Here is a 56699-nt window from a genome sequence, read left to right on the forward strand (position 1 = left end):
AAGGCAAGGGACTTTGACTCCCTCATGCGTTGGTTCGAATCCAGCTACCCCAGTTCTTAGGTAATAGATCTGATAAAATAATAAAATGTCTTCTGGTGTTTTATTTCTTTATAGGATGGAAATCGTTAACGATAGATCAATGTCATTTGCGGGTGCTTAGGAAAATAAATAAGTAGTATGTCAAGCGAAAGCTTGATTGTTGGAGGATTTTTTTAGATGAATGAATTTGAAGATTTGCTAAACAGTGTTAGCCAAGTTGAGCCAGGTGACGTCGTTACTGCTGAAGTATTGACTGTTGACGCTAACCAAGCTAATGTTGCAATCGCTGGAACTGGTGTTGAAGGTGTATTGACTCTTCGTGAGTTGACAAACGACCGCGACGCTGATATCAACGACCTTGTAAAACCAGGTGAAACACTTGAATTGCTTGTTCTTCGTCAAGTAGTAGGTAAAGATACAGACACCGTAACTTACCTGGTATCTAAAAAACGTTTGGAAGCTCGCAAAGCTTGGGACAAATTGGTTGGTCGTGAAGAAGAAGTTGTCACTGTTAAGGGCACTCGTGCTGTTAAAGGTGGACTTTCAGTTGAGTTTGAAGGACTTCGTGGATTTATCCCTGCTTCAATGCTTGATACTCGTTTCGTTCGTAACACTGAGCGTTTTGTAGGTCAAGAGTTTGATGCTAAGATCAAAGAAGTAGATCCAAAAGAAAACCGCTTCATCCTTTCACGTCGTGAAGTTGTAGAAGCTGAAGCTGCAGCAGCACGTGCTGAAGTCTTTGGTAAGTTGAATGTTGGCGATGTTGTAACTGGTAAAGTTGCTCGTATTACTAGCTTCGGTGCTTTCATTGACCTTGGCGGAGTTGATGGATTGGTTCACTTGACTGAATTGTCACATGAACGCAACGTATCACCTAAGTCTGTTGTATCAGTTGGCGATGAAATCGAAGTGAAAGTTCTTGACCTGAACGAAGAAGAAGGACGCGTATCCCTCTCTCTTAAAGCAACAACACCTGGACCATGGGATGGCGTTGAGCAAAAACTTGCTGCAGGTGATGTGATTGAAGGAACTGTAAAACGTTTAACTGATTTCGGTGCTTTCGTTGAAGTATTGCCAGGTATCGATGGATTGGTTCATATCTCACAAATTTCACACAAACGTGTTGAAAGCCCTAAAGATGCCCTTAAAGTTGGTCAAGAAGTAACTGTTAAGGTTCTTGAAGTGAATGCTGCTGATGAGCGTGTATCACTTTCTATCAAAGCTCTTGAAGAACGTCCAGCTCAAGAAGAAGGACAAAAAGATGAGAAACGTCAATCACGTCCTCGTCGTCCAAAACGTCAAGAAAAACGCGACTTTGAACTTCCAGAAACTCAAACTGGATTCTCAATGGCTGATTTGTTTGGCGATATTGAATTGTAATTAGATAAAAGAAGTTGAGAAATCTCAGCTTCTTTTTCTGATTTTCACTTGTATTTTCAAAGAAAATCAGTTATAATGAATTAGTTGCCACCCTTAGTGTAATGGATATCACGCAAGATTCCGGTTCTTGAGATGGGAGTTCGATTCTCTCAGGGTGGATGACTTAAAATTGGACTCTTCGGAGTCTTTTTTGCTCTTTCTTGGAGGAACACATGCAATGACAGTAAAATTAATCTCTCATACCTTAATCGAGAAAGAGGGGAAGTATTTGCTTATCAAACGCTCTAAGATAAAGCGAGGCCTTCCAAATGTTTATCCATCTTATTGGGATATTCCAGGCGGAAGTGTAGAAGAGAATGAACTGCCTAGAGAGGCAGCTCTACGTGAGGCTATGGAGGAGGTTAATCAAAAGATTCTGATTGATAAGATTATCCATGAAGATAGTCAGTTTGATGCTAGCAAAGATACTGTTTTCACACGTTTAGTTTATGCGGGTAGAATTTTGGAAGTGCGTGATATTATATTAGATCCAGAAGAGCATACAGACTTTGCCTGGATTTCTTCTTTGAAAGACCTAGAGGAGCAGCTCATCGTACCTTATTTGTTTGATATTTTTGCTGACAAATCTATATAAAACAACTAAAAAACATCCCCTTTTATTAGGAGATGTTTTTAAAATTAGTTTTTAGATGCTTCTTGGAATTCTGGATTCTTCCATGCTTCATCAATAATTGCTTGCAATTCTTTAGCAGAAGCTTGCATTTTTTGAGTCTCAGCATCGTTAAGTGGGATGTTTACTGGACGTACGATACCGTGAGCACCAACGATAGCTGGTTGACCAATGAAGACATTTTCAACGCCATATTGGCCTTCTTGGAAGACTGACAATGGCAATACTGCATTTTCATCGTCAAGGATAGCTTTTGTGATACGAGCCAAAGCAACTGCGATACCGTAGTAAGTTGCTCCTTTTTTGTTGATGATAGAGTATGCTGCGTCACGAACGGAGATGAAAAGATCAACCAAGTCTTGTTCGTTCAAGTCGCGGTTAGCTTGCAACCATTGCTCCAATTTCACACCTGCAACGTTAGCGTGTGACCAAACGGCAAACTCAGAGTCACCGTGCTCACCCATGATGTAGGCATGGACAGAACGAGCATCGATACCAATCTTTTCAGCAAGTGCTTGACGGAAGCGAGCTGAGTCAAGTGAAGTACCTGAACCGATAACACGCTCTTTAGGGAAACCAGAGAATTTCCAAGTTGAGTAAGTCAAAACGTCAACTGGGTTAGCAGCAACGAGGAAGATACCGTTGAAGCCTGATTCTACGACTTGAGTAACGATAGATTTGTTGATAGCCAAGTTTTTACCAACAAGGTCAAGACGAGTTTCACCTGGTTTTTGAGGTGCACCTGCAGTGATAACAACGAGGTCAGCATCCGCACAGTCTGCATAAGTAGCTGCATAGATTTTTTTAGGTGAAGTGAAAGCAAGGGCGTGGCTTAGGTCTTCAGCATCACCGACAGCCTTTTCAAATAATTGAGGGATTTCAATGATACCAAGTTCTTGAGCAATACCTTGGTTTACAAGAGCAAATGCGTAAGATGAACCTACAGCACCGTCACCAACAAGGATGACTTTTTTATGTTGTTTAGTAGCAGTCATTTCTAAACATCTCCTTATTTTTTTAGGGAATATTTCCCGTACACATTCATTCTACCACTTTTGCCATATTTTGTCACGGTCAACTTGTGTATCTAGCGATGTAAACGTTTTTACAAACAGTTCAAAATACTGAAAAATTAAAGAAAATGTGGTATAATAAAGGGTAGTTTAATATGAAAGAAAGGCATTTTTTAATGCAAGACAGAAACTTAGTAAATGTTAATCTGACTAGTGAAATGAAGACTAGTTTCATCGATTACGCTATGAGTGTTATCGTGGCTCGGGCACTTCCAGATGTTCGTGATGGTCTCAAGCCAGTTCACCGTCGGATTCTCTATGGTATGAATGAACTGGGCGTGACGCCTGAAAAGCCTCACAAGAAATCAGCTCGTATCACAGGGGATGTCATGGGTAAGTATCACCCGCATGGTGACTCATCTATTTATGAAGCGATGGTGCGGATGGCTCAATGGTGGAGCTATCGCTATATGCTGGTAGATGGCCATGGAAACTTCGGTTCTATGGATGGAGACGGAGCTGCTGCTCAACGTTATACAGAAGCACGTATGAGCAAGATTGCTCTGGAGATGCTTCGCGATATTAATAAAAACACTGTTGATTATATTGACAACTATGATGCCAGCGAGAGAGAGCCTGTAGTTCTTCCTGCTCGCTTCCCTAACTTGCTTGTAAACGGTGCGACAGGGATTGCAGTTGGGATGGCGACCAATATCCCACCGCATAATCTTGGTGAGTCTATTGATGCAGTTAAGCTTGTCATGGACAATCCGGATGCAACAACTCGCGATATCATGGAAGTCCTTCCTGGACCAGATTTTCCTACAGGTGCACTTGTTATGGGTAAGTCTGGTATTCACCGGGCTTATGAAACAGGGAAGGGTTCGATTGTTCTTCGCTCTCGCACTGAAATCGAAGAGATGAAAAATGGCCGAGAGCGAATTGTCGTAACCGAGTTTCCGTACATGGTTAATAAGACTAAGGTCCATGAGCATATTGTTCGTCTGGTGCAGGAAAAACGCATTGACGGTATCACAGCTGTTCGTGATGAGTCCAACCGTGAAGGAGTTCGTTTTGTCATTGAGGTTCGTCGTGATGCCTCTGCTCATGTCATTCTAAACAACCTTTTCAAGCTGACTCAGATGCAGACCAATTTCAGCTTCAATATGCTGGCTATTCAAAATGGTGTGCCGAAGATTCTGTCTCTGCGTGAGATTTTGTTAGCTTACATTGAACACCAAAAAGAAGTGGTGACTCGACGAACGGCTTTTGACAAAGAAAAGGCGGAAGCTCGAGCTCACATCTTGGCTGGTTTGCTGATTGCGCTTGATCACATTGATGAAGTGATTCGGATTATCCGTAATAGCGAAACGGACGCAGAAGCACAGGCTGAATTGATGGCTAAGTTTGAACTGTCTGAGCGCCAGAGTCAGGCTATCCTTGATATGCGTCTGCGTCGTCTGACTGGTTTGGAACGTGATAAGATTCAGTCAGAGTATGACGAGCTGATTGCCTTGATTGCAGACTTGGCTGATATTTTGGCTAAGCCAGAGCGCGTTATCGCTATTATCAAGGAAGAGTTAGACGAGGTCAAACGTAAATTTGCGGATGATCGCCGAACTGAGCTGATGGTGGGAGAAGTTCTTTCTCTTGAAGATGAAGATTTGATTGAGGAAGCGGATGTTTTGATTACCCTGTCTAATAAAGGCTATATCAAACGTCTGAATCAGGCTGAATTTACTGCTCAGAAACGCGGAGGCCGAGGTGTTCAAGGAACTGGTGTCAAAGACGATGACTTCGTCAAAGAGCTTGTTTCAACGAGTACCCACGATAGACTGCTCTTCTTTACAAATAAAGGTCGAGTTTATCGTCTCAAAGGATATGAAATCCCTGAGTATGGCCGGACAGCCAAGGGCTTGCCTGTTGTTAATCTTTTGAAACTGGATGAAGGAGAGACTATTCAGACTATTATTAATGTCCAGCAAGACCGCAGTGATGATTCCTATCTCTTCTTTACTACCCGTCATGGGGTGGTCAAACGAACCAGTGTGACAGAATTTGCTAATATTCGTCAGAACGGTCTTAAGGCTTTGAATTTGAAAGATGAAGACGAGTTAATCAATGTCTTTCTGACGGACGGTGCTGCAGACGTTATCATTGGTACTAAGTTTGGTTATTCTGTCCGCTTTAATGAGACAGCTGTACGGAGCATGAGCCGTATAGCGACTGGTGTTCGCGGAGTCAATCTTCGAGATGGTGACCAGGTCGTTGGAGCTGGTGTGATTGCTGAGGGAGACGAAGTGCTTGTCATCACCGAAAAAGGCTATGGTAAGCGAACTCTTGCTAGTGAGTATCCAACCAAGGGCCGTGGTGGTAAAGGGATTAAAACAGCCAATATCACTGATAAGAATGGACCTCTTGCCGGTCTGATGACAGTAACTGGCGAGGAAGATTTAATGATTATCACTAATACTGGTGTCATCATTCGGACAAGTGTGGCGAATATTTCTCAGACTGGCCGCTCAACCATGGGAGTTAAGGTCATGCGTCTGGATCAAAATGCACAGATTGTCACCTTTACAAGCGTCGAAGCAGACGATAAAGAAGATGTAGCAGAGGAAGAAAACGAATCGTAAAAGAGGACCTCTATATGGTACAAGGAAAAAGAAGTCGAAAAAGTAAACAAAAAAGCAAAAGAAATATTTTTATCAATATTGTTGCGACATTATTAATTATTGTGGCCCTTGGCTTAATCTTTAATGCGCAAATTCGAAACATGATTATGGTTTGGCATACCAACCAATATCAGGTCAGCAAGGTTTCCAAAGACTCTATTAATAAAAATAAAAATGTTGAGACCAGTTTTGATTTTAACAAAGTTGAGTCGCTTTCTACAGAGGCGGTCATCAATGCGCAGTGGAAAGCGCAGCAACTGCCTGTTATCGGAGGTATCTCTATTCCAGAAGTATCCATGAATTTGCCAATCTTCAAAGGGCTGGATAATGCTGGATTGTATTATGGTGCTGGTACGATGAAAGAGACTCAGCAGATGGGGCAGGGAAATTATGCCTTGGCTAGCCACCACGTCTTTGGCATCACAGGGGCTAGCAACATGCTCTTTTCCCCACTGGATCGTGCTAAGGCTGGCATGAAGATCTATATCACTGATAAAGAGCATGTCTATACTTATGTAATCACTAGTGTTGAAACGGTAACTCCAGATCGAACGGATCTGATTGAGGATACAGAAGGTGTTACAGAGATTACTTTAGTTACTTGTGAGGATGCTGCGGCAACCAACAGGACTATTGTCAAGGGAACGTTAGAAGGCTCTGTCGAGTATGACAAGGCTCCTAAGGATGTTCTTGAATCTTTCAGTAAGTCCTATAATCAAATGCAGATTTAAAGGCAAGAGACTAAAAAAATTTCACTCCAAAGGTTAGAAAGAACTCTAACTTTTGGAGTTTTTTTATATCAATTCTTGCTGATTTTGACTCTATTTCCGAATAATAAGGTAAGGAGGTTTCTATGTATAGCATTTCATTTCAAGATGATATTAGCATGATGCCACGGGAGCGTTTGATGAGAGAAGGGGCTGAAAAACTCAGTAACCAGGAGCTTCTATCAATCTTTCTCAGGACAGGCAACAAAAAAGAAACTGTTTTTCAAGTTTCTCAAAGAATTTTATCATCGATTTCCAGTTTGAACGATCTTAAGTATTTAACTTTGCAGGAATTGCAGACTATTTCTGGAATCGGTCCGATTAAGGCTGTGGAGCTGCAGGCCATTATCGAATTGGGGCGTCGGATTAACCGAGCAGAGGTTCTGCAAAAAGAGCAGATTATGGGCAGTCAAAAATTAGCCCAGAAGATGCAGCAGGAATTGGGAGATATGAGGCAGGAGTGCTTGGTTGCCATTTATCTTAATAGTCAAAATCAAATTCTGCACCAGCAGACTATTTTTATGGGGACGGTCAGCAGAAGCATTGCTGAGCCGAGAGAAATTCTCCACTACGCTCTTAAGCATCTGGCGACATCTATCATACTGGTACACAATCATCCGTCAGGCTCAGTCGTTCCTAGCAGAAACGACGATGAAGTGACTCAGCATATGAAAGAAGCATGTGAGATGATGGGTTTAGTTCTTTTGGATCATTTGATTGTGTCTAAGTACAACTACTATAGCTACCGAGAGGAGACAGATATGATATAATTTGATTTACTTGAATATAAAAAACTTCTATTCGTGTAGAACAGAAGTTTATCTAGGAATAGAGGCTTTTTAAAGAGTATTGACAACATAATCAAACAGAGCTAGGTCTCCTTCTCTGGAGCCAAACAAGAACTCTGGGTGCCATTGGACACCAAGGAATGGACTGCCGTCAGTAGAAGTTATTGCTTCAATAATTTTATCTCTAGGATCATAGGCAATGACTTCTAGGCCAGCCGCTAAATCCTTGATACTCTGATGGTGGAAGGAGTTGATTTCAGATGCTGGTCCATAGATTTCGTGCAGAATAGAACCGTTCTTGGTCACCATGCTTTGAGTCGTGTACTCAGCAGAGCTATCTTGCCAATGATCTTCAATATCTTGATGAAGAGTACCTCCTAGGGCTACATTATAAAGTTGGGTTCCGCGGCAGACGGTGAAAATTGGTTTATTTTGACGGCGAGCTTCTTTGATTAAAGCTAATTCAAAAATATCTCGTTTGAGCAGATAATCATCGCTGTCAATGGTTTTCTCTTCACCATAGAATTGAGGGCATACATTCTGACCGCCTGTGATGATTAATTTATCGACAATGGAAACATACTGTTTAGCCATTTCTTCATCACCGATTGGCAAAATCATTGGAATTCCGCCAACTTCTTTGACACCCTCAACGAATCCTGTCGCCGTATAGCTCATATGGATGAAGTGATCGTCTGGGATTTCTCTTTCATTTCCGGTTATTCCAATAATAGGTTTACTCATAGAGTGTTTAATACCTCTTTCAAATTAATAATCATTTTTTCTCATGAAGTAGAGCAGAGTCTGCAGTTCGCTAGTCAGGTCAACATACTGGACGACCACATCCTTAGGCAGGGATAGGTTTACAGGTGAGAAACAGAGAATGCCCTTGACACCAGCCTGAACTAAGATAGATGCGACTTCTTGAGCTTTTACGCTAGGTACAGTTAGGATGGCAGTTTGCACATTTCCTGACTGTATTTTTTCTTTGATTTGGGAAATTCCATAGATAGGAATCCCATCGCTGGTTGTGCTGCCAACTTCTGGATGGTCATCTACGTCAAAAGCCATTACAACCTTCATTTTATTGCGCTCATGAAAACGATAGTGTAGCAGAGCACGTCCCATATTACCAACACCAACAATCATGACATTGGTAATAGCATTATCGTTTAAGAGGTCAGCAAAAAAGTTCATCAATTTCTTGACATCATAACCAAATCCTCTGCGGCCAAGTTCACCGAAATAAGAAAAATCTCGTCTGACAGTAGCAGAGTCAATACCAATGGCTTCTGCAATTTGTTTGGAGTTTGCTTTCTCAATCTTCTCAGCATTAAACCGTTTAAAAATACGATAGTAGAGCGACAGTCTTTTAGCAGTTGCTCGGGGAATTGTAGTATTTTTTTCAGTTTTCACAAAATCACAACCTTTCTAATTCTATTTTATAGGAAGTTTGTGAAAAAATCAACTAATTAAGAGTGTTTAATTCACTAAAAAGGAAAAGAATGAAAGTTTAAGTTATGTTGTAACTGCGAAGGATTAGTTCTGGTAGGGAGTCAAGTCTAACTGGTACATCTGGCGGTATAAGTCGCCGATTAACCCTGTAAATGGCAGTTGGTGTCCATTATAAGTGATGGAAAGTACTTTGAGAGAGTCAGGAACCGTGACGCAGCCAGAGAAGGCTAGAAGAAATTCATCGAAGTCTTCATAGGTAAGTGACCGTTTCACTTTATATGAGTCCAAATAGGTCAGTTCAACCATTGTTAATCCTTTCTTTGGGTTCGGTTGGTCTTTTCTTCAAGTGTTCTAAGTAGAAGTCAAGCTCGTTTTTTTAAGAGTCTAAATCAAAAAAGCAAAATTGCGAGAATCTTGCTTATTGTGGTGTCTTTTCAAAAATATTTCTTTCAACCAGGCTATCCATCAAGAAATAAAATTTTTGCTGTATAATGTGATGGTCTTCTGATTTGAAAATATTGACCAAGCGCAGGCCTGATTTATCAGTGATGTTGATTTTGAAACCATTCAAATCTTTATTGACGATGATTTTCAGCAGAAAACCATTTCCGCTGTTGGGTACAGATTCCAGCAGACGAGAGAGTTCATAGTTGCCAACCTTGCTTTCAGCGAATGTATTGTCGCGCAAGGTAAATTTCTTGACATTTGGGTGAAGTGAATAGGTATATTCACAGTTTGCTAAGCTAACAGATGTTTGAAAGGCCATCTTATCCTCCTAAAATTTCTTTTAATTTCTTTGTAAATGATTGAATCTCTTGCAGGGTCGTTTGGTCCGAAGTACTGATTCGAATAGACTCATGCAAGCGGTTGGAATCCTTGCCGTACATAGCCTGCAAAACATGACTGGGTTGTATAGCTCCGGCTGTGCAAGCTGATCCTGTTGAAATGGAAAAGCCGTTTAAATCCATTTGAAGCAGAAGCAGATCATTCTTTTGATTGGGAAATCCCAAATTGATGACATAAGGCAAGCTTGGCTGACTTTCATTTAAGTAATATTCAATGTCTAATAAGTCAGCAAGTAAGCTGTCTTTTAAGTCTTGCGCATGCTCTAGATTTTCCTCTAGATGTTCCATGCTCTCTGACAGAGCCGCTGCCATGCCTGTGATAGAGATTAGATTTTCAGTTCCGGCCCGGTGTTTTTCTTCCTGGTCACCACCGTGCATGAAATTGTCAAAATCCATCTTCTTGGCATAAAGGAAGCCAACACCTTTGGGGCCATGAAACTTATGAGCTGAGGCAGAGAGGAAGTCAATCCCTAGCTCGTCAGGGTAGATGGGAAGTTTGCCAATTGCTTGGACAGCATCAACGTGAAAAGCAGCACGATGTTCTCGCAGTAGTTCACCAATTTCCTTAATGGGGAGCATGGCACCCGTCTCGTTATTAACCGCCATGACGGACACAAGAATAGTGTCAGGTCTAAGTGCCTTTTTAATATCCGCCGCTCGAATCTGACCATCCACCGGCTGAACAAAAGTAGCTTCAAAGCCGAATTTGTCTACTAAGTACTCCACCACTTCTAAGACAGCATGGTGTTCAATAGCAGTGGTAACAATATGTTTTCCTCGATTCTGGTGACGAAGGGCATAGCCTTTGATAGCAGTATTGTTGCTTTCAGTGCCACCTGAAGTAAAAAGAATCTTATTGCTTTGAGTATGCAGAGCTTGAGCAATATCCTCACGCGCCTGTCTGAGGAGTTTACTAGCTTCTCGACCATGGCTATGCGTATTGGAAGGATTTCCAAAGACGGTCATAGTTTTGGTCATTGCTTGGATTGCAGCGGGCGACAAAGCAGTTGTAGCGGCATTATCTAAATAAATCACTCCGGTTACCTTATTTCTTTTGATAGGCAAAGAGTGGGCTGACTGGTTTTCTCTCTTGGATGCGGACAATGGCATCACCAATCAGTTCACTAGCTGTAATGTAGTGGAGATTCTTAGGTGTTTTTTCTTTGGTATCAACAGAGTCTGTCACAAGAATTTCCCTGATAGGAGAATTATCCAGCAATTCCGCAGCTTTATCTGCAAAGAGACCATGACTGGATACAGCATAGATTTCGACTGCGCCTTCGCGACAGACAATTTTAGCTGCTTCAGAGAAAGTCCGACCGGTATTTAAAATGTCGTCAATAAGAATAGCTTTCTTGCCCTCGACATCTCCAATGATATATCCCTCAGAGCGACCCGCCTCATCTTCGCCATAATCAATGATAGCGATAGGGGCATCCAGATATTCAGCCAAATTGCGGGCGCGTTTTACACCAGAGTTTTTAGGGCTGACGACAACGACATCATCGCCAGTAAGGCCCATGTTGCAGTAGTGTTTGGCAAAGAGTGGGATAGTGAAGAGGTTATCTACTGGGATATCAAAGAATCCTTGGACCTGCACGGCATGAAGATCCAGAGAAATCACGCGATCCACTCCAGCACCGACAAGCATATTGGCAACCAGTTTAGCTGTGATTGGCTCGCGAGGGGCAGCAGTCCGATCCTGACGGGCATAACCAAAATAAGGCATCACAACATTAATCGTGTTGGCACTTGCACGCTTGCAGGCATCCACCATAATCAAGAGTTCCATCAAGTGATTATTGACAGGGAAGCTAGTAGACTGAATGATGTATATATCATAGCCACGGACACTTTCTTCAATGTTAATCTGAATCTCGCCGTCCGAGAATTGGCGGGAGGAAAGTTTTCCCAAAGGAACCCCAGCAGCCTCAGCGATTTTTTCAGCTATGGAATGATTGGAGTTGAGGGAAAAAAGCTTCATATTTTTTTTATCTGACATGAGTTGGACCGTCCTCTTTTTGTGTCATTTCTATAATCTAATGCTCCATGAAATTTATATTTCAATAGTCTTTAGATTGCTACCTTTTATTTTACCAAAAAAAATAGATTATTTCAGCTATTTTGTGGTTGTTGATTTACAAGTTTTCAGAAAATCTTGCCATCTTGCTCTTACCAGGTTTGTAGTCGATGCTGTGCTGTTTTAGGAAGTTCAAGAAATTTTCTTTTCCTTTTTCGAAATCTTCAACTTCAACTTCGAGTTCGAAGTCTGTTTTGCCCAAGTAGTGACTCTCATCCAGAGCAAGCAGACCGATTTCGTCTTCTTTTTCATAGCGGATAGTCTCTAGAGAGCCTAGAATCTTCAAGTCTTGGATGGGAATTTCTTTCTGAAGCAGCGTCTCTAAAATCTCTCCCGTAGGAAATTCATTGTTCTGCAAAATGTTTTTGGTTTCTTCTGGTGTCAAATTCTGATTGAGTTCCAAGGATCCGACTTCTTGAGGAATCTTGAGCGTCAGCTCAGCTTCTCGATGGTTAAAAGTTCGTACTCGAAAAGCCATGTGGGCGTGTCGGATACTCTGCTGGTCTGACTCGATGTAGTGGTTGGTCTGGCTAATAGGCGAAATATCAGCAAATAATTGGAGCAGACGGTCGTGCTCTTCCTTGGTCAGCATGGTTTTGAATTCAATTTCTAAGTGATTCATTTTCATATCCTTTTCTTTTTTTTGAAAGCGATTTATGTTATAATAACAGTTGTGTTTATTTTATACAAAAAATAATGATATGACAAGGTAAGTGTATGACAATAGAATGGGAAGAGTTTCTAGACCCCTATATTCAAGCAGTTGGAGAGCTAAAAATTAAGCTGCGTGGAGTGCGAAAGCAATACCGTAAGCAGCAGCGCCATTCTCCGATTGAGTTTGTGACTGGACGTGTCAAGCCGATTGAGAGCATTAAAGAAAAGATGATTCTGCGAGGCATTCGCGAGGAAAATATCGAGCAGGAGATGCAGGATATTGCAGGCTTACGAGTCATGGTCCAGTTTGTCGATGATGTGGATGAAGTTTTAGAAGTCTTTCGAAATCGGACTGATATGCGCATTGTGCAGGAGAGGGATTACATCAAAAACAAAAAAGTCAGTGGCTATCGGAGCTACCATGTGATTGTAGAGTATCCAGTTGATACGATTAATGGTCATAGGCTTATTCTGGCTGAAATTCAGATTCGCACTCTTTCGATGAATTTTTGGGCTACGATTGAGCATTCTTTGAATTACAAGTATAAAGGAGAATTTCCCGAGGAGATCAAGTGTCGCTTGGAAACGACAGCTAATCTTGCTTATCAGCTGGATGAGGAGATGGGAGAAATCCGTGATGCTATCCAGGAGGCGCAGGCTCTCTTTGATCCTCTTCACCGCAAGTTAAATGACGGTGTGGGAAATAGTGATGATACAGATGAAGAATACAGATAAAAAAATAGCGATTATCCGCAATCGGAAAAGACAGAGTGAACAAGTCTATCAGGATTTGAAGCAGAAGCTTAAACAGAATGGCTTTATTTTAACTCCTAAGAATCCCGACATCGTGATTTCGGTGGGTGGTGATGGCATGCTGCTATCAGCTTTTCATATGTATGAAGAACAGCTGGATCGGGTCCGCTTTGTCGGTGTGCATACTGGCCATCTCGGCTTCTATACGGATTACCGTGATTTTGAATTAGATAAACTGGTAGAAAATCTCAAATTAGACACTGGTGCTCAGGTTTCTTATCCAATTTTAAATGTCAAAATTACTTTTGAAAATGGTGATACACGCACCATTCGTGCTTTGAACGAAGCAACAATCAAGCGTTCAGATCGGACTATGGTAGCTGATGTCATTATCAATCGGGTTCATTTCGAGCGCTTCCGAGGTGATGGGATTTCCGTTTCTACTCCGACAGGCAGTACAGCCTATAACAAATCTCTAGGTGGAGCGGTATTGCATCCGACAATCGAAGCCTTACAGGTGACAGAAATTGCCAGTCTAAACAATCGTGTTTATCGGACATTGGGCTCGTCGGTCATTGTTCCTAAAAAGGATAAGATTGAGTTAGTGCCGACCCGCAGTGACTATCACACTATCGCGGTCGATAATCAGACTTTCTCTTTCAAAAATATTGTTCGTATCGAGTATCAGATTGACAATCATAAAATACATTTTGTGGCTTCACCAAGCCATACCAGCTTTTGGAATCGTGTCAGAGACTCCTTTATTGGAGAGTGCCAGGAATGAGGTTTGAGTTTATTGCTGATGAGCATGTCAAGGTAAAGACTTTTTTAAAACGGCACGAAATTTCCAAAGGCCTCTTGGCTAAGATAAAATTTTCCGGCGGAAACATTCTTGTCAACCATCAACCTCAGAACGCTATTTATCTCTTGGATATTGGCGATAAGGTGACGATTGACATCCCGTCTGAAAAGGGATTTGAGAGTCTGAAGGCTGTTGATAAGGACTTGTCTGTCATCTATGAAGATGAGCATTTCTTGGTTTTGGATAAGCCGGCAGGGGTGGCTAGTATTCCCAGTGTTAATCATTCCAATACTATGGCAAACTTTGTTAAGGCTTACTATATTCGTCATGCCTATGAAAACCAGCAGGTGCATATCGTGACGCGTCTGGATAAGGATACAAGTGGGCTCATGCTCTTTGCCAAGCATGGCTATGCTCATGCCAGATTGGACAAACAGTTGCAGAAGAAGCTGATAGAAAAGCGCTATTACGCTCTAGTTCGGGGGACTGGTGACTTAGAAGAGCAAGGTGAGATTATTGCTCCGATTGGACGCAACCCTGAGAGTATCATTACGAGGCGCGTGACAAAGGATGGCAAGTATGCCCATACCAGTTACAAGGTCATAGAGCGATTTGGAGATGTCTATCTGGTGGATATCCATCTTCATACCGGGCGGACTCATCAAATCCGCGTTCATTTTTCACATATTGGCTTTCCGCTTTTGGGTGACGACCTTTATGGAGGAAGTTTGGAACACGGAATAGAGCGCCAAGCTTTACATTGTCATTCTTTGAAATTTTATAATCCTTTTAGCGGACAGGAAGTTGAGCGAGCCAGTCCTTTGCCAGAAGATTTTAAACAAGTTATTGAGAAATTAAAAGATTAAGAGATAAAGGAGTTTTAAGAAACATGAAAATTTTTGATTCAATTCGTGAAGCTTTGAAGGATAAGGAAGTAAAGATTGTCTTGCCAGAGGGTGAGGAGCCACGGATTTTGCAAGCAACTAAACGCTTGGTGAAAGAAACCGATATTACACCAGTTCTTTTGGGGAATCCTGATAAAATCCGTATTTATCTGGAAATTGAGGGAGTAAAAGAAGGATATCAGGTTATTGATCCTTCAAACTGTTCCTGCTTTGAGGAATTGGTAGAAGCATTCGTTGAGCGTCGTAAAGGAAAAATCACTGCAGATGAAGCACGTCAGTTGCTTAAGGAAGATGTCAACTACTTTGGGGTTATGTTGGTTTACCTTGGTAAGGTTCAAGGGATGGTGTCTGGAGCGATTCATTCCACAGCAGCGACTGTTCGGCCGGCTCTTCAAATCATCAAGACCCTGCCTTGGGTTTCTCGTACTTCAGGAGCCTTCCTCATGGTGCGTGATGACGAACGCTACATTTTCAGTGACTGTGCCATCAATATCGATCCAGATGCCAATGTTTTGGCGGAGATTGCTGTTAACTCAGCTTTGACAGCACAAATTTTCGGTATTGATCCAAAAGTTGCTATGCTCAGTTATTCGACCAAAGGATCTGGATTCGGTGAAAAGGTTGATAAGGTAGTGGAGGCGACTAAGTTGGCTCAGGAAATGCGTCCAGACTTGGTTATCGATGGTGAATTGCAGTTTGATGCAGCTTTCGTTCCTGCAACAGCAGAGCTGAAAGCACCTGGCAGCCCTGTGGCCGGTCAAGCGACTGTCTTTGTCTTCCCAAGTATCGAAGCTGGGAATATCAGTTACAAAATGGCAGAGCGTTTAGGTGGCTTTTCAGCAGTAGGTCCTATCTTGCAGGGTCTTAACCATCCAGTTAATGACCTTTCTCGAGGATGTAATGCGGATGATGTTTACAAACTGACTTTGATTACAGCCAGTCAGGCAGTCGGTCATTATTAAACGATAGGAAACAATTGGAGGGCATAAGCTCTCCTATTTTTCTTGCCTTATGCTATACTAGATTTATGTTAGATTTGAAAGAATACGGAATTGAGATGTGGGAGGCAAATAAAATCGCCTCTTTTCGAGAGAAATTATTAACTTGGTATGATGAAAACAAACGTGACCTGCCTTGGCGCAGAACAAATAATCCTTATCATATCTGGGTTTCTGAGATTATGCTGCAGCAGACTCGGGTGGATACGGTGATTCCTTACTATGAGCGCTTTCTTGACTGGTTCCCGACAGTAGCTGATTTAGCTCAGACACCAGAGGATAGACTGCTCAAGGCTTGGGAAGGGTTGGGCTATTATTCGCGGGTGCGAAATATGCAAAAAGCAGCCCAGCAGATAATGACGGATTTCGCTGGAAAATTTCCTGATAGCTATGAAGGAATTGCTAGCCTCAAAGGGATTGGACCTTATACAGCTGGCGCCATTGCTAGTATTGCCTTTGGACTAGCTGAGCCTGCGGTAGATGGCAATGTCATGCGGGTGCTGAGTCGCTTGTTTGAAGTTGATATAGATATTGGCCAACCTAGCAATCGGAAGGTATTTCAGGCTATGATGGAGATTCTGATTGATCCAGACAGACCTGGAGATTTTAATCAAGCGCTGATGGATCTGGGGTCAGATATCGAAGCTCCTGTTAATCCTCATCCAGAAGACAGTCCTGTAAAGGAGTTCAGCGCAGCTTATTTGCATGGAACAATGGATAAATACCCAATCAAAGCCCCTAAAAAGAAGCCGGTTCCGGTCTATTTGCAGGGCTTGATTATCGAAAACGAACAGGGACAGTTCTTGCTTGAAAAGAATGAGGCTGCTGGCTTGTTATCAGGTTTTTGGCATTTTCCCTTGATTGAAATCGAGGAATTTCAAACTGAAAATCAGATGTCGCTCTTTGAGGTGGCAGAAAATCAGCCAAGTCTGGACTTGTCTCCTCAAGAAAGCTTTGAGCAGGATTATGATTTGATTGTTGATTGGCAGCAGCAGTCCTTTTCAAAAGTGCAACATGTTTTCAGTCATCGCAAGTGGCATATCCAGCTGGCTTATGGCCGAGTTAAGGATAGCCAGATCGCAGCTGATGGAGAGGTCTTGTGGCTTCATCCAGAAGATTTTGGCAATTACCCCTTTGCCAAACCCCAGCAGAAGATGTGGCAGGCTTTTCAGGAAGCTAGAAATGAATAAAAAATCTGAGACTAATTTGGTCTCAGATTTTTTTGAATCAATTTTACAAGTTTGCAAAAGCTTTAATTTCATCTGCAGTCATAGAAGAATCACAACGAACAGATACTTGGCCGTCTTGAACATGAACAAAACCAGGAACCGTCGGAATGCTGTATTCAGAGCGGAAGGCTTGCAGTTTCTCTAATTCGCTGACTTCTTCACTGCTAATAAAGAAAATATGCGCCTTAGTAGCAGCTACCACGCCAGCAAGAGTAGCAGCGAATTTACGGCAGTAAGGGCAAGTTTTGCGACCTACGAAGAAAGTTGCTGTCTCTTTGTCAGCAATTGCTTGACGAGCTCGGTCTACAGTTGTGACTTCCAAGTCTTTAATATTTTGAGCAAATTGTTCCATAAATCATCCTCATTTCTTTTGATAAAACTAGTATGCCATAAAAAGCAGAAAAATGCTTGATTTGGAAACGAAAAACCAGAGAATGTGAATTTCATTCTCTGGTTGATTGGTTGATAGTGTTATTTTACTTGATAAAGGAATTAATCTCTGCTTCAATAGCAGCGATTTTTTCTTGAGCATCTTCATTGCTGTCACCGACAACGGCAATGTAGAACTTGATTTTTGGTTCTGTTCCAGATGGACGGACAGCAATCCATGAGCCATCAGCCAAAGTGTATTTCAGCACATCGCTTGGAGGAGTTGTCAGAGCTGTAACAGTACCGTCTGCGGCAGTAGAAGTCTGTGCCTTAAAGTCTTCTGTAACAGAAATAGCAGTAGCGTTGAATTCTTTCGGAGCATTGTCACGGAACTTAGCCATGATAGCCTTGATTTGCTCAGCTCCATCAACACCAGACAAGGTTACAGAGATAGTCTTTTCAGCAAAGTAACCGTACTCTTTGTAGATTTCTTCAATACCGTCAGCCAGAGTCAAGCCACGTGAGCGGTAGTAGGCAGCTAGCTCAGCCACAACCAAAACAGCTTGGATAGCGTCTTTATCACGAACAAATGGTTTAATCAAATAGCCGAAGCTTTCTTCGAATCCCATCATGTAGGTGTGGTTGTGCTTTTCTTCGAATTCTTGAATCTTTTCAGCGATAAATTTGAAACCAGTCAAGACATTGAACATGGTTGCGCCATAACTTTCGGCAATCTTAGTCACCAAGTCAGTAGAAACGATAGACTTGCAAAGTGCTGCGTTTGCTGGCAGAGTTCCAGCACTCTTATGAGCTTCCAAGATGTACTTAGCCATGATAGCTCCGATTTGGTTACCTGAAAGGTTGAGATAGCTGCCATCTTTTTGCAGAACTTCGACACCGACACGGTCAGCATCTGGGTCAGTTGCGACCAAAACATCTGCACCAACTTTACGGCCCAATTCCTCAGCCAAGGCAAAGGCTGCTTGGCTTTCAGGATTTGGAGACTTAACAGTAGAGAAGTCTGGATCAGCTACAGCTTGAGCTTCAACAACTTCTACAGAATCAAATCCAGCTTGAGCCAAAGCACGACGAGCCAACATTTCACCAGTACCGTGCAGAGGAGTATAGACAATCTTCATGTCCTTGCCGTATTCATCAATCAGTTTTTGGTTGATATTGACATCTTTAACTTCCTTGAGGTATTCAGCATCAATAGCATCGCCAATCACTTCAATCAAGCCAGAAGCTTTTTCAGCTTCAACATCAGCAACCTCGATAGCAAAAGGATTTTCAATGGCACGGATGTAGTCTGTCAATGCATCTGCATCATGCGGAGGCATTTGTCCGCCGTCTTCACCATATACCTTGTAGCCGTTAAATGGAGCAGGGTTATGGCTGGCTGTAATCATGATACCAGCAAAAGTCCCCAGATGGCGCACTGCAAATGAAAGTTCTGGAGTTGGGCGCAGACTTTCAAAGACATAGGACTTGATGCCGTGTTTTGCTAAAACAGCAGCAGATTCAAAGGCAAATTCTGGTGAGAAATGACGGGAGTCGTAAGCAATCGCGACACCGCGTTTTTTGAACTCATCACCTTTTTCTTCAATCAAGCGAGCCAAACCTTCAGTTGCCTGACGGACAACATAAATATTAATACGATTGGTGCCAGCGCCAATCAAACCACGCATACCAGCAGTACCAAACTCAAGATTGGTGTAAAAGGCATCTTCCTTAGTCTTTTCGTCCATACTGTTCAAGTCTTCTCGAAGATAGTCAGGAAGTTCAGCATAATCAAGCCATTTTTTGAAGTTATCTTGATAAGTCATAGGTGGAGTCTCCTTTATTTTTGAAATGAAGAGATGGAAATTTTAGTAAAAAATCCTGCTCTTAAATTTTCTTAATCGCTTACATTATAGCACATTTTCATTAATTTTGAAAGAGGTTACCTAGAAAACGATGAAATACTTTTCAAGGTATTGTTTCAAGAATTTCAGAATGGTATAGCGGAAATGCTGGATCAAAAAAGACCAAAGCATTGCTTGGTCCGAAAACTAACTCATCATCATTTTTGGGCTTTTTCAAGTGCAGGAATAATAGTTGCTGTCAAAACCGCAGAAATGATTAACTCGGCAATAGAGTTTGCTGATAGAATCACAGCCAGAAGTGCTTTGATATCACCTTGGTATACATTTGCAAAGAGAAAGAAGATACCGCCCAAGACAAAAATAGTATTGGTGGCAGAACCTACGGAACCTGCTACAATCAAGCCAACCTTATTTTTTATAGCTTTATATACGAAATAAGGAGTGATACCGATGAGAATACGAGGCACCATGGCAACAAGAAGCGAAGAAAGGCTTCCATTTGGCACAAAAGGGCTAAAGAGATAGCTGGTTGGTAATAAAATCAAGGTATTGGTAACAACGCTGATACATCCCATGAGTCCACCTAGAACAGCTCCGACTTTAGGGCCATAGAGGATACTGGCGATAATCACTGGGATGTGAATAATCGTAGGTTTAATCGGTACTGGAAGTAAGTTGAAAATAACCGAGCTGAGCAGGTGCAGTACCAACATGATGGCAAAGAAAATAGCAATTTGAGCAATTTTAGACTGTTTTTTCATAAATAAGTTCCTTTACTGTATCAATAATCGTATCAATTTCGGCTAGAGCACCTGTCCCCTGATCGCCACAGGCTAGCACTGCTTCACGTGGCTGAATAATTTTCCAACCGAAGTGCTGAAGACGTTCTAGATTCTCCTGAGTTAGTGGATTTTCATACATCTTGGTGTTCATAGCTGGAGCCAAAACTTTCTTGGTATGAGGCGGCAGAGCCAAGGCAGTAGCTGTCACCATATTGTCAGCTAAGCCGTTGGCTAGTTTAGCGATGGTATTGGCTGTAGCGGGAGCCAGCAAAAAAAGGTCCGACTCTTTAGCGATGTCAATGTGATTGACCTTGCTAGGGTCAGGTTCTTGCATAATATCAATTGCAACTGGTCTTTGCGACAAGACCTGCAGGGTCAGCGGTGTGATAAATTCTGTCGCTGCCTCTGTCATGAGGATAGCTACTTCAAAGTTCTCTTTCTTTAGACGGCTGGTGATGTCAGCAGCCTTATAGGCTGATATACTGCCGCTGACGGCTAAGGTAATCTGAGTCATCTTAATCCTCCTTATGTATTGCGGATATGCTGGTAGAGGAGCTGAGCAATTTCTTCTTTGGATTGAGCTTTAGTTACAGTCTCTTTTCCGACAAGGTAAGCTCTATGCTCTTGGTTAGAAATCTCTGTCAAATCATTGGCAACAATGATTTCTGCCTGATTTTTTATGAGACTGGCTCGTGCGGTCTTGAGTAACTCTTCCTTAGTAACATTGACCAAGAGTTTGAATCCAATCAAGCGAATGGCTGGATTCCATTTTTTTACTAGGCTGATGATTTTTGGTGTCTTTTTGAGAAAAAGAACTTGAACATCATCCTGAGAAGAAATCTTGCTTTCTGAGTTAGTCTTATTCAGAAATTCGGTCATGTCAGAGCTGGCCGCTACAGCTTCCAAACCAGTCATATAGACGGGGGTGTAGTCTGAGACAGCCATTGCATGAATCAGTACATCATGTGTGTGAACGAGCGGCTTCAAGCTTTCAAGCAGTTCTGCAACATTTTCAATCTTGACAATGGTAAGATTGGGATGAGCTGCCGGGCGAACAGCCTTGGGAGTCGTCACCAGAGTCACCTGATCGCCCTTGTCTAGGAAAGTTTCAGCTATGATTTTCCCAAGCCGGCCTGTCGAATGATTGGTAATAGAGCGGACACGGTCGATTTTCTCGCTGGTCCCGCCAGAAGTAATCAATATGTTCATAGCACTATTTTACAAGAAAAAAGAAATTTAGTAAAATAATTCTAATTGCAGAGTGTCACAGCGGAAAATAATTCTCTAAAATCTTATATTTCAGAGGACAGGAATTTTCTAACTTTCCTTTTTCCCGAACATTAAAATCTATTTAGAGCTTAATCATGTAGATTTTGCTCTTTTTTGTTATAATCTTTATATTAATTGATAGAGGAGTTCTTGATGAAAACAGATATTGAAATTGCTCAAAGTGTTGAATTGCAGCCTATTGTTGATGTGGTGAAAAAAGTCGGCATTGACTATGACGACTTAGAACTATATGGTAAGTACAAGGCTAAGCTAAGCTTTGATAAGATTCGTGAGGTTGAAAAAAATCCTGTTGGCAAACTGATTTTGGTAACAGCGATTAATCCGACACCAGCTGGAGAAGGTAAGTCTACCATTACTATTGGACTAGCTGATGCGCTCAACAAAATTGGCAAGAAAACTATGATTGCTATCCGCGAACCATCTCTGGGACCCGTGATGGGCATCAAAGGGGGAGCAGCTGGTGGCGGCCACGCGCAGGTTCTACCGATGGAAGATATCAACTTGCATTTTACTGGTGATATGCATGCCATCACGACTGCTAATAATGCCCTGTCAGCTCTCATTGACAATCATCTTCATCAGGGAAATGCCCTGGGAATCGATCAGCGCCGCATTATCTGGAAGCGGGTGGTTGACCTGAATGACCGGGCTCTTCGCCATGTGACTGTTGGCTTAGGAAGTCCAGTTAACGGTATTCCACGCGAAGATGGCTTTGATATTACCGTTGCTTCTGAAATTATGGCGATACTTTGCCTAGCTACGGATATTGAAGATTTGAAAAAACGCTTGGCTAACATTGTCATCGGTTATCGCTATGACCGCACACCAGTCTATGTTCGTGACCTTGAGGTAGAAGGGGCCTTGGCTTTGGTCTTGAAAGATGCGATTAAGCCAAATCTAGTTCAGACTATTTACGGGACACCAGCCTTTGTTCATGGCGGGCCTTTTGCCAACATCGCCCACGGCTGTAACTCTGTTTTGGCGACCAGCACAGCGCTGCGTTTGGCTGATTATACAGTGACTGAAGCAGGATTTGGTGCGGACCTTGGTGCTGAAAAATTCTTGGACATTAAAACTCCAAACTTACCAACTTCTCCAGATGCAGTAGTGATTGTCGCAACCCTTCGTGCTCTTAAGATGAATGGCGGCGTTGCGAAAGATGCTCTGACAGAAGAAAATGTTGAGGCGGTTCGAGCTGGCTTTGCCAATCTCAAACGTCACGTTGAAAATATCCGTAAGTTCGGTATTCCAGTGGTAGTAGCCATCAATGAATTTGTATCTGACACGGAAGCTGAAATTGCTACTCTTAAAGAACTTTGTGAAGAAATTAAGGTGCCCGTTGAGTTAGCTAGCGTATGGGCTGATGGCGCTCAAGGTGGTGTGTCTCTGGCTGAGACTGTAGTCAAAACCATTAATGAAGAACCTGCTCATTACACTCGCCTCTATGACAATGACCTCTCTATTGAAGAAAAAATCGAAAAAATTGTCACAGAAATCTATCGTGGTTCGAAGGTAAATTTTGAGAAAAAAGCGCAGACTCAGATTCGGGAAATTGTCAAAAACGGCTGGGATAAGTTGCCAATCTGTATGGCCAAAACACAATATAGCTTCTCAGACAATCCTGCTGCTCTGGGTGCGCCAGAAAACTTTGAAATTACCATTCGTGAATTGGTACCAAAACTTGGAGCAGGCTTTATCGTGGCTTTGACAGGAGATGTCATGACTATGCCAGGGTTGCCAAAACGTCCTGCAGCACTTAATATGGATGTTGCGGCAGATGGCACAGCGATAGGTCTATTTTGATTTTGGTCTAAAAGGCTCTTTACGAGCCTTTTTTGGTATAATAGTGAAAATAATGAGAATAGAATATGGAGTCAATATGAACATTAGATTTGCAACACCATCAGACGCTGCGACCTTGCTTGCTATTTACGCGCCTTATGTAGAGAATACAGCCATCACTTTTGAGTATGAAGTTCCAACTATCGAAGATTTCACAAATAGGATTGCGAAAACATTGGAAAAATATCCTTACCTGGTGGCGGAAGAAGACGGTGTAGTCGTAGGTTATGCTTATGCTTCGACTTATTATGCGCGTGCAGCATATGATTGGGCAGTGGAATTATCGGTTTATGTCAGTCAAGATGCTAGAGGAAAAGGAGTCGGCAGTAAGCTTTATGATAAGCTTGAAGACCTGTTAGATCAGATGGGATATATGCATTTTCTAGCCTGTATTTCTCTGCCTAACGAAGCTAGCCTGGCTTTGCATCGAAAAAGAGGTTACCAGCAGGTGGCGCATTTCCCTAAAATGGGCTATAAATTCGAGCGTTGGCATGACATTGTTTGGCTGCAAAAGTCCTTGGACAAGCAAGCTGGCCCCATCAAACTTTTAAAAGAAATGGAGTAAAAATGATGAAAAAGAAACATTTATTAATAACTCTTCTAAGCGTTACCCTTTTGACCTTGACCGGCTGTCAGGCAGTTGAAAATTGGTTCAAAAATGCCAAGGAGGAATGGTTGGGGTTGGAGATGACGGTTCGCACCTATGATGAGAATTCCCAACTCATTGACCAGATGTCGGGCAAGTCCCTATCCATCTCGCGTAACGAGGAGTTTGATTCAGTTGATGCGGAAGGAAATTCCAAGGAAGATTCTTCTGTGCTCAAAATAACCTTGGGTAAGTATGAGATTGACCATGTGGGCTCTTCCTTGATTGCAGAAGAAAAAGGCTTGAAAGATGTCTTTGCCCAGTATCAAAAGACTGCAGATGTTGAGGAGAATAGCCATTCTGTTCCTGTTTTAAATCGCATGATTTCAGCCTTTAAAAACGACTTTACCGGAAAGAAAAAGGTTGTTCTGATTCGCTCTCAAAACGGCACTCCGTTGGCTGCCTATGCTGGCGACCGTGTCTCTCTTGATAAATCTGATGCCCCTAAGACTTCGGAGTTGCTGATTGATGGAAAGCGTCTCGTGATTTACCGCTGCGACTACACTATTTATGACCGTGAATTGCTGGAGTAAGTTATGGATGTAGAAGAATTACTTGAAAATCTGAAAGCAGTAGCTAACCCTGACGATGCGGGAGCTATGAAAGCCTATATGAAAAATAAATTTGAGTTTCTAGGAGTCAAGACTCCAGCCAGACGGAAGCTCGCAAAGGCTTTTTTCAAACAGCAGACTGACTCCGTCGTTGACTGGAATTTTATAAATGAAGCTTGGAATAATCTTTATCGAGAACTACAGTATGCCGCGCTAGATTATCTGGAAAGTCGCAAGAAACTATTGACTCCATCTGACTTGCCACGTTTGAAAAAGCTGGCTCAAACAAAATCTTGGTGGGATACCATTGACTTTTTGGACCGCTTGGTCGGATCAATCATTGCTCGATTCCCAGAAACCAAAGAGATTATTTTAGCTTGGAGTTGTGATGAGGATATCTGGCTGCGGCGCTTGGCTATTGATCATCAGCTATTGCGAAAAGAGAAAACAGACACGGAGCTATTAGAGAAGATTTTAGTAAATAATCTGGGCCAAACAGAATTCTTTATTAACAAGGCCATCGGCTGGGCGCTGAGAGATTATTCCAAAACCAATCCAGACTGGGTCAGAGATTTTATCGAGCGGCATCAGGCAGAAATGGCTGCGCTTAGTATTCGAGAGGGAAGTAAGTATTTATGAAACATATTTATTTAAAATATCTGGAAGAGAAGGATTTCTCGGTTTGGCTGGAAGGATTTTCCAATAGACTACCTTCCCAATCGCTATTTGATGATGGGCTTTTAGATATGACAATTTGTACAGAAAGTTGGTTTTCGGATTTGGTGGCTAAGCACCGCGATTTTCGAGAGAAAGACCAGCAGTATATTTGGGGAATTTATGACGCAAAAAGCGGAAAACATGTTGGTATGGTTAATTTATTTGTGCTAGCTAGAGATGACTTTCAATGGGCGGAAATAGGTTATACGATACATAATCAATTTTGGCGTCAGGGCTACGCCAGAGCAATGTTAGAAGAACTCAAGAAAGTTAGTCGCGAACTAGGATTTCATCGTTTAGAAGCACATGTTGATCTACAGAATATCCCTTCGCAAAAATTACTGGAGCAAGCTGATTTCTATCTTGAAGAAGTACGGAAACAATTCCAAAAAGAAGGGCAGGAGTGGAAGGATAGACAAGTTTTTGTTTATATTTTAGATTAAATACCTTGACAAAACGGAAAAAGATAAGGTAAACTATATTTCGTGCGATGAGTCGATATGCAGTTTTTCTGCAAATTGAAGCATGGGAGGTCATAAACGCAGGAGCGGACCTTGATCAGTTGTGTGAACCTGCTGATCACATGAAAGTGCCCTTATCCCCAGTCTACGGATTGGGGATTTTTCTATGTCTCTTAGAGTGGCAAGACCATTAGTCGCAGCCGAGCTTAGAGACATTGATACTGAGACGGTCGACGTCGTGAGTGCTATTGCTCTTTGCGAAACAACTTCGCAGAAGGCAGTTGAGTCATAGAGCAGTGGATGCAGTTTTGTTCATGAGAACAAAAACTGTAAACTTTTAAAGCGCTCTTAGAGAGGCAAGACCGTTAGTCGAAGCCGAGTATAGAGACATTGATGCTGAGACGATCTATGTCGTGAGTGCTATTGCTCTTGATGAAACAACTTCGCAGAAGGCAGTTGAGTCGTAGAGCAATGGATGCAGTTTTGTTCGTGAGAACAAAAGCTGTAAAGCTTGAAAGTTCTCATAGAGAGGTAAGAGAGTTGGTGTGGTTTATCAAAATATCACACTTATATTCTTCAGAAATATTTGCATTTTTCCCTAAAAATAGTATAATACTAACAATAAAAATTTTTTGAAAATTCAGAGAGGTTATCGCATGGGATATACAGTTGCTGTAGTAGGTGCCACAGGCGCCGTTGGATCTCAAATGATTAAAATGCTGGAAGAATCTAGCCTTCCAATTGATAAAATACGCTATCTGGCGTCTGCTCGTTCAGCTGGTAAAGTTCTCCAGTTCAAGGGACAAGATATTACTATCGAAGAGACAACTGAAACGGCTTTTGAAGGTGTAGATATTGCTCTCTTCTCAGCTGGTGGTTCTACTTCGGCAAAATTCGCTCCTTACGCAGTCAAAGCTGGAGCGGTAGTGGTCGATAACACCTCTTATTTCCGTCAAAATCCCGATGTTCCTCTAGTTGTTCCAGAAGTCAACGTCCATGCCTTAGATCAGCACAAGGGAATTATCGCTTGCCCTAACTGCTCGACAATTCAGATGATGGTAGCTTTAGAGCCTGTTCGTCAAAAATGGGGTCTGGAGCGCATCATTGTGTCTACCTATCAAGCGGTTTCTGGTGCAGGCATGGGAGCCATTCTTGAAACCCAAGCACAATTACGCTCTGTTCTCAATGATGGTGTAAATCCTAAGGATGCGGAAGCCAATATCCTGCCATCTGGTGGTGACAAAAAACATTATCCTATTGCCTTTAATGCCTTACCTCAGATTGATGTCTTCACAGATAACGACTATACTTATGAAGAGATGAAGATGACCAAGGAAACTAAGAAAATCATGGAAGATGATTCTATTGCTGTTTCTGCGACATGTGTCCGCCTTCCGATTTTGTCTGCTCACTCAGAGTCTGTTTACATCGAGACTAAAGAAGTAGCACCTATTGAACAGGTAAAAGCAGCAATTGCAGCCTTCCCAGGTGCTGTTTTGGAGGATGATGCAGCTCATCAGGTTTATCCGCAAGCAATCAATGCGGTTGGTAAGAAAGAAACCTTTGTTGGCCGGATTCGTAAAGATTTAGATGCGGAAAAAGGAATCCACATGTGGGTTGTTTCAGACAATCTTCTTAAGGGGGCGGCTTGGAATTCTGTTCAAATCGCAGAGACACTGCATGAGCGTGGTTTAGTTCATCCGACAGCAGAAGTAGTTTTTGAATTAAAATAAAGTGACCAAGGAAACTTGACAGTATAGGGTTGAATAATCTTTCTTTCAACCCTCTTTTCGTATAATAAAGAGAGGTAAGTTTATGGCGTATGCGGATTTGAAAAACTGTAAAATAATCACAGCTTTTATTACACCTTTTCATGAAGATGGCTCCATCAATTTTGAAGCTATTCCAGACTTGATTGAGCATCTATTGGCTCACCATACGGATGGGATTTTACTTGCTGGAACAACTGCAGAAAGTCCAACCCTGACCCACGATGAAGAGTTAGAATTATTTGCGGCGGTTCAAAAGGTTGTCAAGGGGCGTGTTCCTTTGATTGCCGGTGTCGGTACCAACGAAACGCGCGACTCTATCGAATTCGTAAAAGAAGTAGATGAATTTGGTGGGTTTGCGGCTGGTTTAGCCATTGTTCCCTATTACAACAAACCTTCTCAGGAAGGGATGTATCAGCATTTTAAAGCCATTGCGGATGCTTCAAACCTGCCGATCATTATCTACAATATACCTGGCCGGGTAGTGGTTGAGATGACACCTGAGACTATGCTGAGGTTGGCAGAACATCCAAACATTATCGGCGTTAAAGAATGTACTAGTCTGGCGAATATGGCCTATCTGATCGAACATCGTCCAGAGGAGTTTCTGATTTACACTGGTGAGGATGGCGATGCCTTTCATGCTATGAATCTGGGGGCTGATGGAGTTATTTCAGTTGCTTCTCACACAAACGGTGATGAAATGTTTGAAATGCTTGATGCTATTGAGCACAATGACATCAAAAAAGCAGCAGCTATCCAACGAAAATTCATCCCTAAAGTCAATGCGCTTTTCTCTTACCCAAGTCCTGCCCCAGTCAAAGCTGTACTTAATTACTTGGGCTTTGCAGCTGGTCCAACTCGCTTACCACTTGTGCCTGCACCTGAAGAAGATGCCAAACGCATTATCAAGGTCGTGGTTGATGGTGACTATCAAGCGACCAAAGAGACTGTTAAAGGCGTCCTGAGGCCGGATTATTGATTGATAGAAGTAGTTTTAGGATTGACATAGATAAAAATAATAAAGAAAGAATTGAAAATTGTGACAGAAAAACATAGTGAACGAATTGAGGAGTATAAGGCTAAGCATATACTGGAAAAACTTGAGGGCAAAAAAGTTTATGATAAGCCAGTTATCCGAACTGGTGATAAGGCTGGTTGCTATGGTTCAGGATTGATTTTACTTGGATCTGTTTTAGGAATTATTTATTTACTTCTTATACTGATAACTGACTGGGATTTGAAACTTTTCTCTATAACATCATTCACAAACCAACAAAGAAAATTCTACTTCAATATGATAGTGAAGATGATAGTTTAATTTCTCTGAACGCTGGAGGAGAGTTATTAGTTGAGCTCTTAAAGAGAGTTGAAGAAGAAAAATTGTCCTTTAAGGCTATTAACAAAACGTTGAGTTTAGAAGAAGTATCTGAAAATCATTGGAAAATGCACTATCGTTACAAGAAACAGGATATTGTATTAGAGCAAAATAGTATATAATATATGCCTTGTTAGCTAATCCTATTAACTTCATAAAAAGACTAATACTTATAGTTGTCTGAAAAATATTTCAAAAGGATTGCATTTGAATGGTGCATCAAACGTTAGATAAAATTCTAAGGATTGTGGTTCGGTTCATCTCTACAGTCCTTTTTCTAAATGTTCCATTCTTTTTGAAAAAAACAAGAAAAAATTGTATAATGGTAGGGTAAGTTTTCGCTTGAGAGGTGATGAAATGCGGGTTCGTAAGGCAAGCAAGGATGATTGGCAACAAATCCAAAAAGTATGTAGAGAAACTTGGCTGACTACCTATAAAGATATTTATTCCTCTTTCTACATAGAACGAGTGTTTGACATGTTCTATAGCCAAGAACGTTTGCACAAGGACTTGACTGAACTTTCTACCGAATGGAACGGCTATTGGCTGGCAGAAAGGAATGGTCAGGTGCTTGGTTGTATTGGTGGTGGAATGAGCGAGGACGGCAGAGCCAATGTCTACGTTCTCTATGTCTTGCCGCAGGCTCAACGTTTGGGAATCGGTCATGAGCTACTGGAGACCTTGACAAGTTATCAAAAATCACAATATCAGGCTAGAGAACAAGCCGTCACAGTAACCGAAGGAAATGATATTGGTCTTCCTTTTTATAAAAAAGAGGGCTTTGTCTTTGAGTCTGCTACTGAAAATTGGATTGATAGCAGTCAAGCCAGAGATTTACATTACATCAGAAATATATAAATAAAGGAGTTTTTTTATGCAAGTTATTAAACGGAGCGGTGAGGTTGTAGAATTTGACCCAGATAAAATCTATCAAGCAGTTTTAAAGGCAGCTCAGACTGTCTATGTGTTGACAGATGATTTGCGTCAGAATTTAGCGCAGGTTACAAAGAAAGTCGTTCTAGATTTGGAAGAAGCTAAGGTTGAACGTGCGACAATCAGTATGATTCAGTCTATGGTTGAAAGCCGCCTCTTGGGTGCAGGTTATATTACCATCGCCGAGCATTATATTTCCTATCGCCTACAACGCGATTTAGAGCGCAATGGCTATGGAGATCATATCGCTGTACATCTGCATTTTGAGCAAGTAAGATAAAGTTAGAAAGTCCACTAGGGCTTTTTACTTTGTTCTTAGAGATGTTGAGTGATACGTTTTGGATTCATCCACTTAAAATCTAGAAATATGTTAAAATAGGTAAAGATATAAAATTTTATCAATGATATTCATTGAAAGGATAAATTATGGCAACGATTCAATGGTTTCCGGGGCATATGTCCAAGGCACGGAGACAGGTACAGGAAAATATTAAGTTTGTTGATTTTGTGACGATACTGGTCGATGCGAGGCTTCCTTTATCCAGTCAAAATCCTATGCTGACTAAGATTGTGGGCGATAAACCTAAGCTTCTGATTTTAAACAAGGCTGATTTGGCAGACCCTGTTCGTATCAAAGAATGGCAGAGCTATTTTGAAAGTCAGGGGATTCCGACTTTATCTATTAATTCCAAAGAGCAATCTGCTGTTAAAAAAGTGACAGATGCAGCTAAAAAGCTTATGGCTGATAAATTGGCGCGACAGAAAGAAAGAGGAATTCGCATCGAAACCTTGCGTACCATGATAATCGGCATTCCCAATGCTGGTAAATCAACCCTCATGAATCGCTTGGCAGGTAAGAAAATTGCTGTTGTAGGGAATAAGCCTGGTGTGACCAAAGGTCAGCAATGGCTCAAGTCAAATAAAGACTTGGAAATTTTAGATACACCTGGGATTCTCTGGCCTAAGTTTGAAGATAAGACAGTTGCTCTCAAGCTTGCTCTGACTGGAGCTATTAAGGATAATCTACTGCCTATGGATGAGGTGACGATTTTTGGTCTCAATTACTTTAAGGAGCATTATCCTGAGGAGCTGACAGCACGCTTCAAGCAGCTGGATCTAAGTCAGGAAGCGCCTGACATGATTATGGATATGACTCAAAAACTCGGCTTCCGCGATGACTATGACCGTTTTTACAGTCTTTTTGTCAAAGATGTCCGCGATGGCAAATTAGGCCGTTATTGCTTGGACACTGTTGGAGAACTAGATGGCAACGATTAAAGAAATCCAGCAACGTTTAGAGTTGGTGACAGATTTGACTGATCCTTTTCTTGCAGAAGCGGCGAATGACCAGCGCAGCGGAGTTCAAAAGGCGGTTGAAAAGCGTAAAAGAGCTATTCAGGCAGAGTTAGATGAGGATTTTCGTCTAGAGCAAATGCTACGGTATGAAAAAGAGATTTATCAAGCAGGCTATCAAGCTATTGCTGGAATTGATGAAGTCGGTCGTGGTCCTCTAGCTGGACCAGTTGTCGCTGCAGCTGTTATCTTACCTCCAGGATGTAAGATTAAGGGGCTAAACGACAGTAAAAAGATTCCCAAGAAAAAGCACCAAGAAATCTATCAAGCAGTCATGGATAAAGCTTTGGCAGTCGGTATTGGCCTGATGGACAACGAGATTATTGACCAAGTCAATATCTACGAAGCGACTAAGCTTGCTATGAAAGAGGCTTTGTCTAAGTTGAGTCTCAAGCCAGATTATCTGCTGATTGATGCCATGAAACTGGATGTTGAGATTCCGCAAGAGTCCATCATCAAGGGTGATGCTAATTCTCTGTCTATCGCAGCGGCCAGTATTTTGGCTAAGGTCACTCGGGATAAGCTGATGGCAGACTACGACAAGGAATTTCCTGGCTATGATTTTGCGAAAAATGCTGGTTATGGGACCAAAAGTCATTTGCAAGGATTGGAAAGAAACGGCGTAACTCCTATTCATCGCAAGACATTTGAACCCGTAAAATCAATGTGTGAATAGGCACGAAGAGGTGAGGCATGCTTATCAGTAAAATCTTAAACAATAATGTGGTAATTTCTGAAGAAAACCAAGAAGAAGTTATTCTCATGGGACGAGGACTGGCCTTTGGTCGAAAAGTTGGCCAGGAGATTCCAGATGAGCAGATTGAGAAAAAGTATGTCTTGTCAGAAAATAGACGCCAGCTTCTGATGGAGCTGCCGGCAGACATCATGGAAATGGCAGATAAGATTATTTCTTTCGCAAGAGAGAAACTGCAGAAGAAGCTCAAAGACACTGCTTTTCTGGCAATGGCAGACCATATCTACGGTGTCTTGCTGCGCTTGGAAGATGATATTTATCTCAAGAATTTCCTCATGTGGGATATTAAACGCTTTTTTCCTATCGAGTTTGAGGTTGGTCAGTTTGCAAAACAGCTTTTGAGCGCTTATATCGGTAAGGAACTTCCAGATGATGAAGCAGCATTTATGGCGCTGACCTTGGTCAATGCAGAGCTGGAAAATGGCGATGGAACTGCGCGTGATTTGACTATGATGATGGAGGAAATCATGACCATTGTCAAATACAGTTTGGAAATTTCTTTAGACGAGGAAGACATCTACCTTGAGCGCTTCATGACCCATCTAAAATTTTTCTGTGAGCGAGTTCTGACTAATAGCGGCAATCGTGACTTGGAGGACAATGAGATGTTTGACTTACTTAAATGTAAGTATCCCTTGGCTTATGAAACCACTAGGAAGATTGCTGAATTTTTAAAGCAAACCAGAAATTACCAAACATCAGAGGATGAACAACTGTACCTGACTATCCATTTGTCACGCATGAAAAGGAGGATGATATGCAAAGCGAATACGAAAAAATGATTGCTGGAGAGATTTACCGACCACAAGACAGTGAATTAAGAGAATTGGCAGCAAGGTCAAAGGAATTTCAATATCGTTTTAACCAAGAACAAGACAGTGTCAAGCGCACGGCTATTATCAAAGAATGGTTTGGCAGCACAGGGGAAAATCTTGCTATGAAGCCTGACTTGGTCTGTGATTATGGAATCAATATTCATCTAGGGGAGAATTTTTATTCTAACTGGAATCTGACTATGTTGGACGTTTGCCCGATTCGCATCGGAGATAATGCTTTGCTTGGTCCAAATTGCCAGCTTCTGACACCTCTTCATCCGCTTGATCCAGTGGAAAGAAATTCCGGTATTGAGTACGGAGCACCAATCACTATTGGTGATAATTTCTGGGCTGGCGGCGGTGTGACGATTCTGCCAGGCGTGACACTAGGAGATAATGTGGTAGTCGGAGCAGGAGCGGTTGTGACCAAGTCTTTTGGTGATAATGTAGTCTTGGCTGGCAATCCTGCTAAAATTATTAAGGAAATTCCTGTTCATAGTGAATAAAAGGTGTGTTAGGCAAGGAGACCAGCTATTGATAACACCAAATTTAATAGAATCGTAAAGAAGGAACTGTACTGCAGTTTTTTTTTGAACTTTTTACGAATAAGAAAGTGAGGTGAAAAAATGAATAATTTTGAGATTTATAAAATGAAAAAAGCTGGTTTGACTAATCATCAGGTTTTAAATGTTTTGAGATATGCTGAGAGTAGAGATGGCAAGCTTTCTCTGCGAGATAAGGCTGTCGTATCTGAGTGCCGCAATCCTGCACTCTTTATAGAAAAGTATAAACGGCTTGATTTACCGGCTTTAAAGGAAGAATTTGAACTTTTTCCGTCCTTTTCTATCTTGGATGATATTTATCCTTGGGATTTATGTGAAATTTACGATGCCCCGACTTTGTTATTTTATCAGGGAAATCTAAATCTACTAGAATTGCCCAAAGCTGCGGTCGTTGGCAGTAGAGACAGCAGCAAGCAAGGAAATGCCTCAGTACAAAAGATTATCAAAGAGCTAAACAATGAATTGGTTATCGTCAGTGGCCTAGCTCGTGGAATAGATACAGCGGCTCACATGGCTGCCCTGCAAAACGGAGGTCAGACCATTGCTGTCATTGGGACGGGATTAGATGTCTTCTATCCCAAGGCTAACAAAAAATTACAAGCTTACATTGGCAAAAATCATTTATTGCTGACAGAGTATGGTCCAGGTGAACAGCCCTTGAAATTTCATTTTCCAGAGCGGAATCGTATCATCGCTGGTCTCTGTCGAGGCGTCATCGTGGCGGAAGCCAAGATGCGCTCAGGCAGTCTGATTACCTGTGAGCGAGCCATGGAAGAAGGGCGGGATGTCTTTGCTATTCCGGGGACAATTTTAGATGGAAAATCTGACGGTTGCCATCATTTGATTCAAGAGGGCGCAAAGTGCATCACATCAGGCTCTGATATCCTTTCTGAGTTTGATTTTTAAAACAAGTTTTCCTATAAGAAAAGTTAGCAGTTGACATCTATCAAAAAATAGTTTAAACTCTATGAGATTTATTTCTTATAGAAGGTGTCTAAATTGGTAACAAAAACAAAGAAAAAGTCTACGACAAAGAAAAATCTTGTCATCGTAGAGTCGCCTGCCAAGGCAAAAACAATAGAAAAATATCTGGGACGAAACTACAAGGTTCTGGCCAGTGTCGGGCATATTCGTGACCTGAAAAAGTCTACTATGTCCATTGATTTTGAAAATAACTATGAGCCTCAATACATCAATATTCGTGGCAAAGGTCCCTTGATTAATGACTTGAAAAAAGAAGCGAAGAAAGCTAAGCAAGTCTTTCTGGCAAGTGACCCGGATCGCGAAGGAGAAGCTATTTCTTGGCATCTGGCTCACATTCTGAATCTGGATGAGAAAGAAAAAAACCGCGTCGTCTTTAATGAAATCACCAAAGATGCAGTCAAGAATGCATTTAAAGAGCCCCGCCAGATTGATATGGATCTGGTCGATGCCCAGCAGGCTCGTCGAGTTCTGGATCGTTTGGTTGGTTATTCCATTTCTCCTATTCTCTGGAAGAAAGTCAAAAAAGGCCTGTCAGCTGGTCGGGTGCAGTCTGTCGCCCTCAAGCTGATTATCGACCGAGAAAATGAAATCAATGCCTTCAAACCAGAAGAATACTGGACAATTGACGGAACCTTCAAGAAAGGAAGTCGTCAGTTCCAGGCCAGCTTCTATGGTATGAACGGTAAAAAGATGAAGCTGACCAACAACGACGAGGTCAAAGAAGTCCTGTCTCACCTCAAGGGTGATGACTTTACTGTCGACAGTGTCGAAAAGAAAGAGCGTCGACGCAATGCTCCACTGCCCTACACGACTTCCTCTATGCAGCAAGATGCCGCTAATAAGATTAATTTCCGGACACGTAAGACCATGATGGTTGCTCAGCAGCTCTATGAGGGGATTAATATCGGTTCTGGCGTACAAGGTCTGATTACGTATATGCGTACCGACTCGACTCGTATCAGCCCTGTAGCGCAAAATGAAGCAGCAAGCTTTATCACGGATAAATTTGGTGCTAAATATTCCAAACATGGCAGCAAGGCTAAGAACGCTTCTAGCGCTCAAGATGCCCACGAGGCCATTCGTCCTTCCAGCGTTTTCAATACTCCAGAAAGCATCGCAAAGTATTTGGACAAGGATCAGCTTAAGCTTTATACGCTGATTTGGAACCGTTTTGTAGCCAGCCAAATGACAGCAGCAGTCTTTGATACTATGAATGTTAAGCTGGGGCAAAATGGTGTCCAATTTGCCGCCAATGGCAGTCAGGTCAAGTTCGATGGCTATCTGGCTATTTACAACGACTCTGACAAGAATAAAATGCTGCCAGACATGGAAAAGGGTGATACCGTCAAACGTGTTAATACCAATCCAGAACAGCACTTTACCCAGCCGCCTGCACGTTATTCTGAAGCGACTCTCATCAAAACTTTAGAAGAAAATGGTGTTGGTCGGCCTTCTACCTATGCACCGACTATTGAAACTATTCAGAAACGATATTACGTTAAGTTGGTTTCCAAGCGCTTTGAGCCGACGGAACTAGGGGAGATTGTCAATTCATTGATTGTCGAATTCTTTCCAGGTATTGTAAATGTGAAATTTACAGCCGAAATGGAAGCAAAACTGGATGATGTAGAAGTCGGAAAAGAACAGTGGCAGAAGGTCATTGACGAATTTTATCGACCTTTTGAAAAGGAAGTCGCTAAAGCCGAGACTGAAATGGAGAAAATCCAAATCAAGGATGAACCGGCTGGTTTTGATTGTGAGGTCTGTGGCAGTCCCATGGTCATCAAGTTGGGTAGATTTGGCAAGTTCTACGCCTGCAGTAACTTTCCAGACTGTCGTCACACTCAGGCTATTGTCAAGGAGATCGGCGTGACCTGTCCTCAGTGTCAGAAAGGTCAAGTTATCGAGCGTAAGACTAAGCGAAATCGCATTTTCTATGGCTGTGATCGTTATCCAGACTGTGATTTCACATCTTGGGACAAGCCAGTTGGTCGGAACTGTCCAAAATGTGACCATTATCTGATTGAAAAGAAAGTTCGCGGCGGAGGCAAGCAAGTGGTCTGCAGCAATGGCGATTACGAAGAAGAAAAAGTGAAATAACTGTTTTTTACATAATTTATATTAGGTAAAATGTTTTCTGAAGAAGAGGTGCAGCTTTATGACAGATAAATTTGCAGAATTTCTAAAAATCGCGTCTCAACTGAACAAGATGGGAATTGTTCCACTGCTGATGGGCTCCTTGGGGCTGGAGCAGGTTACTGGTCAGGACTGGCAGGCGCGGGATATTGATATTCATGTTCATGGTGATGAGCGTGGCTGGGAAGCACCAGACGAAGAGCGTATTTATGATATGGATAAGATTGAACCAATGATGGACCGCTTGGGCTATCGTTTTGTTGATTTGCACGAGCATGAATTTCAAAAAGAAGATTTGTCTATTGAATTCGGAGCCATGGAAACCTTAGAGGCTTTTTCGGGTGTACCAATAGCGGAGCTGACTCGAAAAGAAGTTGAAGGTGTCAAGTTTTTGCTGCCAACTGCAGAGCAATTTTTAGCTATCTACCGTGCTTCTTCCCAAGATTCTTACCGAAATGAAAATAACAATCATAAGGATTTTGCTAAGATTGCTTACTTGGAAAAAATGACAAAATGATGGACAGACGGGAATTCTCCTGTCTGTCTTTTTTACTATCTTTTTGTTATAATGGTCAGAGTGAAAATCTAGAAATATCCAAGGGAGAGTATCATGTCATCATCCTATATCAATGTTATCGGTGCTGGTTTGGCTGGCAGTGAAGCAGCTTACCAGATTGCCAAGCGTGGCATCCCAGTCAAACTCTATGAAATGCGGGGTGTCAAGTCGACGCCTCAACACAAAACTGCGGACTTTGCAGAACTGGTCTGCTCTAACTCTCTGCGAGGAGATGCGCTGACCAATGCAGTCGGTCTGCTCAAGGAAGAAATGCGGCGGTTGGACTCGGTCATCTTAAAGTCAGCAGAAGCGACTCGGGTGCCAGCAGGTGGTGCTCTAGCGGTTGATAGAGAAGGTTTTTCTCAGATGGTAACAGAGCTAGTGACCAATCATCCACTGATCGAAGTCATTCGCGAAGAAATCACTGAAATTCCTGAAGATGCCATCACAGTCATTGCGACAGGGCCCTTGACTAGTGATGCTCTGGCCGAGAAAATCCACGTGCTCAATGGAGGTGACGGTTTTTATTTCTACGACGCAGCAGCGCCAATCATTGATGTCAATACCATTGATATGACCAAGGTCTATCTCAAATCCCGCTATGATAAGGGCGAAGCTGCCTATCTCAACGCACCCATGACCAAGCAAGAATTTATGGATTTCCATGATGCTTTGGTCAACGCTGAAGAAGCGCCGCTCAATTCCTTTGAAAAAGAAAAATACTTTGAAGGCTGTATGCCTATTGAAGTTATGGCTAAGCGAGGCATTAAAACCATGCTTTATGGACCGATGAAGCCGGTTGGTTTAGAATATCCAGATGACTACCAAGGGCCTCGAGATGGTGAATATAAGACGCCATATGCTGTGGTGCAGCTTCGTCAGGACAATGCAGCAGGTAGTCTTTACAACATCGTCGGCTTTCAGACTCATCTCAAGTGGGGCGAGCAAAAGCGAGTTTTTCAAATGATTCCTGGTCTTGAGAATGCAGAATTTGTTCGCTATGGTGTCATGCATCGAAACTCCTATATGGACTCTCCAAATCTGCTGGAACAGACTTTCCGCTCTAAGAAACAGCCAAATCTTTTCTTTGCAGGTCAAATGACTGGAGTTGAAGGGTACGTAGAGTCAGCAGCTTCTGGCCTAGTTGCTGGTATTAACGCTGCTCGACTCTTCAAGGGAGAAGAAGCACTTGTCTTTCCAGAAACAACAGCTATTGGAAGTCTGCCTCATTATGTTACTCATGCTGACAGCAAGCATTTCCAACCCATGAATGTCAATTTTGGGATTATCAAAGAATTGGAAGGTCCGCGCATTCGTGATAAAAAAGAACGTTACGAAAAAATCGCCGAGCGAGCCTTGCAGGATTTACAGCCTTATTTGGATAAATAATCTATTTTCTATCATTATCTAATAAAAATCATCAAAAAGTTAGGAAATCCCTAACTTTTTTGCTTAATTTGTGATATAATAAATAAAAATTTTGAAAATAGAAAGTTTTCTGAAAATGAATAAATCCTATTTTTACCTTGAAATGAAAACACATGAGTTAGTTGTTCCTTATACCAAGCAGAAACGCCGTGTCCGCGTATTACTTCCAAAGAACTATAGTCAGGATACAAACAAGACCTATCCGGTCGTTTATTTTCATGACGGACAAAATGTTCTTTATAGCAAGGAATCTTTCAGCGGCCATTCGTGGAAGGTTATTCCGACAATCAAGCGTAATCCAGATATTGAAAAAATGATTGTCGTGGCTATTGATAACGATGGTCAACGGCGGATGAATGAGTATTCAGCTTGGAAGTTCCAAGAGTCCAATATTCCTGGTATTCAGTTTGGCGGCAAGGGAACGGAGTATGCGGAGTTTGTTATGGAAGTCGTCAAGCCTTTCATTGACCAGCATTATCGGACAAAGTCGGATCGGCTGCATACGGCTATGATTGGCTCCTCTCTTGGGGGAAATATCAGCCAGTTTATCGGTGTTGAATACCAAGATCAGATTGGCTGTCTGGGCATCTTTTCATCAGCAAATTGGCTGCATCAGGAAGCCTTTGACCGTTATATTGAGAGAAAAAAACTTCAGGCTGACCAGCGAGTTTTCATTTATGTTGGGACAGAAGAGGCTGATGATACGGATAAGACATTGATGGCTGGCAACATCAAGCAGGCCTATATTGATTCATCGCTCAGCTATTTCCGACAGTTACTTGTATCTGGGGTAGATTTGGCAAATATTCAGATTAAGATCCAGTCTGGAGCTATTCATAATGAAATCGCTTGGGCAGAGCACTTGCCAGACTGTTTCCGTTTTATCAGCGAGAAATGGTAATCTAGTCAAACAGTGAGAAAGAGGTGGAAACTATGCATGTAGAATTTTTAAGTCATTGGAGCGGCAATCTAGGCCGTGAAATGTATGTCAATCGCTATGGCCATGCTGGGCTCCCGATTATAGTCTTCGCATCATCAGGCGGCAGCCATAATGAGTATGCTGATTTTGGCATGATTGAAGCCTGTGCAGGTTTTATTGAGGCTGGTAAAGTCCAGTTTTTCACTCTCAGCAGCGTTGATAGCGAGAGTTGGTTGGCGGACTGGAAGCACCCACACGACCGAGCAGAAATGCATCGTGCCTATGAGCGTTATGTCATTGAAGAGGCGATTCCTTTCGTCAAGCATAAGACAGGTTGGTTTGACCCTATGATGACGACAGGCTGCTCCATGGGAGCTTATCATGCTGTTAATTTCTTCCTGCAGCATCCAGATGTTTTCAATAAAGTGATTGCCCTCAGTGGTGTCTATGATGCACGTTTCTTTGTTGGTGACAATTTGAATGACGAAGTCATTTATCAAAACTCTCCAGCAGACTATATCTGGAATCAAAATGATGGCTGGTTTATTGACCGCTATCGACAGGCCGATATTATCGTTTGTACTGGCTTGGGTGACTGGGAGCAGGATGGCCTGCCTTCCTTCTACACGCTGAAAGAAGCTTTTGAGCATAAGAATATTCCAGCTTGGTTTGCCGAATGGGGTCATGATGTTTCCCATGACTGGATTTGGTGGCGTAAGCAAATGCCTTATTTCCTCAATGAACTCAATCTTTAAAGGAGGTTTCCTATGAATTATATCGTTATTTCTCCCTATTATCCACAAAATTTTCAGCAGTTTACAGTGGAGCTGGCTAACAAAGGAATCACTGTTCTGGGAATCGGTCAGGAGCCTTATGACCAGCTAGACCAGCCTTTGAAGGATTCATTGACTGAATACTTTAGAGTAGAAAATCTTGAAAATCTTGACGAAGTAAAAAGAGCGGTGGCCTTTCTCTTCTACAAGCATGGACCTATCGATCGGATTGAGTCACATAATGAATACTGGCTAGAACTGGACGCTGAGTTGCGTGAGCAATTCAATGTCTTTGGAGCGAAGCCAAAAGACTTGAAAAAGACCAAGTTCAAATCAGAAATGAAGAAACTCTTTAAAAAAGCAGGCGTTCCAGTCGTACCTGGTCAGATTGTCAATACAGAAGCAGGCGCTGATTTGGCTGTCAAGAAACTTGGTCTGCCTTTGATTGCCAAGCCTGATAATGGAGTGGGGGCAGCTGCGACCTTTAAATTGGAAACAGCAGAAGATGTTGAACGTTTCAAGCAAGAATGGGATCATCAGACAGCTTATTTCTTTGAAAAGTTTGTCCAGTCTGGCGAAATCTGTACTTTTGACGGTTTGGTAGATAAGGACGGTCAGATCGTCTTTTCGACCACCTTTGACTATGCTCATACACCGCTGGATTTGATGATCTATAAGATGGACAATTCCTACTACGTTCTTAAGGATATGGATCCAAAACTGCGTGCTTATGGAGAAGCGATTGTCAAAACCTTCGGCATGAAAGAACGCTTTTTCCATATTGAGTTCTTCCGCGAAGGTGATGATTATGTAGCCATTGAGTACAATAACCGTCCAGCTGGCGGCTTTACCATTGATGTCTATAATTTCGCCCACTCAATCGATCTTTACAGAGGCTATGCAGCGATTGTAGCAGGAGAGCCTTTCCCAGCTGCTCACATGGAGCCACTGTATTGTTTGGCAACCTCGCGCCGTGCATCGACAAACTATGCTTACCCTGAGGCTGACTTGCTGGAGAAATACAGAGATAATTTCAAGGTTAAAAAAGACATGCCAGCCGCTTTTGCAGAGCTGCAAGGTGACTACCTCTATATGCTAACAACACCAAGCCGTGAGCAGATGGAGCAGATGATTGCAGATTTTGCTAAACAGGCGGACTAATCAAAAGCATGCTCTGCTATTATTTTCGTATAACAGTTTCAAAGTAGTAAAAACTACTCTAGCACAAAAAGTTTGTGAAATTTCTATTTTGGCATCGAAAACCAGTTTATCCAATGGATTGACTGGTTTTTCTTTGTGAAATGCAAGTGAGCAAAAGTTTTGACAGTGCTTACAGCTTTAGATAGAATTAAGTAGAAGAATTATGCTTAGAAAGGCAAAAAAATGGCAACTTTAGATAAAGATCTTTTATTAGAGATGTTCCGTAAGATGGAAGAAATCCGTCGCATGGACTTAAAAATTGCTCAACTTGTAAAAAAAGGAAAGGTTCCTGGGATGACTCACTTCTCGGTAGGTGAGGAAGCAGCCAATGTCGGTGCTATGCTGGCCTTGAATGAGGATGATTTACTGACTTCTAACCACCGGGGGCATGGTCAAGCTATCGCTAAAGGAATCAACCTCAACGAAATGATGGCTGAAATCCTAGGGAAATACACTGGAACCTGTAAAGGAAAAGGCGGTTCTATGCACATTGCTGACCTAGATGCTGGAAACCTTGGTGCCAATGGTATCGTAGGTGGCGGCATGGGAATCGCTGTCGGAGCAGCTCTGACCCAGCAAATGCAGAAGACAGGTAAGATTGTTGTCTGCTTTTTTGGTGACGGGGCTACCAACGAAGGCGTCTTCCACGAAGCGGTCAATATGGCTTCCATCTGGAATCTACCCGTTATTTTCTATTGTATCAATAACGGCTATGGCATTTCTGCTGACATCAAGAAAATGACCAATGTAGAGCACATCCACGAGCGCAGCGCAGCTTATGGCATTCCAGGTATGTTCATCGAAGATGGAAATAATGTTCTGGATGTTTATGAAGGCTTCCAAAAAGCTGTAGAGCATGTTCGCAGCGGTAAAGGACCTGTCTTGATTGAGAGCGTCACTTATCGTTGGTTGGGACATTCATCTTCTGACCCAGGTAAATACCGTACTCGTGAAGAAGTAGAAGAATGGAAGAAAAAAGATCCAATCGAAAATCTTCGTAAATACTTGCTGGAAAACAAGATTGCAAGCGAGGAAGAGCTAGAAGCTGTCCAAGCTGGAGTCAAAGAAGCAGTAGAAGCATCTGTGAAGTTTGCAGAAGAAAGCCCATTCCCACCGCTTGAATCTGCCTTTGAAGATATTTACGCAGACTAAAGAGAGGAGAAAAAGAAAATGGAAACTAAAACTATGTCTTTTCGTGACACCATTATCCTCGCTATGTCTGAGGAAATGCGTCGCGATGAAAATGTACTCTTGATGGGAGAAGATGTCGGAGTCTTTGGTGGAGATTTCGGAACATCTGTTGGTATGCTGGAAGAGTTCGGTCCAAAGCGTGTACGTGACTGTCCGATTTCGGAAGCAGCTATTTCTGGAGCAGCAGCTGGAGCAGCTATGACAGGGCTGCGTCCAATCGTAGACATGACCTTTATGGACTTCTCTGTAATTGCCATGGATGCTATTGTAAATCAAGCCGCTAAAACGCGCTATATGTTTGGCGGAAAAGGACAAGTACCAATGACTGTCCGCTGTGCAGCAGGTAATGGAGTTGGCTCAGCGGCTCAGCACTCGCAGTCTTTGGAATCTTGGTTTACCCACATTCCAGGTCTTAAGGTTGTGGCACCGGGAACTCCAGCTGACATGAAGGGACTTCTCAAAGCCTCTATTCGAGACAACAACCCAGTTATTATCCTGGAATACAAGTCTGAATTTAACCAAAAAGGCGAAGTGCCACTGGATCCTGAGTATGTAATCCCTCTTGGCGTGGGTGAAATCAAAAAAGAAGGTACTGATGTAACAGTTGTTACTTACGGAAAAATGCTTCGCCGTGTCATGCAGGCGGCTGAAGAATTGGCAGAAGAAGGCATCTCTGTAGAAGTGGTTGACCCACGTACATTGGTGCCGCTTGATAAGGATATTATCATCAACTCTGTTAAGAAGACTGGAAAGGTCGTTTTGGTTAATGATGCCCACAAAACTAGCGGTTTCATTGGTGAAATTTCAGCGATTATTTCTGAGTCAGAAGCATTTGACTATCTAGATGCGCCAATCCGCCGTTGTGCAGGTGAAGATGTGCCAATGCCTTATGCACAAAACTTGGAAAATGCGATGATTCCGACCGTTGAAAGCATCAAAGACGCTATTCGGAAGACATATCATAAAGAATAAGGTATAATAAAGAAAAAGGCTTTCTTATGAGTTAGATTACATAAATTATTTTATGTAATCTAATCTTGTGTAGAGGGTCAAAAAGTCTTAGAATTTTACTAATTGCAGAAAATCGTTATTCGGTTGAGTATTAGTAAGTCTACTAGGTTGGTCGCAGATAGCGGCAACCGTAGTAACTTGAGATACGTTTCGTATCCAAGTTACTGCAGAGTTGAACATGGGCTAAAGTCTGTGTGAAAAAGATAAACTTTTCTAGAAACGAAAATTTCTTCGTTAAGTTTTCTATTTTCACTTTGATTTTTTTACGCCCTTAGTATCATAATTAGAATTGGAGAGGTCATGGCTGATGATAAGCTAAGAGCGACTCCTGCAGCTAGAAAGTTAGCGGATGATATGGGAATCAACCTCTATGATGTTTCTGGCTCAGGCGCAAACGGTCGTGTCCACAAAGAAGACGTGGAAACTTATAAAGATACAAATGTGGTGCGCATTTCACCACTGGCAAAACGAATTGCCCAAGAACATAATATTGCTTGGCAAGAGATTCAAGGAACTGGCCATCGTGGCAAGATTATGAAGAAGGATGTTCTTGCCTTCTTGCCTGAGAATGTTGAGAGCGATACAATCAAATCTCCTGCTCAAATCGAAAAAGTGGAAGAAGTGCCTGATAATGTCACTCCTTACGGTGAAATTGAGCGTATTCCAATGACGCCAATGCGGAAGGTTATCGCTCAGCGGATGGTAGAATCTTACCTGACGGCGCCAACATTCACCCTTAACTATGATGTTGATATGACAGAAATGCTGGCCTTGCGTAAAAAAGTATTAGATCCAATCATGGAAGCCACTAGCAAGAAAGTAACTGTCACTGACCTGCTTTCGCTGGCTGTTGTGAAGACACTGATGAAGCATCCTTACCTCAACTCGACCTTGACAGAGGATGGCAAGACCATTATCACACACAACTATGTCAACCTTTCAATGGCAGTCGGTATGGATAATGGCCTGATGACACCAGTTGTCTACAATGCAGAAAAAATGAGCCTATCAGAGCTTGTAGTAGCCTTTAAAGATGTAATCGGACGTACCTTGGAAGGAAAGTTGGCTCCAAGCGAGTTGCAAAACTCAACCTTCACAATCAGTAACTTAGGTATGTTTGGCGTTCAGTCCTTTGGGCCAATCATCAACCAGCCAAACTCTGCTATCTTGGGTGTAAGCTCAACAGTGGAAAAACCTGTCGTTGTTAATGGCGAAATTGTTATCCGTCCAATTATGAGTCTTGGCTTGACCATTGACCACCGTGTAGTTGACGGAATGGCTGGAGCTAAGTTTATGAAGGACTTGAAGGCTTTGATTGAAGATCCGATTTCAATGTTGGTATAAGATTTTCTTTGCTAGTTTAAAAAGTAAAGAAACGAAACACTCAGCAAGTGAAAAACTAAATTAGAAAAGGAAAGAAAAATGGCTTTAGAAGTAATTATGCCAAAAGCCGGCGTAGATATGACCGAAGGGCAAATTGTCCAATGGAATAAGAAAGTCGGCGAATTTGTCAAAGAAGGGGAAATCCTTCTGGAAATCATGACTGACAAGGTCAGCATGGAATTGGAAGCTGAAGAAGACGGCTATCTGATTGCCATTCTCAAAGGTGACGGAGAAACTGTTCCAGTAACGGAAATCATCGGTTACTTGGGAGAAGAAGGGGAAAATATCCCAACAGCTGGAACAGCAGCACCAGAAGCTAGCCCAGCACCTGCAGCTAGTGCTTCAAACGATGATGATAAGAGTGATGATGCTTACGATATCGTTGTTATCGGTGGCGGACCTGCTGGTTATGTAGCGGCTATCAAAGCAGCCCAGCTAGGTGGCAAGATTGCCTTGGTTGAGAAGTCTGAGCTAGGCGGAACCTGCTTGAACCGTGGCTGTATTCCTACCAAGACTTACTTGCACAATGCGGAAATCATTGAAAGCCTTGGTCACGCTGCTAATCGCGGTATCATCATCGAAAATCCTAGCTTCTCAGTGGACATGGACAAGGTTCTAGAAACTAAAAACAAGGTTGTTAATACGCTTGTTGGCGGTGTTGCTGGCCTTCTTCGCAGCTATGGCGTAGATGTTCATAAGGGAATTGGTACCATTACTAAAGACAAGAATGTTCTTGTAAACGGCAGCGAGCTGCTAGAAACGAAGAAGATTATCTTGGCTGGTGGTTCAAAAGTCAGCAAAATCAATGTCCCAGGTATGGAATCATCTCTCGTTATGACCAGTGATGATATTCTAGAAATGAACGAAGTGCCAGAAAATCTGGTAATTATCGGCGGTGGTGTTGTCGGTATTGAGCTCGGCCAAGCCTTCATGACATTTGGCTCAAAAGTCACTGTTATCGAAATGATGGACCGTATCGTACCTGCTATGGATGCGGAAGTTTCTAAAAACCTTCGCCTCATCTTGGAGCGCAAGGGTATGACAATTCTAACTGAAACCAAGTTGGAAGAAATCATCGAAGAAAACGGCAAACTCCGTATCAAGGTTGAAGGAAAAGAAGATATTCTAGCAGATAAGGCCCTTCTTTCTATCGGACGTGTACCAGACTTAGAAGGTATTGGTGAGGTCGAGTTCGAATTGGATCGCGGTCGTATCAAGGTCAATGAGTACATGGAAACTTCTGTTCCAGGTATTTACGCACCAGGAGATATCAATGGTACTAAGATGCTGGCTCATGCAGCCTTCCGTATGGGTGAAGTCGCTGCTGAAAATGCTCTGAAAGGTAATCACCATGTTGCCAAACTCAACCTGACGCCTGCAGCTATCTACACCCTTCCGGAAGTAGCAGCAGTTGGTTTGACAGAAGAGCAAGCTCGTGAGAAATACGATGTAGCAATTGGTAAGTTCAACTTCGCTGCTAACGGCCGTGCTATCGCTTCAGATGCAGCTCAAGGCTTCGTTAAAGTCATCGCTGACAAGAAGTATGGTGAAGTCCTCGGTGTTCATATCATTGGTCCTGCGGCTGCAGAATTGATCAACGAAGCATCAACCATCATCGAAATGGAAATCACCGTAGAAGAAATGCTTAAGACCATTCACGGTCACCCAACCTTCTCAGAAGTTATGTACGAAGCATTTGCGGATGTACTGGGATTGGCAGTTCACTCACCTAAGAAAAAATAATTTAAAAGATAGATTAGACTGGACATAAAACATTGTTCCAGTCTCTATCGTATAAAGAGGTAGCTTATGAAATACATTGTTAACTACTCAAATGATACAGCTTTTAATATTGCTCTGGAAGAATATGCTTTCAAACATCTCTTAGATGAGGATGAAATTTTCCTGCTCTGGATTAACAAACCTTCTATCATCGTGGGGCGCCACCAAAACACTATTGAAGAGATAAACCGTGATTATGTTCGTGAGCATGGCATTGAGGTCGTACGTCGTATCAGCGGCGGTGGAGCTGTTTATCATGATCTAAACAACCTCAACTACACCATTATCTCCAAGGAAAGCGAAGATCGTGCCTTTGACTTCAAGAGCTTTTCTACGCCGGTTATCAACACCTTAGCAGAACTTGGGGTAAAGGCTGAATTCACTGGCCGTAATGACCTAGAGATTGATGGCAAGAAGTTCTGTGGCAATGCGCAGGCCTATATCAATGGCCGTATCATGCACCACGGCTGCCTGCTCTTTGATGTTGATCTGTCTGTCTTGGCCAATGCACTTAAGGTTTCTAAAGACAAGTTCGAATCAAAAGGCGTGAAATCCGTCCGTGCACGCGTGACAAATATCGTCAATGAATTGCCAAAAAAGATTACTGTCGAAGTATTCCGCGACCTGCTTCTGGACTATATGAAGAAAGAATACCCAGAAATGACAGAATATGTCTTCTCCGAGAAAGAACTGGAAGAAATCAAGCAAATCAGAGATAGCAAGTTTGGAACTTGGGACTGGAACTACGGTAAATCGCCTGAATACAATGTGCGCCGTGGGACCAAGTTTACCAGCGGTAAGGTAGAAATCTTTGCCAATATTGCTGAATCCAAGATTCATGATATTAAAATCTATGGGGACTTCTTTGGCATTGAAGACGTAGCAGCAGTAGAAGATGTGCTGCGCGGCGTTAAATACGAACGCGAAGATGTGCTCAAGGCCCTTGAAACGATTGATATCAGCCGTTACTTTGCTGGAATCAGCAGAGAAGAGATTGCTGAAGCTATCGTCGGTTAAATGATGATATAAATGAAACCAAACTCTTCGGAGTTTGGTTTTTCAAGTATAATATTTCAAATCAACAACATTCTTACGTTTCCTTAACCAGCTAGTTTTCTCTAGGCTTTATCTACTAGATATGATAAAATGATAGGGAATTAGAGAAAGGGGTGCCTTGATGCAAAAAGTCCCAGTAGAAAGCCTTGGTCTGTTTGAGCAGTTGGACCGTACAGTTGTAGCTTTTCAGAAGAAAAAACCATCTCCTAATCCAGACAATTTTTATGTTAGCATATCTGAAGAAGATTATGATAAAAAGAAAGAAGAATTTGAAAAATCAGGCTATCAAGCCGTGAAATTACCGCTTGGCATGGCGTTAGATAATGTTATTCAGAAACCTTCTTTCCAAAACCTAGTCATTGGTGGGCTCTACATGGTAGATGTCTTCATTCCCAAGGAAGACCTGATGCCCTTGAAGGACCTTGTCGATAGCTTTTGCATCATGTTTGCAGCAGCTAATAATAGAATAGAGAATATCAAGGCTTACGATCTGATGAAGAGTAAAACGGTCTATTTTATCGGAAAACTCTTCACGGACAATCCTCTGCCAGGCGATGAAATTAGCTTCGAAGCATTGAATAGAGAGACAGCAGAAGGCTCCTACGAAACGGTCAAATGCTTCCTGACTAGAGAAAGTGCTGAAAAGTACAACTCTAAAAATCGACCTGTCACAGCAGCAAATCTAGAACATCTCAAGCATTTCTGGGGCAAACCGCTGATTGTCGAGCCGCACCGGAACTATTGGATTGAATTTTTATAAGAAAAAGAGCGAAGCATCTAAAATAGATTTTTCGCTCTTTTGTTGTCATTCTTATATTTGCATATTTTAAATTATGTAATATTATAATTTGTCCAAAGCGTTCTTTTGTTCATCGTTGACAATGTGGGTATAGAGGTCAGTAACTTGTGTACTAGCATGCCCCAGCTGGTGACTGACGAGAACTTGAGATTTAGTTGCATCATACAAACGTGTAGCAAGTGTATGGCGGAGTTTGTGAGGTGTCACTCGCACCTTGAAGTCTTCAGAATACTTGGCCACCATTTTTTCGACACTGGAAGCGTCGATTCGATTAGGAGTGCCACGGTATTCAGTCAAAAAGAAAGCTGTATCTGTCTTTTCCGCCTTGTATCGTTTGCTTCGAATGTTCAGATACTCTTCTAAATAGTGTTTAGCAAAAGCAGCAACATTAACAGAGTCCCTTTTTCCGCCTTTTCTAGTCACTTCAATGACCATCATCTTTAGATTGATGTCTTTCAGATCCAGATTAACAGCTTCAGACAGACGAACACCAGAGGCTAACAGCAAGGCAATGATGGCTAAATCTCGTTCTTTGTTCTTGTTAAAAGAAGACAGAGCGCGATTAGAGAGCTTCTTAGGGTACTCCGTATCAATATACTGGAGGAATTCTTCTGTCTCATCCCCTAAAAAGAGCTTCTGCTTAATATTCTCTGCACGAGCAGCCAGAGTTTCCTTTTTCTTCCTAGTAGCAACCTTTTTCATTACATTTCGATAGAAGTAGGGCTCACCCTGCTCGTTTTCCACTTCCTCAGTCAAATACTTGTAGAGGCTGGACAAAGCCGAAAGAGTCCGGTTAATGGTTGTCTGGGAAACACCATTTTGAGTTGTATTAGCATTGAGAAGCGGTCGCTCCCGCAAATACAGAATGAAGGCCTCCATGTCTTTCTTGGTCATATTTTCCAAGACCGAGAGAGGAATCTCAGCAATATGCGAAGCATCTGTGATACCGGATTCCAGCACCCAATTAAAAAAGCGATCATATTCTTTGAGATATTCGTATAAGGTTGTAAAACTATAAGGCACCGCCAGCTTAGACTGGTAGTATTCCAGAATGTACCAGGGCATAGTGGCCTTGAGTTTATCAATTCTTTCTAATAACAGTTCACGTCTCATCACATTTCTCCGTTTTTTCTATAATGGTAGTATAGCATATCTAGATATATTTTTCAAGAAAATTATAGTTTTTCGGAAAGATGTCAGAGGGATGAAATATCATTCTATTCTATTTTAAAAGTTAATACAGAATAGAATGATCGCCGATTTGAAACATTGCATTCTAACAACTATCATTTTTATTGGTTTTATATATTTATTTGCAAGATATGAGGATTTATGATAGAATATTTGAGGAAGTATTGGAGTGGAGGATTATTGCTCAATATGTCGCGATGTCTCGTTGAAAAACACTGTCTATGTGTACAATAGCTTCTGTGAGTTCGAATCCAATGTTTTCCGTAATCAAAATATTGTGTGGACTACATCTTGGGATGGAGTCTTTTCAATATATAATAATATTGAGGAAATATCATTAAATATGAAAAGAATAGAATTTATCCAATATAGAAAACTTAAAAACTTAAAAATAGACTTTGATGATAATATTAACATCATAGCAGGGACAAATGGAACTTGTAAATCGTCTATACTTCATTTGATAAGTAACTCTCATCAAAAAGTATCTAATTCATCAAAAAATCCTGTTTTACCAACTATTCAAAAGATTAATAAAATATTCAATCCTAAGATTGAGGCATTAGCCCGAGGGGATAAAAAATATAATGATCCCGCTCCTGGAGTAGCTGGCACACTCTATACCGCAGTTTATGAAAACTTTTCTTTAGATTTCAGAAGACACAATAGTAAAACTAAAAATAATCATGATCGCTTTGCAATTAAGCCTAAATACACTAGAGGTTCCTCTGATAGACTTCCTGAAATTCCAATTATCTATTTAGGAACGTTTAGACTATATTCGTATGGTGAATGGGATGGCGAAAGTAAGTTTAAAAATATTATTAGTAAGTTGCAAGACAAATATCTTGATGAATTAAGTGAGCTCTATAAGAAGTTTACTGGATATGAAATTCATTTTGATGGTAAATTGAATAATTTCGGTGGCATTAGATCTAAGACAGAGTTCTCGACAAATACCGAGGGAATTGATTCAAATACAATCTCTGCTGGAGAAGATAATTTACTAACAATATTAACATCATTAGTTTCTCTAAAAGCATGCTATGAAAATATAAATTCTAATGAAAATAATTCTGTAGAAAGTATATTGCTAATTGATGAACTAGATGCTTCTTTACATCCAGAATTTCAGATCAAATTGATAAATGAGTTCAAAGAGTATTCAAATGAATACAAAATTCAAATTTTTTTCACTACTCATAGTTTTTCACTAATTGACTATTCCCTTGATAAAAAAATTGGTAAATTGATTTATCTAACTGATCAAGTTGATCATGTTGATTTATTATCTAATATTAATAAGTACTCAATTAATGCACTATTACAAAATAATCTCGTGCAAAATATTTACGGAAACACTCTGATTCCAGTATTATTGGAAGATGATGAGGCAAAAGATTTTTTCAACAATCTACTTCAATCATATCAAGAGAGCCATAACATTATGATAAGCCCCTTCTTCCATATTGTAGATGCAAAGCTACCCTCTGAAGCAATAAAAGCATTGGCTACAGATAGATATGCTAAACAGTCAAGTATCAGAACTATATCCATAGTTGATGGAGATCAGACTTTAGATCCCAAATCTTTAAATCATAACTTACTCAGCCTTCCTGGAAAATCATCTCCCGAGGAACTCATTTTTTATTATCTGAAAGAGAACTTAGTAAATGACGACGACTTTTGGAAAAAATATGACCTTATTGAAAGCGGTTATACTAAAAAGTATGTTAAAGATAAAATCCTTTCACAATTAGCTGAATTAGAAAATAAACTAAAATTACCTGGTTCACATCATGGCGATAGACGAGAAGGAAATAAGAAGATTTATCAAAGTGATTCTGTTTTTTGGAACTATGTTATGAAATATTGGGTTGATAACAATGAACAAGAAGTAAATGAATTCTTTCAAAAATTAAACATATGTTTCCATAAAACTGCTCCATTTTATAACATTGATCAATCAAAATGGCCATTAACCCCCAATCCAAAATAGAATCATGATTACTTTAGAAAGAGAGTGGCGAAACAAATGAGAAGCATTAGTCCGTTACGCTATCCTGGTGGAAAAACACAAGTATATGAATTTGTTAGAGAACTTATTGAATTGAATGGATCAACAACATATATTGAACCTTATATGGGAGGAATGGGGATTGCTTTAAAGTTGCTCTTGAATAACAACGTACAAAAAATTATGGTAAATGACTACGATAAAGCTATTTATGCATTCTGGTACTCTGTTTTAAATTATACAGATCACCTTATTAACTTAATTGAAACAACTCCGATTACGATTGAAGAATGGAAAAAACAGAGAATTATACAACAAAATAAAGATGTATCTGAAGATCTACTTGAGTTAGGGTTCTCAACTTTATTTCTTAATCGAACAAATCGCTCAGGAATCATAAAAGCTGGTGTTATAGGCGGTCTCCAACAGAATGGCGATTATAAACTTGATTGTCGTTTTAATAAAGATAAAATTATTGAAAAAATTAAATTAATAGCTTCTGTGAAAGGCAGAATTAAGCTATATAATATGGATGCTGAAACATTTATTCGACTAAATATTACTAAAACAAAAGATTCCTTCACATTTTTTGATCCTCCTTATTACACCAAAGGTCCTGGTCTTTATACAAATTTTTATAAACACGAAAACCACCTTAGTTTATCTAACACTATAAAAAACCACCTAAAGAATAAAAGCTGGATTCTTACATATGATCTTGCCCCTGAAATTTTTCAAATGTATAATACTTTCCGTAACGAAAAATACTATCTAAATTATTCAGTAACAAAGTCCAGTAAAGGAATAGAATACATATTCTATTCGGAAAATTTAATTATCCCTCAAAGAACAAGGTATTTAAAGAAAGCCTAGGAGCCTTTTACATTTTTAGGTAAATAATCCCCTCCCAGCGTAGTTCATCTATACAAATGGTTTTTTAATCCAATATCACCAGCCAGCGTCGGTCTTTAGGCGCTGGTTTTTATACTTTCTTTTTACAAACGATAATAACTTTAGATTAGCATATTAGCAGTTTCTAGTGTGAGATGAATTAAACAAAAACTCCCTAATCAAATCAACTACCTGTTCATTTTGCGGCAAGGAAGAATGATGCGCGTCCTTGCCTACGATGACGACCTCTCTGTGTGAAGCAATCTTTTCTTTGTAAATCAAGTTCCCAGCCTCTACACTACTTTTATGGACAATTCCGTCACCATCTCGGAAAAAGATTCCCAAAATTGATAAATGCTGCAGCTTCTTAGGCAGTTTTTCCTGATTGGCTACAAAGTCATCTAGCATCGGGACTCGATGATTGAGATTTTTCTTGTTTAGATTATAAGGACTGCCAATAGTCAGGAGCTTTTCCATCTTCAACCCAGAATGGTTTGCCAGGTATTGCTGTAGGAATACTGTATAAACCAGACCACCGTTAGAATGCCCCAACGCTTTGAAGCTGTTAAAAGAATACTTCTCTCGCAAGACAGTCAAAGCAACATCAAACATTGCTGCTTGCTGCTTGATGTTTTCATAACCATCGCGATTATTTTGAAAGCCAACCACAAAAATAGGATTTCTGTCCTTGCGCTTCAAATGCCCTCGGTAAGTCAGGTGTCCGTCATTCCAGACTTTAATACGGACCAGACTATGACTCGGATGTTGATTGCGATTGAGTTTTTTAACCATTCGATTAAAACGATTCTCAGTCGCCGAACTACCTGGAATCATGATAATAGGACGTATTTCGACCTTGCTGGCAGGAAGATGAGAAATAGGGTGGGAAGGCAGCTTATTTAATAAATTTTGAAAGGTTTTAGCAAGTCGATGAATCAATTGAGTCAAAAAAGGCTTCATTCTAGTCTCCGTATCTGAATCTGATATTTCCAAAAACAAGCCACATAAAACTTAGTTATGCGACTTGTTTTTTGTTATTACTTCCGCTTCTTCTTGTTTTTCTTCATTTGCTTGGCCATTTTGTTCATGCTGCGGCGCATTAGAAACTCTCCGGCCTTGCCCTTGAGTCCGCCGCCGAACATTTGGCTCATATCAGGCATACCGCCTTGGCCCATCATGCCTTCCAGAGCCGACATATCAGGCATTCCTCCGCCACCAGGCATGTTCTTAGGCATATTGTTTGGATTGAGGCCCATTTGCTTCATCATCTTGCTCATATCGCCTGACAGAACGCCTTGCATCATCTGCTTAGCTTGATTGAAGTCTTTGATAAATTTATTAACATCGACGAAACTGTTACCCGAACCATTAGCAATCCGACGGCGGCGGCTAGGACTCAGCAAGTCAGGATTTTCCCGCTCAGCTGGTGTCATAGAGGATACGATGGCGCGCTTGCGAGCAATTTCTTTCTCATCCACTTTGATATTCTTGAGAGCAGGATTATTGGCCATACCTGGAATCAGCTTGAGCAAGTCTTCCATAGGTCCCATGCCTTGTACCTGATCCAGCTGATCAATGAAGTCATTGAAATCAAAGGTGTTTTCTCGCATCTTTTCAGCCATTTCAAGCGATTTTTTCTCATCGTATTCCTGAGAGGCTTTTTCGATCAAAGTCAGCATGTCCCCCATGCCCAAAATCCGGCTGGACATGCGGTCTGGGTGGAAGGTTTCGATATCAGTGATTTTTTCACCGGTACCAGTAAATTTAATAGGCTTACCAGTAATCTGACGGACAGACAGGGCTGCACCACCACGGGTATCGCCATCAATCTTAGTCAAGATAACCCCAGTCACTTCCAATTGGCTGTTAAATTCTCGAGCGACATTAGCCGCTTCCTGACCAATCATGGCATCGACAATCAAGAGGATTTCATTCGGATTAGCCAGCGCTTTGACATCCGACAGCTCCTGCATGAGCTTTTCGTCAATCTGAAGACGCCCAGCCGTATCAATCAGGACATAGTCATTGTGGTTAGCCTTGGCTTGCTCCAAACCTTGACGGACAATCTCAACAGCTGGAACTTCCGTACCTAAAGCAAAAACAGGTACATCAATTTGCTGTCCAAGTGTTTTCAGCTGATCAATTGCCGCTGGACGGTAAATATCCGCCGCAATCATGAGCGGACGAGCATTTTCTTCTTTCTTGAGCTTATTAGCAAGCTTACCAGCAAAGGTGGTCTTACCAGCCCCTTGCAGACCAACCATCATGATAATAGTCGGAATCTTTGGTGACTTGATAATCTCAGCAGTATCAGAGCCCAGGATAGTTGTCAGTTCTTCGTCAACGATCTTGATGATTTGTTGCGCTGGATTGAGGGTGTCGATAACCTCATGACCGACAGCCCGCTCACGAACTTTCTTGATAAAGTCTTTGACAACTGGCAGGGCAACGTCGGCTTCTAAGAGGGCCAGACGAATCTCTTTGGTCGCTTCTTGGACATCACTATCTGAGATTTTACCTTTTCTGCGCAGATTTTTAAAGACGTTCTGCAAACGTTCCGTTAAACTTTCAAATGCCATTTTTTATTTCTCCTAGTTTCTATTTCAATCAATTCAGTGGAAATTTTCCAAAACGGGTTAAAGAAGCAAATTCCTCAGAAGAGACTTCTTTCATAATCTCATTTGGGTAACCCCAGCAGCTGAAGCCTTCTTGCATTGCCTTAGAAAGATCATCAGGGGAGATGATTTGTACCCTGGCAGGAAAAGGTTCTTCCGACTCCAACAACCAGCAAGACATTCCCTTGTAGATTACTTGTTTAGCCATGGTCACTCTCGATTGTCAATACCCGACAGAATCCCGATCTGCTCCTGCAGATAGCTGTCGTCAGGGTATTTCTCTGTAATCTGGTCAAATATCTGACTTCTAACAATATAGTCCGAGTACATGTGCAGCTTTTTCTCATAGTCTTCCAGAATCTTCTCCGTCCGTTTAATATTATCATAAACGGCCTGACGGCTAACACCAAACTCCTCAGCAATCTCAGCCAGACTGTAGTCATCCGCATAATAGAGCTCGATATAGTTCATCTGCTTGTCAGTCAAAAGCGCTGCATAAAACTCAAAGAGAGCATTCATTCGGTTTGTTTTTTCAATTTCCATAAGAAACATTATACCAGAAAAGCATGATAAACTCTAGTCTGACAAGGGAAATAAACACTCGAAATATGAGATTGCAAAAGGTCAATCAGCTTTTTCTGCCGAGTAAAAGACAAGTTAAAAACTCTTAGTGATAACCAAGAGTTTTGCAAAGAATTAATTGTTTTCCAAATAAAATTCAAAACGATCGCCGACATACTGGCTTTTTACATATTCAAAAGCTGTACCATCGTCAAAGTAAGAAATCTGAGTCAGTCCTAAGATGGCATGGCCGCGGGGAATATCGAGGTAATTGGCGATTTTTTCCTTAGCCAGCCGAGCATAAATAGTCTGCTGGGACTTGCCGATCTTATAGCCATGTTCCTGCAAGGTCTGGAAGAAATGACTGGTCACCTCTTCTTTTTTAAAATTCTTAATGAACTTCTCTGGAATTGAAGCCACCTCGTAGACCACCGGCAAATCGTCAGCGTAGCGAACCCGCTCCATCCGAATGACATTTTCTGTCTTATGGATGCCTAGCTTTTCCACTTCCTGCTCACTCGGCAGAGTGCGTCGATAAGAAATGAGCTGACTGGACGGCATTTTGCCTTGTGCTTTCATGATTTCCGTGAAGCTAGTGGTGCCGCGCATTTTCTCCTGAACGCGTGTGCTGGCTACAAAGGTTCCACTACCGACCCGACGCTCCAGCACTCCCTCCTCAACCAAGAGCGTGATGGCTTGACGCAGCGTCATACGGCTGACCTTAAAGGTTTCAGCTAGATCTCGCTCGCTGGGCAGGCGTTCCCCAATCTCCCAAACGGCATCGTCAATGTCTTTCTTAATCTGATCATGAATTTTGATATATGCGGGTAACATGTCGGCTCTTCTTTCTTATTTGGTACCTTCCTTTATTTTAGTACCAAATACTTCAAATGTCAAACTAAATATTGAAGAGCGGAGGCTTTTCTCACGAATTCAGTTGTTTTGTCAAAAAAGATCAACATTTTAAGAGCTTGTTTATTTAATTTTAGTCAGAGATAGCACTGGCGTCCATGGCAAGTCGGTCTAAACAAACGATAATAGCAAACTAAAGTCTCATATTCGTTT

At 41.6% G+C, this 56699-nt stretch carries 58 protein-coding genes, 1 tRNA gene and 1 pseudogene; 41 read left to right on the forward strand and 19 right to left on the reverse strand.

What is annotated here, in order from left to right:
* Positions 1 to 216: 216 nt before the first annotated feature.
* The 3 genes from rpsA to AX677_RS04735 all read left to right on the forward strand — a co-directional run bounded on the left by rpsA (position 217) and on the right by AX677_RS04735 (position 2053).
* Positions 217 to 1419 carry a 30S ribosomal protein S1 gene (gene rpsA, locus AX677_RS04725; protein ID WP_002909688.1) on the forward strand — a complete coding sequence of 401 codons (1203 nt, stop codon included), beginning with the start codon at positions 217 to 219 and terminating at the stop codon, positions 1417 to 1419.
* Positions 1420 to 1506: 87 nt separating this feature from the next.
* A tRNA-Arg gene (locus tag AX677_RS04730) sits at positions 1507 to 1578 on the forward strand.
* A gap of 58 nt (positions 1579 to 1636) precedes the next feature.
* Positions 1637 to 2053: an NUDIX hydrolase gene (locus tag AX677_RS04735; protein WP_060976338.1), complete on the forward strand. Its 417-nt coding sequence runs from the start codon at positions 1637 to 1639 to the stop codon at positions 2051 to 2053.
* 44 nt (positions 2054 to 2097) lie between these two features.
* Here the strand turns inward: AX677_RS04735 and AX677_RS04740 are convergent, their stop codons facing one another.
* The gene (locus AX677_RS04740; RefSeq protein WP_002895436.1) at positions 2098 to 3084 is read right to left on the reverse strand and encodes an L-lactate dehydrogenase; all 987 of its coding nucleotides are present in this window, start codon (positions 3082 to 3084) and stop codon (positions 2098 to 2100) included.
* Between the two features lie 194 nt (positions 3085 to 3278).
* Between AX677_RS04740 and gyrA the strand changes: the two genes are divergently transcribed.
* From gyrA to radC, 3 genes are all read left to right on the forward strand, one after another.
* The gene (gene gyrA / locus AX677_RS04745) at positions 3279 to 5738 is read left to right on the forward strand and encodes a DNA gyrase subunit A (RefSeq protein ID WP_042762849.1); all 2460 of its coding nucleotides are present in this window, start codon (positions 3279 to 3281) and stop codon (positions 5736 to 5738) included.
* A gap of 14 nt (positions 5739 to 5752) precedes the next feature.
* Positions 5753 to 6508 (forward strand): class A sortase, encoded by a 756-nt coding sequence (locus AX677_RS04750; RefSeq protein ID WP_060976339.1) that lies wholly within the window; start codon positions 5753 to 5755, stop codon positions 6506 to 6508.
* A 122-nt stretch (positions 6509 to 6630) separates the two neighbouring features.
* Positions 6631 to 7314, forward strand: coding sequence for a DNA repair protein RadC (radC, locus tag AX677_RS04755; protein ID WP_060976340.1), 684 nt, complete (start codon positions 6631 to 6633; stop codon positions 7312 to 7314).
* 69 nt (positions 7315 to 7383) lie between these two features.
* On the opposite strand, the gene AX677_RS04760 is transcribed toward radC, so the two are convergent.
* From AX677_RS04760 to AX677_RS04790, 7 genes are all read right to left on the reverse strand, one after another.
* A complete protein-coding gene (locus AX677_RS04760; RefSeq protein WP_060976341.1) occupies positions 7384 to 8076 on the reverse strand; it encodes a gamma-glutamyl-gamma-aminobutyrate hydrolase family protein in 693 nt (230 codons plus the stop codon).
* A gap of 24 nt (positions 8077 to 8100) precedes the next feature.
* Complete coding sequence (locus tag AX677_RS04765; protein ID WP_060976342.1) at positions 8101 to 8748, reverse strand: redox-sensing transcriptional repressor Rex; 648 nt, start codon at positions 8746 to 8748, stop codon at positions 8101 to 8103.
* A 123-nt stretch (positions 8749 to 8871) separates the two neighbouring features.
* Positions 8872 to 9093, reverse strand: a complete 222-nt coding sequence (locus tag AX677_RS04770; RefSeq protein ID WP_002906519.1) for a DUF4649 family protein — start codon at positions 9091 to 9093, stop codon at positions 8872 to 8874.
* Between the two features lie 112 nt (positions 9094 to 9205).
* A complete protein-coding gene (locus AX677_RS04775; protein ID WP_002902952.1) occupies positions 9206 to 9553 on the reverse strand; it encodes a DUF1831 domain-containing protein in 348 nt (115 codons plus the stop codon).
* A 1-nt stretch (position 9554) separates the two neighbouring features.
* The gene (locus AX677_RS04780; protein ID WP_060976411.1) at positions 9555 to 10667 is read right to left on the reverse strand and encodes a cysteine desulfurase family protein; all 1113 of its coding nucleotides are present in this window, start codon (positions 10665 to 10667) and stop codon (positions 9555 to 9557) included.
* Between the two features lie 10 nt (positions 10668 to 10677).
* Positions 10678 to 11634, reverse strand: coding sequence for a ribose-phosphate diphosphokinase (locus tag AX677_RS04785; protein ID WP_002897526.1), 957 nt, complete (start codon positions 11632 to 11634; stop codon positions 10678 to 10680).
* A 136-nt stretch (positions 11635 to 11770) separates the two neighbouring features.
* Positions 11771 to 12334: a CYTH domain-containing protein gene (locus tag AX677_RS04790; RefSeq protein ID WP_060976412.1), complete on the reverse strand. Its 564-nt coding sequence runs from the start codon at positions 12332 to 12334 to the stop codon at positions 11771 to 11773.
* 95 nt (positions 12335 to 12429) lie between these two features.
* Between AX677_RS04790 and AX677_RS04795 the strand changes: the two genes are divergently transcribed.
* From AX677_RS04795 to mutY, 5 genes are all read left to right on the forward strand, one after another.
* The gene (locus tag AX677_RS04795; protein ID WP_060976343.1) at positions 12430 to 13101 is read left to right on the forward strand and encodes a GTP pyrophosphokinase family protein; all 672 of its coding nucleotides are present in this window, start codon (positions 12430 to 12432) and stop codon (positions 13099 to 13101) included.
* Positions 13085 to 13903 (forward strand): NAD kinase, encoded by an 819-nt coding sequence (locus AX677_RS04800; protein ID WP_284431856.1) that lies wholly within the window; start codon positions 13085 to 13087, stop codon positions 13901 to 13903. Before AX677_RS04795 ends, AX677_RS04800 begins: the two co-directional genes overlap by 17 nt.
* On the forward strand, positions 13900 to 14787 hold the full coding sequence (locus AX677_RS04805; RefSeq protein ID WP_060976344.1) for an RluA family pseudouridine synthase: 888 nt from the start codon (positions 13900 to 13902) through the stop codon (positions 14785 to 14787). Before AX677_RS04800 ends, AX677_RS04805 begins: the two co-directional genes overlap by 4 nt.
* A gap of 23 nt (positions 14788 to 14810) precedes the next feature.
* Positions 14811 to 15788, forward strand: a complete 978-nt coding sequence (gene pta / locus AX677_RS04810; RefSeq protein WP_002902946.1) for a phosphate acetyltransferase — start codon at positions 14811 to 14813, stop codon at positions 15786 to 15788.
* Positions 15789 to 15853: 65 nt separating this feature from the next.
* Complete coding sequence (mutY, locus tag AX677_RS04815) at positions 15854 to 17014, forward strand: A/G-specific adenine glycosylase (RefSeq protein WP_060976413.1); 1161 nt, start codon at positions 15854 to 15856, stop codon at positions 17012 to 17014.
* 43 nt (positions 17015 to 17057) lie between these two features.
* Here the strand turns inward: mutY and AX677_RS04820 are convergent, their stop codons facing one another.
* The 5 genes from AX677_RS04820 to AX677_RS04840 form a co-directional block, all read right to left on the reverse strand.
* Complete coding sequence (locus AX677_RS04820; protein WP_060976345.1) at positions 17058 to 17405, reverse strand: PedC/BrcD family bacteriocin maturation disulfide isomerase; 348 nt, start codon at positions 17403 to 17405, stop codon at positions 17058 to 17060.
* A gap of 124 nt (positions 17406 to 17529) precedes the next feature.
* A complete protein-coding gene (locus tag AX677_RS04825) occupies positions 17530 to 19248 on the reverse strand; it encodes a phospho-sugar mutase (protein ID WP_060976346.1) in 1719 nt (572 codons plus the stop codon).
* Positions 19249 to 19484: 236 nt separating this feature from the next.
* A complete protein-coding gene (locus AX677_RS04830) occupies positions 19485 to 20048 on the reverse strand; it encodes an ECF transporter S component (protein WP_060976347.1) in 564 nt (187 codons plus the stop codon).
* Positions 20032 to 20583 (reverse strand): phosphopantothenoylcysteine decarboxylase, encoded by a 552-nt coding sequence (coaC, locus tag AX677_RS04835; RefSeq protein ID WP_060976348.1) that lies wholly within the window; start codon positions 20581 to 20583, stop codon positions 20032 to 20034. The genes AX677_RS04830 and coaC overlap by 17 nt, the downstream gene beginning before the upstream one ends.
* Positions 20584 to 20594: 11 nt before the next feature.
* Positions 20595 to 21278 carry a phosphopantothenate--cysteine ligase gene (locus AX677_RS04840; protein ID WP_060976349.1) on the reverse strand — a complete coding sequence of 228 codons (684 nt, stop codon included), beginning with the start codon at positions 21276 to 21278 and terminating at the stop codon, positions 20595 to 20597.
* Between the two features lie 213 nt (positions 21279 to 21491).
* Between AX677_RS04840 and AX677_RS04845 the strand changes: the two genes are divergently transcribed.
* From AX677_RS04845 to AX677_RS04975, 28 genes and pseudogenes are all read left to right on the forward strand, one after another.
* Positions 21492 to 23162, forward strand: a complete 1671-nt coding sequence (locus AX677_RS04845; protein WP_060976350.1) for a formate--tetrahydrofolate ligase — start codon at positions 21492 to 21494, stop codon at positions 23160 to 23162.
* Between the two features lie 76 nt (positions 23163 to 23238).
* Entirely contained in the window at positions 23239 to 23766 is a 528-nt protein-coding gene (locus AX677_RS04850; protein ID WP_231730783.1) for a GNAT family N-acetyltransferase, read from the forward strand.
* A gap of 2 nt (positions 23767 to 23768) precedes the next feature.
* The gene (locus AX677_RS04855) at positions 23769 to 24380 is read left to right on the forward strand and encodes a DUF5052 family protein (protein ID WP_082730239.1); all 612 of its coding nucleotides are present in this window, start codon (positions 23769 to 23771) and stop codon (positions 24378 to 24380) included.
* 3 nt (positions 24381 to 24383) lie between these two features.
* A complete protein-coding gene (locus tag AX677_RS04860; RefSeq protein WP_060976352.1) occupies positions 24384 to 25037 on the forward strand; it encodes a DNA alkylation repair protein in 654 nt (217 codons plus the stop codon).
* Positions 25034 to 25558 (forward strand): GNAT family N-acetyltransferase, encoded by a 525-nt coding sequence (locus AX677_RS04865; RefSeq protein ID WP_060976353.1) that lies wholly within the window; start codon positions 25034 to 25036, stop codon positions 25556 to 25558. The genes AX677_RS04860 and AX677_RS04865 overlap by 4 nt, the downstream gene beginning before the upstream one ends.
* Positions 25559 to 25742: 184 nt before the next feature.
* Positions 25743 to 25868, forward strand: coding sequence for a hypothetical protein (locus AX677_RS09575; protein WP_269450184.1), 126 nt, complete (start codon positions 25743 to 25745; stop codon positions 25866 to 25868).
* A 364-nt stretch (positions 25869 to 26232) separates the two neighbouring features.
* Positions 26233 to 27309, forward strand: coding sequence for an aspartate-semialdehyde dehydrogenase (locus AX677_RS04870; RefSeq protein WP_060976354.1), 1077 nt, complete (start codon positions 26233 to 26235; stop codon positions 27307 to 27309).
* Between the two features lie 82 nt (positions 27310 to 27391).
* Positions 27392 to 28327 carry a 4-hydroxy-tetrahydrodipicolinate synthase gene (gene dapA / locus AX677_RS04875; protein WP_002902934.1) on the forward strand — a complete coding sequence of 312 codons (936 nt, stop codon included), beginning with the start codon at positions 27392 to 27394 and terminating at the stop codon, positions 28325 to 28327.
* 60 nt (positions 28328 to 28387) lie between these two features.
* A pseudogene (locus AX677_RS09610) lies at positions 28388 to 28845 on the forward strand (hypothetical protein).
* A 235-nt stretch (positions 28846 to 29080) separates the two neighbouring features.
* A complete protein-coding gene (locus tag AX677_RS04885; protein WP_060976355.1) occupies positions 29081 to 29581 on the forward strand; it encodes a GNAT family N-acetyltransferase in 501 nt (166 codons plus the stop codon).
* A 16-nt stretch (positions 29582 to 29597) separates the two neighbouring features.
* Entirely contained in the window at positions 29598 to 29936 is a 339-nt protein-coding gene (locus AX677_RS04890) for an ATP cone domain-containing protein (protein ID WP_002895476.1), read from the forward strand.
* Between the two features lie 146 nt (positions 29937 to 30082).
* Entirely contained in the window at positions 30083 to 30934 is an 852-nt protein-coding gene (ylqF, locus tag AX677_RS04895) for a ribosome biogenesis GTPase YlqF (protein WP_060976356.1), read from the forward strand.
* Positions 30921 to 31685 (forward strand): ribonuclease HII, encoded by a 765-nt coding sequence (locus AX677_RS04900; protein ID WP_060976357.1) that lies wholly within the window; start codon positions 30921 to 30923, stop codon positions 31683 to 31685. Before ylqF ends, AX677_RS04900 begins: the two co-directional genes overlap by 14 nt.
* Positions 31686 to 31702: 17 nt before the next feature.
* Positions 31703 to 32545 (forward strand): PRD domain-containing protein, encoded by an 843-nt coding sequence (locus AX677_RS04905; RefSeq protein WP_060976358.1) that lies wholly within the window; start codon positions 31703 to 31705, stop codon positions 32543 to 32545.
* A complete protein-coding gene (locus tag AX677_RS04910; RefSeq protein WP_002915188.1) occupies positions 32521 to 33084 on the forward strand; it encodes a sugar O-acetyltransferase in 564 nt (187 codons plus the stop codon). The genes AX677_RS04905 and AX677_RS04910 overlap by 25 nt, the downstream gene beginning before the upstream one ends.
* A gap of 120 nt (positions 33085 to 33204) precedes the next feature.
* The gene (gene dprA / locus AX677_RS04915) at positions 33205 to 34047 is read left to right on the forward strand and encodes a DNA-processing protein DprA (protein WP_060976359.1); all 843 of its coding nucleotides are present in this window, start codon (positions 33205 to 33207) and stop codon (positions 34045 to 34047) included.
* A gap of 84 nt (positions 34048 to 34131) precedes the next feature.
* Complete coding sequence (gene topA / locus AX677_RS04920) at positions 34132 to 36225, forward strand: type I DNA topoisomerase (protein WP_082730241.1); 2094 nt, start codon at positions 34132 to 34134, stop codon at positions 36223 to 36225.
* A 58-nt stretch (positions 36226 to 36283) separates the two neighbouring features.
* Complete coding sequence (locus AX677_RS04925; RefSeq protein ID WP_060976361.1) at positions 36284 to 36778, forward strand: hypothetical protein; 495 nt, start codon at positions 36284 to 36286, stop codon at positions 36776 to 36778.
* A 93-nt stretch (positions 36779 to 36871) separates the two neighbouring features.
* The gene (gene trmFO, locus AX677_RS04930; protein ID WP_060976362.1) at positions 36872 to 38206 is read left to right on the forward strand and encodes a methylenetetrahydrofolate--tRNA-(uracil(54)-C(5))-methyltransferase (FADH(2)-oxidizing) TrmFO; all 1335 of its coding nucleotides are present in this window, start codon (positions 36872 to 36874) and stop codon (positions 38204 to 38206) included.
* 115 nt (positions 38207 to 38321) lie between these two features.
* Positions 38322 to 39146, forward strand: a complete 825-nt coding sequence (locus AX677_RS04935) for an alpha/beta hydrolase (RefSeq protein WP_002906563.1) — start codon at positions 38322 to 38324, stop codon at positions 39144 to 39146.
* A 32-nt stretch (positions 39147 to 39178) separates the two neighbouring features.
* Positions 39179 to 39919 carry an esterase family protein gene (locus AX677_RS04940; protein ID WP_002915194.1) on the forward strand — a complete coding sequence of 247 codons (741 nt, stop codon included), beginning with the start codon at positions 39179 to 39181 and terminating at the stop codon, positions 39917 to 39919.
* A 12-nt stretch (positions 39920 to 39931) separates the two neighbouring features.
* Positions 39932 to 41098 (forward strand): acetyl-CoA carboxylase biotin carboxylase subunit family protein, encoded by a 1167-nt coding sequence (locus tag AX677_RS04945; protein WP_002909733.1) that lies wholly within the window; start codon positions 39932 to 39934, stop codon positions 41096 to 41098.
* Between the two features lie 222 nt (positions 41099 to 41320).
* Positions 41321 to 42289 (forward strand): thiamine pyrophosphate-dependent dehydrogenase E1 component subunit alpha, encoded by a 969-nt coding sequence (locus tag AX677_RS04950; protein WP_002933752.1) that lies wholly within the window; start codon positions 41321 to 41323, stop codon positions 42287 to 42289.
* An 18-nt stretch (positions 42290 to 42307) separates the two neighbouring features.
* Positions 42308 to 43300: an alpha-ketoacid dehydrogenase subunit beta gene (locus AX677_RS04955; RefSeq protein ID WP_060976363.1), complete on the forward strand. Its 993-nt coding sequence runs from the start codon at positions 42308 to 42310 to the stop codon at positions 43298 to 43300.
* Positions 43301 to 43639: 339 nt separating this feature from the next.
* Positions 43640 to 44683: a dihydrolipoamide acetyltransferase gene (locus tag AX677_RS04960; protein WP_060976364.1), complete on the forward strand. Its 1044-nt coding sequence runs from the start codon at positions 43640 to 43642 to the stop codon at positions 44681 to 44683.
* Positions 44684 to 44761: 78 nt separating this feature from the next.
* On the forward strand, positions 44762 to 46465 hold the full coding sequence (gene lpdA, locus AX677_RS04965; protein ID WP_060976365.1) for a dihydrolipoyl dehydrogenase: 1704 nt from the start codon (positions 44762 to 44764) through the stop codon (positions 46463 to 46465).
* A 66-nt stretch (positions 46466 to 46531) separates the two neighbouring features.
* Positions 46532 to 47521, forward strand: coding sequence for a lipoate--protein ligase (locus AX677_RS04970; protein WP_060976366.1), 990 nt, complete (start codon positions 46532 to 46534; stop codon positions 47519 to 47521).
* A gap of 160 nt (positions 47522 to 47681) precedes the next feature.
* Positions 47682 to 48320, forward strand: a complete 639-nt coding sequence (locus AX677_RS04975; protein WP_060976367.1) for a hypothetical protein — start codon at positions 47682 to 47684, stop codon at positions 48318 to 48320.
* 81 nt (positions 48321 to 48401) lie between these two features.
* Here the strand turns inward: AX677_RS04975 and xerS are convergent, their stop codons facing one another.
* Entirely contained in the window at positions 48402 to 49472 is a 1071-nt protein-coding gene (gene xerS, locus AX677_RS04980) for a tyrosine recombinase XerS (RefSeq protein WP_060976368.1), read from the reverse strand.
* Positions 49473 to 49893: 421 nt separating this feature from the next.
* Between xerS and AX677_RS04985 the strand changes: the two genes are divergently transcribed.
* Both AX677_RS04985 and AX677_RS04990 read left to right on the forward strand, forming a co-directional pair.
* The gene (locus tag AX677_RS04985; protein ID WP_060976369.1) at positions 49894 to 51549 is read left to right on the forward strand and encodes an AAA family ATPase; all 1656 of its coding nucleotides are present in this window, start codon (positions 49894 to 49896) and stop codon (positions 51547 to 51549) included.
* A gap of 36 nt (positions 51550 to 51585) precedes the next feature.
* Positions 51586 to 52440 (forward strand): DNA adenine methylase, encoded by an 855-nt coding sequence (locus AX677_RS04990; protein WP_060976370.1) that lies wholly within the window; start codon positions 51586 to 51588, stop codon positions 52438 to 52440.
* A gap of 153 nt (positions 52441 to 52593) precedes the next feature.
* On the opposite strand, the gene AX677_RS04995 is transcribed toward AX677_RS04990, so the two are convergent.
* The 5 genes from AX677_RS04995 to AX677_RS05015 all read right to left on the reverse strand — a co-directional run bounded on the left by AX677_RS04995 (position 52594) and on the right by AX677_RS05015 (position 56468).
* Positions 52594 to 53418 carry an alpha/beta hydrolase gene (locus tag AX677_RS04995; protein WP_060976371.1) on the reverse strand — a complete coding sequence of 275 codons (825 nt, stop codon included), beginning with the start codon at positions 53416 to 53418 and terminating at the stop codon, positions 52594 to 52596.
* 77 nt (positions 53419 to 53495) lie between these two features.
* Positions 53496 to 55037, reverse strand: coding sequence for a signal recognition particle protein (gene ffh / locus AX677_RS05000; protein ID WP_060976372.1), 1542 nt, complete (start codon positions 55035 to 55037; stop codon positions 53496 to 53498).
* A gap of 28 nt (positions 55038 to 55065) precedes the next feature.
* Positions 55066 to 55281 carry a hypothetical protein gene (locus AX677_RS05005; protein WP_060976415.1) on the reverse strand — a complete coding sequence of 72 codons (216 nt, stop codon included), beginning with the start codon at positions 55279 to 55281 and terminating at the stop codon, positions 55066 to 55068.
* Positions 55282 to 55283: 2 nt separating this feature from the next.
* Positions 55284 to 55616: a putative DNA-binding protein gene (locus AX677_RS05010; RefSeq protein WP_032907526.1), complete on the reverse strand. Its 333-nt coding sequence runs from the start codon at positions 55614 to 55616 to the stop codon at positions 55284 to 55286.
* A gap of 153 nt (positions 55617 to 55769) precedes the next feature.
* A complete protein-coding gene (locus AX677_RS05015) occupies positions 55770 to 56468 on the reverse strand; it encodes a GntR family transcriptional regulator (RefSeq protein ID WP_060976373.1) in 699 nt (232 codons plus the stop codon).
* Between the last annotated feature and the right edge of the window lie 231 nt (positions 56469 to 56699).

The organism is Streptococcus sp. CCH8-C6 (assembly GCF_001557225.1).
GTDB classification, from domain to species: domain Bacteria; phylum Bacillota; class Bacilli; order Lactobacillales; family Streptococcaceae; genus Streptococcus; species Streptococcus sanguinis_C.

What these genes read in the sequence shown, in the direction of transcription:
- rpsA (WP_002909688.1), top strand. Translation starts at nt 217, where the DNA reads ATGAATGAATTTGAAGATTTGCTAAACAGTGTTAGCCAAGTTGAGCCA.
- AX677_RS04735 (WP_060976338.1), top strand. Translation starts at nt 1,637, where the DNA reads ATGACAGTAAAATTAATCTCTCATACCTTAATCGAGAAAGAGGGGAAG.
- AX677_RS04740 (WP_002895436.1), bottom strand. Translation starts at nt 3,084, where the DNA reads ATGACTGCTACTAAACAACATAAAAAAGTCATCCTTGTTGGTGACGGT.
- gyrA (WP_042762849.1), top strand. Translation starts at nt 3,279, where the DNA reads ATGCAAGACAGAAACTTAGTAAATGTTAATCTGACTAGTGAAATGAAG.
- AX677_RS04750 (WP_060976339.1), top strand. Translation starts at nt 5,753, where the DNA reads ATGGTACAAGGAAAAAGAAGTCGAAAAAGTAAACAAAAAAGCAAAAGA.
- radC (WP_060976340.1), top strand. Translation starts at nt 6,631, where the DNA reads ATGTATAGCATTTCATTTCAAGATGATATTAGCATGATGCCACGGGAG.
- AX677_RS04760 (WP_060976341.1), bottom strand. Translation starts at nt 8,076, where the DNA reads ATGAGTAAACCTATTATTGGAATAACCGGAAATGAAAGAGAAATCCCA.
- AX677_RS04770 (WP_002906519.1), bottom strand. Translation starts at nt 9,093, where the DNA reads ATGGTTGAACTGACCTATTTGGACTCATATAAAGTGAAACGGTCACTT.
- AX677_RS04775 (WP_002902952.1), bottom strand. Translation starts at nt 9,553, where the DNA reads ATGGCCTTTCAAACATCTGTTAGCTTAGCAAACTGTGAATATACCTAT.
- AX677_RS04785 (WP_002897526.1), bottom strand. Translation starts at nt 11,634, where the DNA reads ATGTCAGATAAAAAAAATATGAAGCTTTTTTCCCTCAACTCCAATCAT.
- AX677_RS04790 (WP_060976412.1), bottom strand. Translation starts at nt 12,334, where the DNA reads ATGAATCACTTAGAAATTGAATTCAAAACCATGCTGACCAAGGAAGAG.
- AX677_RS04795 (WP_060976343.1), top strand. Translation starts at nt 12,430, where the DNA reads ATGACAATAGAATGGGAAGAGTTTCTAGACCCCTATATTCAAGCAGTT.
- AX677_RS04800 (WP_284431856.1), top strand. Translation starts at nt 13,085, where the DNA reads ATGAAGAATACAGATAAAAAAATAGCGATTATCCGCAATCGGAAAAGA.
- AX677_RS04805 (WP_060976344.1), top strand. Translation starts at nt 13,900, where the DNA reads ATGAGGTTTGAGTTTATTGCTGATGAGCATGTCAAGGTAAAGACTTTT.
- pta (WP_002902946.1), top strand. Translation starts at nt 14,811, where the DNA reads ATGAAAATTTTTGATTCAATTCGTGAAGCTTTGAAGGATAAGGAAGTA.
- mutY (WP_060976413.1), top strand. Translation starts at nt 15,854, where the DNA reads ATGTTAGATTTGAAAGAATACGGAATTGAGATGTGGGAGGCAAATAAA.
- AX677_RS04820 (WP_060976345.1), bottom strand. Translation starts at nt 17,405, where the DNA reads ATGGAACAATTTGCTCAAAATATTAAAGACTTGGAAGTCACAACTGTA.
- AX677_RS04825 (WP_060976346.1), bottom strand. Translation starts at nt 19,248, where the DNA reads ATGACTTATCAAGATAACTTCAAAAAATGGCTTGATTATGCTGAACTT.
- AX677_RS04830 (WP_060976347.1), bottom strand. Translation starts at nt 20,048, where the DNA reads ATGAAAAAACAGTCTAAAATTGCTCAAATTGCTATTTTCTTTGCCATC.
- coaC (WP_060976348.1), bottom strand. Translation starts at nt 20,583, where the DNA reads ATGACTCAGATTACCTTAGCCGTCAGCGGCAGTATATCAGCCTATAAG.
- AX677_RS04840 (WP_060976349.1), bottom strand. Translation starts at nt 21,278, where the DNA reads ATGAACATATTGATTACTTCTGGCGGGACCAGCGAGAAAATCGACCGT.
- AX677_RS04845 (WP_060976350.1), top strand. Translation starts at nt 21,492, where the DNA reads ATGAAAACAGATATTGAAATTGCTCAAAGTGTTGAATTGCAGCCTATT.
- AX677_RS04850 (WP_231730783.1), top strand. Translation starts at nt 23,239, where the DNA reads ATGAACATTAGATTTGCAACACCATCAGACGCTGCGACCTTGCTTGCT.
- AX677_RS04855 (WP_082730239.1), top strand. Translation starts at nt 23,769, where the DNA reads ATGATGAAAAAGAAACATTTATTAATAACTCTTCTAAGCGTTACCCTT.
- AX677_RS04860 (WP_060976352.1), top strand. Translation starts at nt 24,384, where the DNA reads ATGGATGTAGAAGAATTACTTGAAAATCTGAAAGCAGTAGCTAACCCT.
- AX677_RS04865 (WP_060976353.1), top strand. Translation starts at nt 25,034, where the DNA reads ATGAAACATATTTATTTAAAATATCTGGAAGAGAAGGATTTCTCGGTT.
- AX677_RS09575 (WP_269450184.1), top strand. Translation starts at nt 25,743, where the DNA reads ATGTCTCTTAGAGTGGCAAGACCATTAGTCGCAGCCGAGCTTAGAGAC.
- AX677_RS04870 (WP_060976354.1), top strand. Translation starts at nt 26,233, where the DNA reads ATGGGATATACAGTTGCTGTAGTAGGTGCCACAGGCGCCGTTGGATCT.
- dapA (WP_002902934.1), top strand. Translation starts at nt 27,392, where the DNA reads ATGGCGTATGCGGATTTGAAAAACTGTAAAATAATCACAGCTTTTATT.
- AX677_RS04885 (WP_060976355.1), top strand. Translation starts at nt 29,081, where the DNA reads ATGCGGGTTCGTAAGGCAAGCAAGGATGATTGGCAACAAATCCAAAAA.
- AX677_RS04890 (WP_002895476.1), top strand. Translation starts at nt 29,598, where the DNA reads ATGCAAGTTATTAAACGGAGCGGTGAGGTTGTAGAATTTGACCCAGAT.
- ylqF (WP_060976356.1), top strand. Translation starts at nt 30,083, where the DNA reads ATGGCAACGATTCAATGGTTTCCGGGGCATATGTCCAAGGCACGGAGA.
- AX677_RS04900 (WP_060976357.1), top strand. Translation starts at nt 30,921, where the DNA reads ATGGCAACGATTAAAGAAATCCAGCAACGTTTAGAGTTGGTGACAGAT.
- AX677_RS04905 (WP_060976358.1), top strand. Translation starts at nt 31,703, where the DNA reads ATGCTTATCAGTAAAATCTTAAACAATAATGTGGTAATTTCTGAAGAA.
- AX677_RS04910 (WP_002915188.1), top strand. Translation starts at nt 32,521, where the DNA reads ATGCAAAGCGAATACGAAAAAATGATTGCTGGAGAGATTTACCGACCA.
- dprA (WP_060976359.1), top strand. Translation starts at nt 33,205, where the DNA reads ATGAATAATTTTGAGATTTATAAAATGAAAAAAGCTGGTTTGACTAAT.
- AX677_RS04925 (WP_060976361.1), top strand. Translation starts at nt 36,284, where the DNA reads ATGACAGATAAATTTGCAGAATTTCTAAAAATCGCGTCTCAACTGAAC.
- trmFO (WP_060976362.1), top strand. Translation starts at nt 36,872, where the DNA reads ATGTCATCATCCTATATCAATGTTATCGGTGCTGGTTTGGCTGGCAGT.
- AX677_RS04935 (WP_002906563.1), top strand. Translation starts at nt 38,322, where the DNA reads ATGAATAAATCCTATTTTTACCTTGAAATGAAAACACATGAGTTAGTT.
- AX677_RS04940 (WP_002915194.1), top strand. Translation starts at nt 39,179, where the DNA reads ATGCATGTAGAATTTTTAAGTCATTGGAGCGGCAATCTAGGCCGTGAA.
- AX677_RS04945 (WP_002909733.1), top strand. Translation starts at nt 39,932, where the DNA reads ATGAATTATATCGTTATTTCTCCCTATTATCCACAAAATTTTCAGCAG.
- AX677_RS04950 (WP_002933752.1), top strand. Translation starts at nt 41,321, where the DNA reads ATGGCAACTTTAGATAAAGATCTTTTATTAGAGATGTTCCGTAAGATG.
- AX677_RS04955 (WP_060976363.1), top strand. Translation starts at nt 42,308, where the DNA reads ATGGAAACTAAAACTATGTCTTTTCGTGACACCATTATCCTCGCTATG.
- AX677_RS04960 (WP_060976364.1), top strand. Translation starts at nt 43,640, where the DNA reads ATGGCTGATGATAAGCTAAGAGCGACTCCTGCAGCTAGAAAGTTAGCG.
- lpdA (WP_060976365.1), top strand. Translation starts at nt 44,762, where the DNA reads ATGGCTTTAGAAGTAATTATGCCAAAAGCCGGCGTAGATATGACCGAA.
- AX677_RS04970 (WP_060976366.1), top strand. Translation starts at nt 46,532, where the DNA reads ATGAAATACATTGTTAACTACTCAAATGATACAGCTTTTAATATTGCT.
- AX677_RS04975 (WP_060976367.1), top strand. Translation starts at nt 47,682, where the DNA reads ATGCAAAAAGTCCCAGTAGAAAGCCTTGGTCTGTTTGAGCAGTTGGAC.
- xerS (WP_060976368.1), bottom strand. Translation starts at nt 49,472, where the DNA reads ATGAGACGTGAACTGTTATTAGAAAGAATTGATAAACTCAAGGCCACT.
- AX677_RS04985 (WP_060976369.1), top strand. Translation starts at nt 49,894, where the DNA reads ATGAAAAGAATAGAATTTATCCAATATAGAAAACTTAAAAACTTAAAA.
- AX677_RS04990 (WP_060976370.1), top strand. Translation starts at nt 51,586, where the DNA reads ATGAGAAGCATTAGTCCGTTACGCTATCCTGGTGGAAAAACACAAGTA.
- AX677_RS04995 (WP_060976371.1), bottom strand. Translation starts at nt 53,418, where the DNA reads ATGAAGCCTTTTTTGACTCAATTGATTCATCGACTTGCTAAAACCTTT.
- ffh (WP_060976372.1), bottom strand. Translation starts at nt 55,037, where the DNA reads ATGGCATTTGAAAGTTTAACGGAACGTTTGCAGAACGTCTTTAAAAAT.
- AX677_RS05005 (WP_060976415.1), bottom strand. Translation starts at nt 55,281, where the DNA reads ATGGCTAAACAAGTAATCTACAAGGGAATGTCTTGCTGGTTGTTGGAG.
- AX677_RS05010 (WP_032907526.1), bottom strand. Translation starts at nt 55,616, where the DNA reads ATGGAAATTGAAAAAACAAACCGAATGAATGCTCTCTTTGAGTTTTAT.
- AX677_RS05015 (WP_060976373.1), bottom strand. Translation starts at nt 56,468, where the DNA reads ATGTTACCCGCATATATCAAAATTCATGATCAGATTAAGAAAGACATT.